The organism is Burkholderia sp. ABCPW 111, from assembly GCF_000773065.1.
Lineage (GTDB): Bacteria > Pseudomonadota > Gammaproteobacteria > Burkholderiales > Burkholderiaceae > Burkholderia > Burkholderia savannae.
The window spans coordinates 56982-112750 of sequence record NZ_JPWT01000003.1 but is presented as its reverse complement, the minus strand read 5'-3'; the positions used below and the strand labels follow the sequence as shown (position 1 = coordinate 112750).

54 protein-coding genes and 1 pseudogene (2 of these 55 cut by a window edge) are annotated in these 55769 nt (G+C 68.4%); 17 read left to right on the top strand and 38 right to left on the bottom strand.

Annotated features, from left to right (window positions below; genetic code table 11):
- The 12 genes in view from X946_RS03465 to X946_RS03410 are tightly spaced (at most 34 nt apart) and all read right to left on the bottom strand, a layout consistent with a single transcriptional unit that may run on beyond the window.
- Positions 1 to 615, bottom strand: partial view of a VOC family protein gene (locus tag X946_RS03465; RefSeq protein ID WP_038744106.1) — the 5' portion only. It extends 351 nt beyond the left edge of the window; 615 of the gene's 966 nt are visible here — the first part of the coding sequence; its start codon is at positions 613 to 615; its stop codon lies beyond the left edge, outside the window.
- Between the two features lie 16 nt (positions 616 to 631).
- Entirely contained in the window at positions 632 to 2122 is a 1491-nt protein-coding gene (locus tag X946_RS03460; protein ID WP_038744103.1) for an aldehyde dehydrogenase, read from the bottom strand.
- A 21-nt stretch (positions 2123 to 2143) separates the two neighbouring features.
- Positions 2144 to 2959 (bottom strand): aspartate dehydrogenase, encoded by an 816-nt coding sequence (locus X946_RS03455; RefSeq protein ID WP_038744102.1) that lies wholly within the window; start codon positions 2957 to 2959, stop codon positions 2144 to 2146.
- A complete protein-coding gene (locus X946_RS03450) occupies positions 2952 to 4625 on the bottom strand; it encodes a thiamine pyrophosphate-binding protein (RefSeq protein ID WP_038744099.1) in 1674 nt (557 codons plus the stop codon). Before X946_RS03450 ends, X946_RS03455 begins: the two co-directional genes overlap by 8 nt.
- Positions 4618 to 5415: an SDR family oxidoreductase gene (locus X946_RS03445; protein WP_038744098.1), complete on the bottom strand. Its 798-nt coding sequence runs from the start codon at positions 5413 to 5415 to the stop codon at positions 4618 to 4620. The genes X946_RS03450 and X946_RS03445 overlap by 8 nt, the downstream gene beginning before the upstream one ends.
- Positions 5412 to 6266: an IclR family transcriptional regulator gene (locus tag X946_RS03440; protein WP_038744096.1), complete on the bottom strand. Its 855-nt coding sequence runs from the start codon at positions 6264 to 6266 to the stop codon at positions 5412 to 5414. The genes X946_RS03445 and X946_RS03440 overlap by 4 nt, the downstream gene beginning before the upstream one ends.
- Positions 6263 to 7159 carry an alpha/beta fold hydrolase gene (locus X946_RS03435; protein ID WP_038744094.1) on the bottom strand — a complete coding sequence of 299 codons (897 nt, stop codon included), beginning with the start codon at positions 7157 to 7159 and terminating at the stop codon, positions 6263 to 6265. The genes X946_RS03440 and X946_RS03435 overlap by 4 nt, the downstream gene beginning before the upstream one ends.
- Positions 7160 to 7175: 16 nt before the next feature.
- Entirely contained in the window at positions 7176 to 7703 is a 528-nt protein-coding gene (locus tag X946_RS03430) for a cupin domain-containing protein (RefSeq protein WP_038744200.1), read from the bottom strand.
- A 31-nt stretch (positions 7704 to 7734) separates the two neighbouring features.
- Positions 7735 to 8505: an SDR family oxidoreductase gene (locus tag X946_RS03425; RefSeq protein ID WP_038744092.1), complete on the bottom strand. Its 771-nt coding sequence runs from the start codon at positions 8503 to 8505 to the stop codon at positions 7735 to 7737.
- Complete coding sequence (locus X946_RS03420) at positions 8502 to 9569, bottom strand: aromatic ring-hydroxylating dioxygenase subunit alpha (protein ID WP_038744090.1); 1068 nt, start codon at positions 9567 to 9569, stop codon at positions 8502 to 8504. The genes X946_RS03425 and X946_RS03420 overlap by 4 nt, the downstream gene beginning before the upstream one ends.
- Before the next feature lie 34 nt (positions 9570 to 9603).
- On the bottom strand, positions 9604 to 9915 hold the full coding sequence (locus X946_RS03415) for a recombinase-like helix-turn-helix domain-containing protein (protein WP_038744087.1): 312 nt from the start codon (positions 9913 to 9915) through the stop codon (positions 9604 to 9606).
- Between the two features lies 1 nt (position 9916).
- Positions 9917 to 10234, bottom strand: coding sequence for a non-heme iron oxygenase ferredoxin subunit (locus tag X946_RS03410; protein ID WP_038744084.1), 318 nt, complete (start codon positions 10232 to 10234; stop codon positions 9917 to 9919).
- Between the two features lie 434 nt (positions 10235 to 10668).
- On the opposite strand from X946_RS03410, the gene X946_RS03405 reads away from it, so the two are divergent.
- The gene (locus X946_RS03405) at positions 10669 to 11757 is read left to right on the top strand and encodes a porin (protein ID WP_038744082.1); all 1089 of its coding nucleotides are present in this window, start codon (positions 10669 to 10671) and stop codon (positions 11755 to 11757) included.
- Positions 11758 to 12066: 309 nt separating this feature from the next.
- On the opposite strand, the gene X946_RS03400 is transcribed toward X946_RS03405, so the two are convergent.
- Entirely contained in the window at positions 12067 to 13017 is a 951-nt protein-coding gene (locus tag X946_RS03400; protein ID WP_038744080.1) for an IclR family transcriptional regulator, read from the bottom strand.
- Positions 13018 to 13095: 78 nt separating this feature from the next.
- Complete coding sequence (locus X946_RS03395) at positions 13096 to 13722, bottom strand: alpha-ketoglutarate-dependent dioxygenase AlkB family protein (RefSeq protein WP_038744079.1); 627 nt, start codon at positions 13720 to 13722, stop codon at positions 13096 to 13098.
- Positions 13723 to 13854: 132 nt separating this feature from the next.
- Here X946_RS03395 and X946_RS03390 point away from each other — a divergent pair, with 132 nt between their 5' ends.
- The 3 genes from X946_RS03390 to X946_RS03375 all read left to right on the top strand — a co-directional run bounded on the left by X946_RS03390 (position 13855) and on the right by X946_RS03375 (position 16971).
- Complete coding sequence (locus X946_RS03390) at positions 13855 to 14439, top strand: malonic semialdehyde reductase (protein WP_038744198.1); 585 nt, start codon at positions 13855 to 13857, stop codon at positions 14437 to 14439.
- 60 nt (positions 14440 to 14499) lie between these two features.
- On the top strand, positions 14500 to 15663 hold the full coding sequence (locus X946_RS03385; protein ID WP_038744077.1) for a metallophosphoesterase: 1164 nt from the start codon (positions 14500 to 14502) through the stop codon (positions 15661 to 15663).
- Positions 15664 to 16254: 591 nt separating this feature from the next.
- The gene (locus tag X946_RS03375; protein WP_038744074.1) at positions 16255 to 16971 is read left to right on the top strand and encodes an MgtC/SapB family protein; all 717 of its coding nucleotides are present in this window, start codon (positions 16255 to 16257) and stop codon (positions 16969 to 16971) included.
- Between the two features lie 20 nt (positions 16972 to 16991).
- On the opposite strand, the gene bpsR is transcribed toward X946_RS03375, so the two are convergent.
- Positions 16992 to 17711 carry an autoinducer-binding transcriptional regulator BpsR gene (bpsR, locus tag X946_RS03370; RefSeq protein WP_038744072.1) on the bottom strand — a complete coding sequence of 240 codons (720 nt, stop codon included), beginning with the start codon at positions 17709 to 17711 and terminating at the stop codon, positions 16992 to 16994.
- Between the two features lie 73 nt (positions 17712 to 17784).
- Here bpsR and X946_RS03365 point away from each other — a divergent pair, with 73 nt between their 5' ends.
- The 3 genes from X946_RS03365 to X946_RS03355 all read left to right on the top strand — a co-directional run bounded on the left by X946_RS03365 (position 17785) and on the right by X946_RS03355 (position 19956).
- A complete protein-coding gene (locus X946_RS03365; protein ID WP_038744070.1) occupies positions 17785 to 18228 on the top strand; it encodes a DUF4902 domain-containing protein in 444 nt (147 codons plus the stop codon).
- 217 nt (positions 18229 to 18445) lie between these two features.
- On the top strand, positions 18446 to 19057 hold the full coding sequence (gene bspI1, locus X946_RS03360) for an N-acylhomoserine lactone synthase BspI1 (RefSeq protein WP_038744068.1): 612 nt from the start codon (positions 18446 to 18448) through the stop codon (positions 19055 to 19057).
- Between the two features lie 86 nt (positions 19058 to 19143).
- Positions 19144 to 19956, top strand: a complete 813-nt coding sequence (locus X946_RS03355; protein ID WP_038744193.1) for a hydroxymethylglutaryl-CoA reductase — start codon at positions 19144 to 19146, stop codon at positions 19954 to 19956.
- Here the strand turns inward: X946_RS03355 and ribA are convergent.
- A complete protein-coding gene (gene ribA, locus X946_RS03350) occupies positions 19919 to 20572 on the bottom strand; it encodes a GTP cyclohydrolase II (RefSeq protein WP_038744066.1) in 654 nt (217 codons plus the stop codon). The genes X946_RS03355 and ribA overlap by 38 nt on opposite strands.
- 176 nt (positions 20573 to 20748) lie before the next feature.
- Here ribA and X946_RS03345 point away from each other — a divergent pair, with 176 nt between their 5' ends.
- The gene (locus tag X946_RS03345) at positions 20749 to 21213 is read left to right on the top strand and encodes a CBS domain-containing protein (protein WP_038744064.1); all 465 of its coding nucleotides are present in this window, start codon (positions 20749 to 20751) and stop codon (positions 21211 to 21213) included.
- 201 nt (positions 21214 to 21414) lie between these two features.
- Here the strand turns inward: X946_RS03345 and X946_RS03340 are convergent, their stop codons facing one another.
- Positions 21415 to 21756, bottom strand: coding sequence for a DUF4148 domain-containing protein (locus X946_RS03340; protein WP_038744062.1), 342 nt, complete (start codon positions 21754 to 21756; stop codon positions 21415 to 21417).
- Positions 21757 to 22277: 521 nt separating this feature from the next.
- On the opposite strand from X946_RS03340, the gene X946_RS03335 reads away from it, so the two are divergent.
- Positions 22278 to 22676 (top strand): GreA/GreB family elongation factor, encoded by a 399-nt coding sequence (locus X946_RS03335; RefSeq protein WP_038744060.1) that lies wholly within the window; start codon positions 22278 to 22280, stop codon positions 22674 to 22676.
- 248 nt (positions 22677 to 22924) lie between these two features.
- On the opposite strand, the gene omp38 is transcribed toward X946_RS03335, so the two are convergent.
- On the bottom strand, positions 22925 to 24049 hold the full coding sequence (omp38, locus tag X946_RS03330; RefSeq protein WP_038744058.1) for a porin Omp38: 1125 nt from the start codon (positions 24047 to 24049) through the stop codon (positions 22925 to 22927).
- 586 nt (positions 24050 to 24635) lie between these two features.
- On the opposite strand from omp38, the gene X946_RS03325 reads away from it, so the two are divergent.
- The 3 genes from X946_RS03325 (at position 24636) to X946_RS03315 (ending at position 26786) form a co-directional block, all read left to right on the top strand.
- Complete coding sequence (locus tag X946_RS03325) at positions 24636 to 25052, top strand: YXWGXW repeat-containing protein (protein WP_038744056.1); 417 nt, start codon at positions 24636 to 24638, stop codon at positions 25050 to 25052.
- Between the two features lie 317 nt (positions 25053 to 25369).
- Complete coding sequence (locus tag X946_RS03320; RefSeq protein WP_038744054.1) at positions 25370 to 25675, top strand: ArsR/SmtB family transcription factor; 306 nt, start codon at positions 25370 to 25372, stop codon at positions 25673 to 25675.
- A 49-nt stretch (positions 25676 to 25724) separates the two neighbouring features.
- On the top strand, positions 25725 to 26786 hold the full coding sequence (locus X946_RS03315; RefSeq protein ID WP_038744052.1) for an alkene reductase: 1062 nt from the start codon (positions 25725 to 25727) through the stop codon (positions 26784 to 26786).
- Positions 26787 to 27076: 290 nt separating this feature from the next.
- On the opposite strand, the gene X946_RS03310 is transcribed toward X946_RS03315, so the two are convergent.
- Positions 27077 to 27556: a GNAT family N-acetyltransferase gene (locus X946_RS03310; RefSeq protein ID WP_038744190.1), complete on the bottom strand. Its 480-nt coding sequence runs from the start codon at positions 27554 to 27556 to the stop codon at positions 27077 to 27079.
- Positions 27557 to 27728: 172 nt separating this feature from the next.
- Here X946_RS03310 and X946_RS03305 point away from each other — a divergent pair, with 172 nt between their 5' ends.
- Positions 27729 to 28340, top strand: a complete 612-nt coding sequence (locus X946_RS03305) for a LysE family translocator (protein WP_038744186.1) — start codon at positions 27729 to 27731, stop codon at positions 28338 to 28340.
- 253 nt (positions 28341 to 28593) lie between these two features.
- Here the strand turns inward: X946_RS03305 and X946_RS36805 are convergent.
- From X946_RS36805 to X946_RS03245, 12 genes and pseudogenes are all read right to left on the bottom strand, one after another.
- Positions 28594 to 28749, bottom strand: a pseudogene (locus X946_RS36805) (GNAT family N-acetyltransferase); the annotation flags it as partial.
- 268 nt (positions 28750 to 29017) lie between these two features.
- Positions 29018 to 30220 (bottom strand): porin, encoded by a 1203-nt coding sequence (locus X946_RS03300; protein ID WP_038744050.1) that lies wholly within the window; start codon positions 30218 to 30220, stop codon positions 29018 to 29020.
- Between the two features lie 249 nt (positions 30221 to 30469).
- Positions 30470 to 31408, bottom strand: a complete 939-nt coding sequence (locus X946_RS03295) for a helix-turn-helix domain-containing protein (RefSeq protein WP_038744184.1) — start codon at positions 31406 to 31408, stop codon at positions 30470 to 30472.
- A gap of 91 nt (positions 31409 to 31499) precedes the next feature.
- Positions 31500 to 32120 (bottom strand): DUF3156 family protein, encoded by a 621-nt coding sequence (locus X946_RS03290; RefSeq protein WP_038744048.1) that lies wholly within the window; start codon positions 32118 to 32120, stop codon positions 31500 to 31502.
- Positions 32117 to 33607 (bottom strand): APC family permease, encoded by a 1491-nt coding sequence (locus X946_RS03285; protein ID WP_038744045.1) that lies wholly within the window; start codon positions 33605 to 33607, stop codon positions 32117 to 32119. The genes X946_RS03290 and X946_RS03285 overlap by 4 nt, the downstream gene beginning before the upstream one ends.
- A 140-nt stretch (positions 33608 to 33747) precedes the next feature.
- Positions 33748 to 35094 (bottom strand): aspartate aminotransferase family protein, encoded by a 1347-nt coding sequence (locus X946_RS03280; RefSeq protein ID WP_038744043.1) that lies wholly within the window; start codon positions 35092 to 35094, stop codon positions 33748 to 33750.
- Between the two features lie 37 nt (positions 35095 to 35131).
- Positions 35132 to 36634, bottom strand: a complete 1503-nt coding sequence (locus X946_RS03275; protein WP_038744041.1) for an aldehyde dehydrogenase family protein — start codon at positions 36632 to 36634, stop codon at positions 35132 to 35134.
- A 494-nt stretch (positions 36635 to 37128) separates the two neighbouring features.
- On the bottom strand, positions 37129 to 37854 hold the full coding sequence (locus X946_RS03270) for a helix-turn-helix transcriptional regulator (protein ID WP_081989318.1): 726 nt from the start codon (positions 37852 to 37854) through the stop codon (positions 37129 to 37131).
- 470 nt (positions 37855 to 38324) lie between these two features.
- Complete coding sequence (locus tag X946_RS03265; RefSeq protein WP_038744035.1) at positions 38325 to 39176, bottom strand: SDR family oxidoreductase; 852 nt, start codon at positions 39174 to 39176, stop codon at positions 38325 to 38327.
- Positions 39173 to 40018 carry a molybdenum cofactor biosynthesis F family protein gene (locus X946_RS03260; protein ID WP_038744033.1) on the bottom strand — a complete coding sequence of 282 codons (846 nt, stop codon included), beginning with the start codon at positions 40016 to 40018 and terminating at the stop codon, positions 39173 to 39175. Before X946_RS03260 ends, X946_RS03265 begins: the two co-directional genes overlap by 4 nt.
- A gap of 409 nt (positions 40019 to 40427) precedes the next feature.
- Positions 40428 to 41375: an aldo/keto reductase gene (locus X946_RS03255; RefSeq protein WP_038744030.1), complete on the bottom strand. Its 948-nt coding sequence runs from the start codon at positions 41373 to 41375 to the stop codon at positions 40428 to 40430.
- Positions 41376 to 41908: 533 nt separating this feature from the next.
- The gene (locus X946_RS03245; protein ID WP_152611615.1) at positions 41909 to 42592 is read right to left on the bottom strand and encodes a DsbA family protein; all 684 of its coding nucleotides are present in this window, start codon (positions 42590 to 42592) and stop codon (positions 41909 to 41911) included.
- Positions 42593 to 42687: 95 nt separating this feature from the next.
- Here X946_RS03245 and X946_RS03240 point away from each other — a divergent pair, with 95 nt between their 5' ends.
- On the top strand, positions 42688 to 43587 hold the full coding sequence (locus X946_RS03240; RefSeq protein WP_038744026.1) for a LysR family transcriptional regulator: 900 nt from the start codon (positions 42688 to 42690) through the stop codon (positions 43585 to 43587).
- A gap of 368 nt (positions 43588 to 43955) precedes the next feature.
- On the opposite strand, the gene fliD is transcribed toward X946_RS03240, so the two are convergent.
- The 4 genes from fliD to X946_RS34915 all read right to left on the bottom strand — a co-directional run bounded on the left by fliD (position 43956) and on the right by X946_RS34915 (position 49406).
- Positions 43956 to 45494: a flagellar filament capping protein FliD gene (gene fliD / locus X946_RS03235; RefSeq protein ID WP_038744024.1), complete on the bottom strand. Its 1539-nt coding sequence runs from the start codon at positions 45492 to 45494 to the stop codon at positions 43956 to 43958.
- A 331-nt stretch (positions 45495 to 45825) separates the two neighbouring features.
- Positions 45826 to 47010, bottom strand: a complete 1185-nt coding sequence (locus tag X946_RS03230; RefSeq protein ID WP_231753822.1) for a Zn-dependent hydrolase — start codon at positions 47008 to 47010, stop codon at positions 45826 to 45828.
- 118 nt (positions 47011 to 47128) lie between these two features.
- Positions 47129 to 48037, bottom strand: coding sequence for an L-2-amino-thiazoline-4-carboxylic acid hydrolase (locus X946_RS29465; RefSeq protein ID WP_081989324.1), 909 nt, complete (start codon positions 48035 to 48037; stop codon positions 47129 to 47131).
- Between the two features lie 22 nt (positions 48038 to 48059).
- Entirely contained in the window at positions 48060 to 49406 is a 1347-nt protein-coding gene (locus X946_RS34915; RefSeq protein ID WP_038744022.1) for a branched-chain amino acid ABC transporter substrate-binding protein, read from the bottom strand.
- A 198-nt stretch (positions 49407 to 49604) separates the two neighbouring features.
- Here X946_RS34915 and X946_RS03215 point away from each other — a divergent pair, with 198 nt between their 5' ends.
- The 3 genes from X946_RS03215 (at position 49605) to X946_RS36000 (ending at position 51058) form a co-directional block, all read left to right on the top strand.
- Positions 49605 to 50513: a LysR substrate-binding domain-containing protein gene (locus X946_RS03215; protein ID WP_038744020.1), complete on the top strand. Its 909-nt coding sequence runs from the start codon at positions 49605 to 49607 to the stop codon at positions 50511 to 50513.
- 37 nt (positions 50514 to 50550) lie between these two features.
- On the top strand, positions 50551 to 50844 hold the full coding sequence (locus X946_RS33075; RefSeq protein ID WP_161788630.1) for a hypothetical protein: 294 nt from the start codon (positions 50551 to 50553) through the stop codon (positions 50842 to 50844).
- A 79-nt stretch (positions 50845 to 50923) separates the two neighbouring features.
- Positions 50924 to 51058: an HHHH-motif protein gene (locus X946_RS36000; protein WP_226377308.1), complete on the top strand. Its 135-nt coding sequence runs from the start codon at positions 50924 to 50926 to the stop codon at positions 51056 to 51058.
- A gap of 97 nt (positions 51059 to 51155) precedes the next feature.
- Here X946_RS36000 and X946_RS03210 read toward each other — a convergent pair whose 3' ends face one another.
- The 3 genes from X946_RS03210 to X946_RS03200 all read right to left on the bottom strand — a co-directional run.
- Positions 51156 to 53423, bottom strand: a complete 2268-nt coding sequence (locus X946_RS03210) for an ATP-dependent DNA helicase (RefSeq protein ID WP_038744019.1) — start codon at positions 53421 to 53423, stop codon at positions 51156 to 51158.
- Positions 53420 to 55111, bottom strand: coding sequence for a VRR-NUC domain-containing protein (locus X946_RS03205; RefSeq protein WP_038744017.1), 1692 nt, complete (start codon positions 55109 to 55111; stop codon positions 53420 to 53422). The genes X946_RS03210 and X946_RS03205 overlap by 4 nt, the downstream gene beginning before the upstream one ends.
- A gap of 263 nt (positions 55112 to 55374) precedes the next feature.
- Positions 55375 to 55769, bottom strand: the 3' portion of a protein-coding gene (locus tag X946_RS03200; RefSeq protein WP_038744015.1) for a hypothetical protein. Its footprint extends 91 nt past the window's final position; only the last 395 of its 486 coding nucleotides appear in the window; its start codon lies beyond the right edge, outside the window; its stop codon occupies positions 55375 to 55377.

Here is a 55769-nt window from a genome sequence, read left to right as displayed (position 1 = left end):
AGGCAGCGCAAGCAGGAACAGGTCGTGGTGGCCGCCGTGCGGCGCGCAGCGCATGAACGCGCCGCGGCCCGGATAGCGGTCCGACGTCTCGAAGCCGAGCAGCTCGTGATAGAACGCCTCCTGCTCCGCGAGCCGGTTCGTGAAGAACACGACGTGCCCGACTTCGATCGGCTCCGCACGCTCGTAGATCGCGGCCGGCTGATCGACGCGCAGCGTCTCGCCCCACACGTTCGGCAGCGAGCCCTTCACGTCGATCGCGCGCTTGCGCGTCACCTCGATGCGGATCGCCATGCCGTTCGGATCGATGCAGCCGATCGCGTCGTCGGTCTCGTAGTGGCCCGGCTGGCCCGCGAGCCTGCCGCGCAATGCGTCGAGCTCCGCCCGCGTGCCGACGCCCCACGTCACCTCGCGCAGCGTCGGGCCGGCTTCGAACGCGGGCGGCAGCGACGGCTCCCGCGCGTCGACGGCGAGCACCGTGCAGCCGTTCATCGTTTCGAAGCGCGCGTGCGCGTCGTCGCACGCAATCTCCTTCAATCCCCAGTCCGCGAAGAAGCGGCGGCACGTCGCGAGATCGGTCACGCCGTAGGTAATCTGTTCGATGCCGAGAATGCTCATTCGATGATCCTTTGCGTCAGTTCGCCCACGGCAGCGGCGATTCGTTCAAGCCCCAGTAGAGGCTCTTTTGCTGCATGTACTCGCGAATCCCGAGGCTGCCCTTCTCGCGGCCCATTCCGCTTTCCTTCCAGCCGGAAAACGGCGTCGAGATCGAGAACTGCTTGTACGTGTTGATCCACACGGTGCCCGCGTCGAGCGCGCGCGCGATGCGCCATGCGCGCTTGTAGTCGCGCGTCCAGATGCCGGCCGCGAGGCCGAACACGCTGTCGTTCGCTTCGGCGACGAGCGACGCCTCGTCGTCGAACGGCAGTGCGACGAGCACCGGCCCGAAAATCTCTTCCTGGCAGATTCGCGCGTGGTTCGACAAGCCGTCGAGGATCGTCGGCAGATAGAAGAAGCCCGCGTCGCGGCCTTCGCCCGTCGGCCGCTCGCCGCCGCACAGCACGCGGCCGCCTTCGTCGCGGCCGAGCGCGACGTAACGCTCGATCGTGTCGCGATGCTGCGCGGTGACGAGCGGCCCCATCTGCGTGCGCTCGCTCGCCGGATCGCCGACGCGCAGCTTGCGCGCCGCGTCGACGAGCCGCGCGACGAACGCGTCGTAGATCGCGCGCTGCACGAACAGGCGCGAGCCCGCGATGCACGATTCGCCCGACGAGCTGAAGATCCCGAACAGCACGCCGTTCACCGCGTGATCGAGATCGGCGTCGTCGAACACGATCGTCGGCGACTTGCCGCCCAGCTCGAGCGACAGCGGCATCAGCTTCTCGGCCGCGAGCCGTGCGATCCCTCGGCCGACTTCGGTGCCGCCCGTAAACGACACCTTCTTCACGAGCGGATGGCGCACGAGCGCGTCGCCGATCACCGAGCCCTTGCCAGGCAGCACCGAGATCACGCCGGGCGGCACGCCCGCCTGCTCGCAGAGGCGCGCGAGCGCGAGCGACGCAAGCGGCGTCACCTCGGCCGGCTTCAGCACGACCGCGTTGCCCGCCGCGAGTGCCGGGCCGAGCTTCTGCGCGTCGGAGGCGATCGGCGAATTCCACGGCGTGATCGCCGCGACGACGCCGAGCGGCTCGTGCACGCTCATCGACAGATAGTCACCGCGCGACGGCGTGAGCGCCTCGTCGAGCGTCTCGGCGGATGCGGCGAAGTAGCGAAACGTGTTCGCCGCGCTCGCGACGAGCGCGCGCGTCTCGCTGATCGGCTTGCCGTTGTCGCGCCGCTGCAGTTGCGCGAGCGCCTCGTGATTCGCGTGGATCAGATCGGCGATCCGGTACAGCACGCCGGCGCGCTGATGCGGCTTCAGGCCCGACCAGTTCGCGCGACGCCATGCGGCGTCGGCGGCCTCGACCGCTTCGTGCGCGTCGGCCGCGCCGGCCATGTGGATCTCGGTGTTGAGCGAGCCGTCGGCCGGATAGAAATTCGGCGTCGTCGCGCCGCGGCCGCGGCGCCATTCGCCGCCGATCAGGATCTCGCTCGTCGGCACGAGGGAAGAGTCGAATGCAGTCATGATGATGGGTGTCCTAACCGTTCAGATCACGCAGTGCGACGCGCGGTTGCGCAGCGCGCGAATCGCGCTGAACGCCGTCAGCGCGGACGTCTTCGGGTTGTCCGGCAGCGGCTTGCCGCTCATCTCGATCGACATCTCGCCGAACGCGCCGCGCGCGACGATCCGGTGCACGTTGCGCGTGAGCGCCGGATCGGCGATCAGGCGCACCTTCGTCGCGTCTAGCCCGACGCCCGCGAGCGCGACCGTCGCCGCGACGTTCGCGTTTTTCGGATAGAGCCGCGCCGCGTCGCGTGCGCTGCCTTCGAAGATCGTCTGCTCGGACGTCATCGCGCGCAGGTCGCAGAGCGCCTCGGCCGGCGTGCCGAGCCAGCCGAGCGGCGGCTTGCGGCCGATGTACAGCACTTCGTCGAGGCCGCCCTGCTTCGCGGACGCGAGCGCGTCGACGCCGCCGATCGCGCCCGACAGCAGCGTGAGCGTCGCGCCGCCTTCATCGGCCGCCTCGGACAGCGCGTCGAGCAGCGCGAGATCGGACAGCGCGCCGATCGACGCGACCGCGCAATCGGTGCCCGCCTTCAAGAGCGGCACGACGTGGTCGACGAGCGCGCCGTGCCCCGCGCATTCGAGCGCGAACTGCGGACGGTACGCGAGGGCTTCGACCGACGACACGACGTCGACGCGCTCGCCGAGCGCGCCGCGCACCGCGTCGCATTGATGCTCGGGCACGATCACGTGCGCGACGCGCAGCCCGGCGTCGTGCTCCACCGCGCGATAGACGGCCGCGCCGATCGCGCCGAAGCCGATCATCGCGACGTCGACGGGAGCGTGTGCGTTACGCATATTGGCGCTCCGCGGGCGTGTCCTTCTTCACGGGCGGGCCCGCGAACGCGGTCGCGAACGAGCCGATCGACAGCATGTCGACTTCGACGAGCACCGGGCCTTCGTGCGCGAGCCCTTCGCGAACGATGCGCTCCGCGTCGTCGAGCGACGTGATCCGGTGATGCGCGAGGTTCAGGCTCGCGCAGAACTGCGCGAAATCCGGCTGATGCAGATCGACGTAGCAGCGGCGGCCGCCGTACTGCGCGTCCTGGATGTTGCGGATCACGCCGTAGCACTGGTCGTTCATCAACACGATCATCACGTTCGCGTTTTCCTGCACGGCGGTCGCGAGCTCGCCGACGTTCACCATCAAGCCGCCGTCGCCGACGAGGCACACGGTCTTCGCCGCCGCGCCCGAGAGCGCCGCGCCGATCGCCATCTGCATGCCCTGGCCGATGCCGCCGCCCAACGCGTGCACGCCCGCGCGCGGCTCGAAGATCTGCAACAGGCGGTTGCCCCACGTGCTGTTCGAGATCGTCACGTCGCGCACCCAGTTGTAGTCGCGGCCGACCGCCTGCTGCAGCGTGTCGACGAGACGCTTGTACGGGCCGAGCCCCTTGCCCACGTCGGCCGCCGCCGCCTCGCGCGCGGCCGCGAGATCGTCGACGAAGCGCGGATCGACGGCGAGCTTGCCTTCGAGCCGGTCGGCGAGCTCGGCGAGCACGCGCTTCGCGTCGCCGTGCACGAACAGATCGTTGCGATAGCCGCGGTTGTCGGCGAGCGCATCGGCATCCACGCGGAAGAGCGGACGCGGCAGCGCGAGCTTGTACTTCAGCGTCTCGTTGCCGCGCAGCCGCGAGCCGACGACGACGATCGCGTCGCAGGTCTTGTAGAAGCTCTCGACGGCCGCGTGCACGTTGAACGCGCCGAGCGTCGCCGGATGGTCTTCGGGCAGCACGCCGCGCCCCTGCACGCTCGTGACGACGCCGAAGCCGAGCGCGACGAGCCGCTCGACCTCCGCGCGCGCATGCCGCGCGCCGCCGCCGAGCCACAGAAGCGGCCGGCGCTTGTTCGCAAGCGCGTCGGCGAGCTTCGCGACGCGCGCGCTGTCGTGCTCGCGCACCGCGACGTGCGGCGGCGCGAGATCGTCCGGCCATTCGATCTCGGCCGCCTGAATGTCGATCGGAATCTCGACCGACACGGGGCCGCTCGGCGCGGTCATCGCGACGCGCACGGCTTCGCGGATCGTCGGCAGCACGGTCTCGACCGTGCGCACGCGATACGCGGCCTTCGAGATCGCGTTGAGCATCGACAATTGATCCGGCGCTTCGTGGATGTACGCGAGATCCTGATCGAGGTAAGGCGTCTCGATCTGCCCGGTGATATGCAAGAGCGCGGTGCCCGCCGTCAGCGCTTCGACCATCGCGCCCGCCGCGTTGCCGGCGGCAGTGCCCGTGCTCGTGAACGCGACGCCGAGGCCGCCCGACACGCGCGCGAGGCCGTCCGCCATGTTGACGGCGCCGGCTTCGCCGCGCGCGCCGACGTAGCGGATCTTGCCGCGCGTATGGATCGCGTCGAGGATCGGCATGTTGTGAATCGAGATCACGCCGAAGGCGGTCTTCACGCCGCATTGTTCGAGGAAGGCGGCGATCAGCTCGCCCACCGTGGTCGTGGTTTTGTTAGACATGGCGTGCAAAGCCTCCTGATACGTCGATATGGCTGCCCGTCGTGTACGACGACAGATTCGTTGCGAGATAAAAAAGCGCCCAGGCGGCCTCGTCGGGCCGGCCGAAACGCGCAAGCGGAATGTTCTTCTTCGCGGCGAGCGCGGCCGTCCACGCTTCCCACGATTCGCCCGGCCGCGCCTGCGCCTCGTGGCGCCGCCGCCACTGCCCCGATTCGACGATGCCGATCAGGATCGAGTTGACGCGGATGCGCTCGGGCGCGAGTTCGGTCGCGAGCGACTTCACGAGGCTCAGCACGCCCGCGCGCGCCGACGACGTCGCGACCATATGCGGCTCCGGCTGCAGCGCGAGCAGCGAATTCACGCAGGTGATCGTCGGCGCGGCCGATGCGCGCAGCAGCGGCAGGAACGCGCGCGTCGGGCGGATGATGCTGAAGTACTTCAGTTCGAGCTCGTCGCGCCATGCGTCGTCCGTCGTGTCCGCGAACGTCGACACGCGGCCCTGGCCCGCGTTGTTGACGAGCATGTCGGCGCCGCCGAAGCGCTCGGCGACGGCCTGCGCGAATGCGTTCACGTCGGCCTCGTCGAGCACGTCGCAGCGCGCGGCGAGCACGCGCTCGCGCGGGAATTGCTGCACGAGCCGCGCATGCGCGCTCGCGAGCCGCTCGTCGCTGCGGCCGCATATCGCGACCGACGCGCCCGCGCGCAGAAACAGCTCGGCGCTCGCGTAGCCGATGCCGGACGAGCCGCCCGTCACCACCGCCACCTGCCCGCTCAAATCGATCTGGATCATCGCAATCCCAAAGCCTTCAAATAGGTGTTTTCGTCGTCGGAACGGTAGTTGAGCCGCCGCGACAGCTCCGCCGCCGCGCGCAGCACCTTGTCGATCAGCCCGTCGGCGACGAGCGATGCGTCGATCTCGGGCCTCGGCACCGTCACCGTGACGACCGCGACGATCTTCCTCGCGTCGTTGCGCACGGGCGCGGTGACGACCGAGATGTCACGCTCGAACGCCGAATTGCCGATCCCGTAGCCGCGGCGCGCGTCGTCGCGAATCACGTCGAAGAGCGCGTCGAGGGTTTCCGGCGTCGCCTTCGTCACGCGCTCGAGCTCCCGTTCGGGGTACAGCGCGCGCAACTCGGCGAGCGACAGGTCGCCCATCAGCACGTGACCGTGCGTCGTCGCATGCGCGGGCAGGCGCGTGCCGACGTTCACCCGCACCGAGCCGAACGCATGCCCCGCGTTCTGCGCCTTCGCGACGAACACGACGTCGCGGCCGTCGCGGATCACGATGTGCGTCGTGAAGCCCGTCGCGTCGCGCAGCCCCTCGATCACCGGCAAGCCGAGATCAGTCAGCTCGAGCGAGCTCAGATACTCGAAGCCGAGGCGCAGCACCGCAACCCCGAGGCGATAGTTGCGATCCTTGTCCGCGCGCTCGAGAAAGCCGAGCGATTCGAGCGTCTGCAGCAAGCGGAACACCGTCGTGCGCGGGATGCCGAGCCGCTTCGACAGCTCGGGCGCACCGAGCACCGGCTCGCGCGGCGAGAATTCGGCGAGAATCCGCAGCCCGCGCTCGAGCCCAGGTACTACGTAGTTCGAATCATTCTTCGCGTCGTCGGCGTCTTTCAGCAGCGGCTCGCTCATGGCGCACCTCGCGATCCGTCGCATTGACGGCAAAATGCGTCGATCAACGCGCTGTACGCATCGGGCGCTTCGACATAGCCCGCGTGGCCCACGCGCGGAATCACCTGCAACCCGACGCCCGCCGCCTGTGCGATCCGCTCGCATGCGGCGGGCGGCGTGATCGCGTCGTTCGCGCCGGCCGCGACCGCGATGCGGCCGTGATAATGCGAAAGATCGGACGCGAGGTCCGCGTTCGCGAGCAGGTGCGTCGCCTGCGCATAGCCCGCGGGCACGATGCGCGCCATGTTCCAGCGCACCCACGCGCGCGCCGCGTCGCTCGCGTACGCGGACAGCATGTTCGCGCTGCGCTCGTCGGCGAGCCCTTGCGGGCCGAGCGCCGCGAGCAGCGCGAGCCGGCTGTCGCGCCGCTCGGCGCGCACGTCGGCGGGCGCGCTGCCGTAGCCGCCCGCGGGTGAAATCAGCAGCAATCCTGACAGACGCTCGCCCGCGCGCCGCGCGAACGCGCCCGCGACGATCGCGCCGAGCGAATGGCCGACAAGCACGCAGCGCCCGATCCGCAACGCATCGAGCCATGCGCCGAGCGCCGCCGCGTAATCGGCCGCGACGGGCGAATCGGCCGCGACGCGCGACGAAGCACCATAGCCGGGCGCATCCCACGCGAGCACGCGGCGCGTCGCGCCGAGCGCATCGAGTTGACGCACCCACGACGCCGCGCCCGATCCGATCCCGTGCAGCAACACGACGGAACAGCGCTCGCCGTGCGCGTCGCCCGCCTCGCGGTAGCCGATCGTGCCTGCGGCGCCCGCGTCCGCGCGGCGCTCGGCAAAGCAGCCGAGCAGCTCCGCGAACGGTTTCGCGCTGGCGTCACCAGCCGGCCTGGAAATTGCGCTCATCGTCGTCGTCCGTGCCTCAGCGCTTGATCTTCGCAAGCGGCGAATCCGGCGGATACGTCGGCGTGATCGGCTTCGGCGAGCCGAGCATCACGCACATCAGCGCGTCCTCCTCGCCGACGTTGATTTCGGTCCGATAGACGCCCGGCGGCACCGAGATCAGATCGCGCTCGCCGAGCACGGCTTCCCAGATCTCGCCGTCGCGCTCGCAGATCACCTTCATCTTGCCGCGCAGCACGAAGAAAATTTCCTCGACGTCGACGTGGATGTGGCTCGGGCCGACGTTGCCGGCCGGAATCACCATCGTCGAAAACGTGAAGCCGCCCGCCGGCACCGTATTCGTATCCTTCGCGACGCCCGTGCCGCCCGTGCCCACGTAACGCATCTGCGCGCGGCGGTACTTCGGATCGAAATCGGCCTGGAACTTCAGCGCGTCCCAGTCGTAGCGGCGCGTCGCGAAGCGCGCGACGCGCCCGTCCATCCACTCGGCGAAGCTCGCGCTCGCCGGCTGGTCCCACGATTTACGCTCGATATCGGCGTCCGCCATCGTCATCTCCTTCAAGAGTTCTAACAATCGGTCAATGCATCACGAAGCCGCCGTTCACGGGCAGCAGCTGGCCCGTCACGAAGCGCGCGGCGTCGGACAGAAGGAACAGCACCGGCCCCGTCACGTCGGCCGGCGCCTGCGCGCGCGGCAGCGCGCGGCCCTGCAGGTAATACTGGTGGCGCTCGGCGGGTACGTAGGCCGTCGCCTCGACTTCGGTCAGGCCCGGCGCGATCGCGTTGACCGTCACGCCGTGCTCGCCGAACTCCCGTGCGAGCGCATGCGTCATCGCGATCACCGCGCCCTTGCTCGCGACGTACGCAAGCAGTTTCGGCGCGCCCCACAACGCGGTATCGGACGCGAGATTCACGATCGCGCCGCGCCCCGAGCGCGCGAGATGCGGCAGCACCGCGTTGCACGCGAGCCAGACACCGCGCGCGTTGACATTCATCACCGCGTCCCACGTGTCGATCGAAAGCTCGGCCGCGAGCTTGCCGCCCGAGTTCGTGATCGCCGCGTTGTTGACGAGGCCGTCGACGCCGCCGAGCACGTGCGCGCCTTCGTCGACGAACGCGGCGACGCTCGCCGGGTCCGCCAGATCGAGCGCAATGAAGCGCGCGTCGTGGCCCGCGCCGCGCAAACGCTGCTCGAGCGCGCGCCCTTCCACGTCGAGCACGTCACCGAATGCGACCTTCGCGCCCGCCGCGACGAGCGCCTCGACGAACGCCGCGCCGAGCCCGCGCGCGCCGCCCGTGACGAGCACGCGGCGGCCGGCGAGCGCGACCGCTTGCACGGGCGCGCTCATGCGCGCTCCGCCGCTTCGGCCTGGGCCGCGCGATGCGCGTCGAGCGCCGCGAGATGCTCCTGCGCGCGCTGGCGCAGCATCCGCCGCGCGCGCGTGATGCCGACGTCGTGCTGATACAGGTATTCGTGATCGCGCGCGTTCGGCGCCATGCTCTCGAGCACGTAGCGGTCCTGTTCAAGCACCGCCCAGTGCAGCCCTTCGAGGCGATTGCGATACAGGAAGCGCCACACGTCGCGCTGCCAGCCATCGACCTTGCGGGTGCGCCAGAAATAGACCTGGCAGTGGTCGTCGTCGATCGGCGTCGCGAAGCCGACGATCCCGAAGCTGCCGCCCGGGCCGAACTTGCGCTGGTACGGAATCGCGAGACGCAGCCAGATGCAGCCCGTCTCGCCGAGCTCGACCCAGTCGAAGTTCACGTCGCGCTGGTTGACCTTCTCGAACATCAGGCCGGTCTCGGTCTTGCGCACGCGCATGTCGGCCTGCTTGTCGCCTTCGGCCATCGAATGCGACGTCGCGTGCAAGTACGCGCCGTGCATCGGGTCCATCACGTTGTCGATCGCGTACTGGTAATTGCAGGTCCAGTTCGACACGCACACGAACTGCGCATACTCGGGCCCGACGAGCTCGTCGGGCAGCACGAGCGGCGCGGGCTCGCGATGCGCGTCGTCGCCGAACCACAGGAAGATCGCGCCCGCGCGCTCCTCGACCGGATACGATTTCACGCATGCCTGCCCTTCGAGCGGACAGTTCGACACGGCCGGCACCTTCGTCACGGTGCCGCCGCCGTTCACTTCGACGCCGTGATACCAGCACGCGACGCGATCGCCGAGGTTCCAGCCGAGCGACAGCCTCGCGCCGCGGTGCGGGCAACGATCCTCGAGCGCCTGCACCTTGCCCTGCTGATCGCGCCACAGCACGATCTGTTCGGATAACCGAGTAATGCCGACGGGCGCGCTCGACACTTGCCAGCTCGGCGCGACGGGGTACCAGTAGTTACGGATGCCGCGGTCGAGATACTCGCGGATCGGATCGGCGCCGGCGTTCGTTTGGGCGGAAGACGTCATCTGTTTGCTCCGGAAGCGTTTGAGGGCGGCTGCGTCATTCGGCGAGCGCGGCGAGTTCCGCGCAGAAGCGCTCGGCGGTCCACTCGGCGCCGTCGGGCGCGCGAAAGCCGATGCGGTTCAGGCCCGCGACGACGTCCGCCAGCTCGGTCGCGCCGCCTTCGAACACGCGCTCGAGCGCGTCGCCCAGATCGTTCTCGTACTGCGTCGGCTCGGCCTTGCGCGTCTGCCACACGAGATTCGGCATTTGCCCGGGGGTCTCGATCTGCCCCTTGCCCGCGACGTTGTTCGGCTGCGGCGCGCGCCACGGCATGAGGAACGGGTTGAAGTTCACGGTCGTCTCGTTCATGTCATTCCACCTTGATCTGGATTTCTTCGCCGGCGAGCCGCACCGCGTATGTCTTCAGCGCGCGGCCGCCCGGCCCCTTCAGGCACTGGCCGGACTTGATGTCGAACACGGCCTCGTGCAGCGGGCACTCGACCGTGCCTTCGTCGACGAAGCCTTGCGTAAGAAGCGCATACGCGTGCGGGCAGACGTTCTCGAGCGCGTACACCTCGTCGCCGACGCGATAGATCCCGATCTCGACGCCGTCGGTGCGCTTGAACTCGATCGGCGAATCCTCGGACAACGCGCCGGCGTGTCCGGCGCAAACCCATTGTTCAGACATCTCACACCCTTCCTTCAAGTCGGCCTGTCCGTTTGTTCCACATGCGGAACATCAGTTTATGGATGGTGATTATAGGAGTGCGTCTCGAAGATCAAAATAAAAAGCTGCGGCTCCTAGGGAAAACACCGAGGTGTGGATTCCGTGCGATGCGCCGCAACCCAGGCCAGCCGGGCACGAGATGGGAATTTCGGGTTTTCCCTCGATTTTTCATGATGTTACGGGCGAGTCGTCGGACGAATCGCGCGCGCCGTTCCGATTCGAAAATTTATTTTGTTCCTGTCAATTTCCGCCCCTATACTCCATTCCACCAAAGGCACAAAGTTCCATATATGGAACACAAGAAGGCCAAATACTCAGCCGTGGGAACGCGCGTGGCCGACTCTTTCGCGCGCGGCCACCGCCCGCGTCATTCGAAGCGAAGGTCAGGAGATCAGATGGTCAAGCATGCGGTAGCAGCATTACTCGGGGCGGGCGTCGCCGCCGGCGCGTGGGCGCAGAGCAGCGTCACGCTGTATGGCAGCCTCGACGCCGGCGTCGCGTACGTGAACAACGCCGGCGGCGGCGCGAAGTGGTCGATGATTCAGGGCAACACGCAGCCCGACCGATGGGGCCTGAAAGGCGTCGAGGATCTGGGCGGCGGCCTGAAGGCGATTTTCCAGCTCGAAAACGGCTTCTATACGAACAGCGGCCAGATGGCGGCGGCGGGCACGATGTGGAACCGCCAGGCGTTCGTCGGCCTGAATTCGGACAAGCTCGGCACGCTGACGCTCGGCCATCAGACGCCGTTCAACTTCGACTGGCTCGACCCGCTGTCGACCGCGTTCCTCGCGCAGAGCTGGTACGCGTTCCATCCGGGCAACCTCGACCAGCTCGCGGACACGAGCACGGTGCCGTTCAACAACTCGGTCAAGTACCGGTCGCCCACCTACGCGGGCTTCACCGCGGGCGCGATGCTCGGCTTCGGCAACACGACGAACTTCTCGACCGGCCGGACAATGAGCTTCGGCGTCAACTACGCGAACGGCCCGTTCAAGGCGGCCGCAGTCTATTCGAACGAGCACGACCAGGCGTTCTCGATGGCGACCGTCGGCGGCATCGCCGGGCCGGGCGGCACGTTCCAGGGCATGCCCGTCGCGAATTACGTCGCAAAGAAGGCCGAGAACATGGGCGCGGGGCTGTCGTACCAGTTCGGGCCGCTGCTCGTGCACGGCCTCTACACGCGCGTGAAGCTGCAGGCGAACGGCCACTCGGACACGTTCCAGAGCTACGACACCGGCGCGAACTATCAGACGTCGCCGTTCAACGTGATTGCGGGCGGCGCGGCGACATCGACGCTCGCCGGCCGCCGCTGGACGCAGTTCGAGCTCGGCGATACGTATTCGCTGTCCAAGCGCACCCAGCTCTATGCGAACGTGCTCTACGAGCACGCGAGCGGCAATGCGAAGGCGGCGTTCTTCACGGCGGGCGTGTCGAGCACGGCGAACCAGGTGATCCTTCTGGCGGGGATTCATCACTCGTTCTGACGTTGCTCCGATCGCGGCGTGACGCCGCGCGGGCGCGCCGAGCACCCGTCGCGTGACGAGCGGGCGGCGCGCAACGCGGCTTCGCCGCGGCGGCCCAGCACGCCGCAGCGGCAGCGCGCGGATGCAAAAAAGCCCTCGCTTCGTGCGAGGGCTTTGTCTTTTGAAGCGTCGTCGAGAAGAACCTCAAAGACCGATCAGCCAGTTCGAACCGCCACCGCCGCAGCCCGATTCGCCTCGCGCCGCATCGTGCGCCGCCCGCGCTGCCCGCACATCCCACGCGCCCCGCGCCGCCCGAGACGAACGAAGCGATCAGAACAACGCGACCTTGTGCCGCGCGTGCGCGACGGTCGGATCGCTGTCGAGCGGCCGATAGTTCAGGCGCTGCGACAGATCGACGGCCGCGCCGCACACCACTTCGACGAGCCGCTCCTTTTCATCGGCCGAGCCGATCTCCGAGCGCGGCACCGTCGCCGTGATCGCGGCGACGATCGAGCCCGAGTGATCGCGCACGGGCGCCGTCACCGCCGAGATTCCGCTCTCGAACGCGCCCTCGCTTACCGCATAACCGAGGCGCGCGTAATGGCGCACGCGCTCGTAAAGCTCGTCGACGGTCGCGGGCGTATGCTCGGTGAACGCTTCGAGCCGCTTTTCCGGATAGAGCTGGCGCATCGCGTCGCGCGTCAGGTCGCCCATCAGCACATGGCCGTGCACGGTCGCGTGCGCGGGCAGCCGCGTGCCGACGTGCACCTTCACCGAGCCGAACATCGGCGCGTTGCTCTGCGCCTTCGCGACGAACACGACGTCGCGCCGGTCGCGGATCAGCAGATGCGCCGACAGGCCGGTCGCATCGCGCAGGCGCTCGAGCACCGGCGTGCCGAGGTCGGTCAGTTCGAGCGAGTTCAGATATTCGAAGCCGAGTCGCAGCACGCCGACGCCGAGCCGAAAATGACGGTCGCCGTTCGCGCGCTCGATGAAGCCGAGCGCCTCGAGCGTCTGCAGCAGACGGAACGTCGTCGTGCGCGGAATGCCGATTCGCTTCGACAGCTCCGGCGCGCTCAGCACCGGCTCGCGCGCGGAAAACTCGGCCAGGATGCGCAGCCCGCGTTCGAGCCCCGGAACGAGATAGGACGACGCGCCGCCCGCGGCTTCGTCGTCGGCCGCGTCAGGTGCTGCGGCCGCAGCGGCCGTGGCGTGGCGCGGATTGCCCGTTGCGGCGTCGGCGGCACGCTTCGCCGCGGCTGTCGTGGTGGTTTTGGCCATGTCGGCTGCAGTGGACGGAAAGAAACCGAATCATAACGCGAAGGCTGCCCGGTTTTGACGCACGGGCAGCGCCCGCCGTCATCCGCCCGCCAGCGGCCGGACGCGCCGCGCGGCGGCGGGCGGCGCGCTCACCCAGCGAAACGTCAGGTTGATCCGCTCGCCCTGCACGGCGGGCTCCTTCGGCACGCGGTGCCGCCATTCCTGCTGGGTACGCCCGCGCATCACGAGCAGGCTGCCGTTCGTCAGACGATATGCATGCGCAACGCCCGTCCCGTTGTGCCGCAAATCGAAAATGCGCGTCGCGCCGAGGCTCAGCGACGCGATCACCGGCTCGGCGCCGAGCTCCGGTTCGTCGTCCGCGTGCCAGCCCATGCTGTCGAAACCGTTGCGATAGCGGTTCAAAAGCACGCTGTTGAAGCGCGCGCGGCTCGCCGCCTCGACCATCCGCTTCAGCTCGAGCACGGCGGGCGTCCAGGGCGCCGGTTCGTTGCGGATACCGGAGTACACGTAGATCGCCTGCGGTTCGCCCTGCCACGCGGTCAGGCGCGGCAGCGGCAGCAGGCCGCGCGGCGTGCGCATCGTGTCCTGCCGCCACGCGACCTCGTCGACGAGGCGCGCATGGAAACGGTCTGCGTCGGCGGGCGCGAGCCAGTCCGGATGCCAGTCCACATCGGGTTTCGGCAGGTCGTCGAACAAATCGAACATCGTCGGTCAAAATCTCCGCATCCGGCTATCATCGCGGAATGGCGCGCATCGCATCGTGCGGCGCCGCGCCGCCCTGTTCAAATTCTAGCCGCGCAAACGCAAAGCCGTTTGCGCGCTCATCCGGATCTCGACATGACTCTTTCCGATTCCGCCCTCGATCAAATTTTCCGCACCGCGCGCACGCACAACGCGTGGCAGCCGAGGCCCGTCGACGACGCGCTGCTCCACCAGCTGATCGACCTCGTCAAATACGGCCCGACGTCGGCGAACTCGAGCCCCGCGCGCTTCGTGTTCGTGAAGTCGCCGCAAGCGAAGGCGAAGCTCGAGCCCGCGCTGTCCGAGGGCAATCGCGCGAAGACGATGGCCGCGCCCGTCACGGTGATCGTCGGGATGGATCTCGCGTTCTACGATCATCTGCCGAAACTCTTTCCGCACGCGGACGCGCGCAGCTGGTTCGCGGGCAACGACGCGCTGATCGAAGCCACGGCGTTCCGCAATTCGTCGTTGCAAGGCGCGTACCTGATCGTCGCCGCGCGCGCGCTCGGCCTCGACGCGGGCCCGATGTCCGGCTTCGATCAGGCGGCCGTCGACGCCGCGTTCTTCGCCGGCACGTCGATCAAATCGAACTTCCTCGTGAACCTCGGCTACGGCGACCCCGCCGGCCTGTTCCCGCGCAGCCCCCGCTTCTCGTTCGACGAAATCGCGCGCATCGCATAATCGTGCAACGGGCGGCGCGTGCGCGCGCCGCCTTCTCCCCAGTTCCTCCCGTTCCCGCCCATGCGACGCGTTTCATCGTTTCTGCTGCGCCTCACGATCATCGGCGTGTTGCTGCACGTGTACGTCGGCTTTCGCCTCCTTCCCGACCTCGCGTCGCCCGCCGCCCGCTACGCGGGCGCGCTGTGGCTCGTCGCGTCGTGCTTCCTGATTCCGCTCGGGATGCTCTCGCGCGTGTTCGAGCGGCAGCCGCTCGGCGATCGCATCGCATGGGTCGGGCTCGTCGCGATGGGCTTCTTCTCGTCGCTGCTCGTGCTCACGCTTGCGCGAGACGTGCTGCTCGCGTCGCTCGTCACCATCGACGCGCTCGCGCCCGGCGCGGTGTCGCTCGCGCACTGGCGCACGCAGACGGCGGCCGGCGTGCCGCTCGCGGCGCTCGCGGTCAGCGTCGTCGGCTTCGTCAATGCGCGACGCCGCGCGCGCGTCGTCGACGTCGACGTGCCGATCGACGACCTGCCCGCCGCGCTCGACGGCTTCACGATCGTGCAGATCAGCGACATCCACGTCGGCCCGACGATCAAGCGCGGCTACGTCGAGGCGATCGTCGACGCGGTCAACCGGCTCGAGCCGGACCTCGTCGCGGTGACGGGCGACGTCGTCGACGGCACGGTCGCGCAGCTCGCGGGCCACGCGGCGCCGCTCGGCGGGCTGCGCGCGCGGCACGGCGCGTACGTCGTGACGGGCAATCACGAGTACTACTCGGGCGCCGACGAATGGATCGCCGAGTTCCGTCGCATCGGCCTCGACGTGCTCCTCAACGAGCACCGCACGCTCGACCACGGCGACGGCAGGCTCGTGATCGCGGGCGTCACCGACTACTCGGCGGGCCACTTCGATCCCGCGCATCGCAGCGATCCGGACGCGGCGCTCGCGGGCGCGCCCGTCGACGTGCGCATCCGCGTGCTGCTCGCGCACCAGCCGCGCAGCGCGACCGCGGCGGCCGATGCGGGCTTCACGCTGCAATTGTCGGGCCACACGCACGGCGGCCAGTTCTTCCCGTGGAATTTCTTCGTGCGCCTCCAGCAGCCGTTTACCGCGGGGCTCGCGCGGCTCGGCGGGCTGTGGGTCTATACGAGCCGCGGCACCGGCTACTGGGGGCCGCCGAAGCGGCTCGGCGCGCCGTCGGAAATCACGCGATTGCGTCTCGTGCGCGACGACGGGAACTAAGCGTGCGCGCCGTCGATGCCGAATGCCGAATGCCGAATGCCGAATGCCGAATGCCGAATGCCGAATGCCGAATGCCGAATGCTGAACGCCGAAGGCAGAACGCGATTCGACGGACCATAGAAGAGACGAATGTCGAGGCAAACGCCCACGCTCGCCGTCGCCTGCCGGATCGATTCATGCGGAATCCCGACGATATCCACTCCGCAACGTCTGCACCCCGCCCGCGTTCGCGCATCGCCGCGGCCGTCACGGAATGTCGCCGGACGTCGCCCACCCGAGCGCCCGCGCAGCCGCTCTTGCGGGTTGACTCGCGCGACGGGTCCCGCCTAGAATGCCGGCCATCCATCCTTTCAGGAACCGTCGTGGACAGTAGCAGCGCAACGTCCGCACGCCGCTTCGCCTGAACGCCCGCCTGCCGGCCCAGTCGCCGCCGCGCGCGTTCATCGGAACGCGTGCGATTTCCCGATTCACACAAACGCATCGATTCGCGCGCTAAAGTGGCGTGCGGCGCACGATGCATGCGCGCCCGCTCGGGACGCTCGCGCCGCCGCGCTCCGTCGCGCGCCGCGCACTCGGCATGGCAGAACACCAATGACTTTCGAATTCGCACTTCGCCTCTTCACCGCATTCGCCTGCGGGGTCGCCATCGGCCTCGAGCGGCAAATCCGCCAGCGCACGGCCGGCCTGCGCACGATCACGCTCGTCGCGAGCGGCGCGTGCCTCTTCGTCACGCTCGGCGTGCTGACGGGCAACGGGATTCCCGGCGTCACGCAGATCGCCGCTTACGTCGTGTCCGGCGTCGGCTTTCTCGGCGGCGGCGTCATCATGCGCGACAAAGGCTCAATCCAGGGCATCAACACCGCGGCGACCCTCTGGTGCTCGGCCGCGGTCGGCGTGCTGTCCGGCGCCGGCCACTACATGCCCGCGCTCGCGGGCACGGGCGTCGTACTGCTGACGAACACGCTGCTGCGCGGCGTGAGCCAGGCGATCAACGCGACGCCCGTCTCGAACGCCGATCTCGTGCGCGAATATCAGATCATCGTGATCTGCCTCGCGTCGGACGAAGTGCACATCCGGACGCTGCTGTCGAATTCGATGTATGCGAAGCCGCTGTCGTTCCAGAGCCTGACGAGCGAGGACGTGCCGCGCGAGCCCGACGCGCCCGAGCGCATCAAGGTGACGGCGACGCTCAAGCTGCACCCGAAGGATCAGCAGAAGCTCGAGCAGATCGCGAGCCGCATGAGCATGGAAAAGAGCATCTCGAGCGTGAGCTGGACGGCGAAGGAGGCCGAGCCGATGATGGAGTGACGCGGGCGCGCCCGCGCCGCTCACGGCGCCTCGATGAGCCCCATCGCGATCGCCTTCACGACGGCCTGCACCTTGTTCGTCGCGCCGAGCTTGTCGAGGATGTTGTTCACGTGGAAGTTCACGGTGCGCTCGGAGATGTTGAGGATCTGGCCGATCTCGCACGCCGTCTTGCCCTCGCCCGTCCAGCACAGCACTTCGCGCTCGCGATGCGTGAGCGACACGCCCGATTCGGGCGCGAGCTTCGGCACGAGGAAGCGGCTCATCAGCGAGTGCGACATGTTCGCGAGCCAGTTCGCCTGCAGCGTCAACTGATTGATCTCGGCGGGCGTCAGGCGATCCGTGTGCCGCGCGATCGTCAGGAGCCCGAACACCCCGCGCGGCGCCCAGCTCGACTGCGCGACGCCGACGGCCAGCCCGTGATCGCGCGCGTCGCGCCATAGCGTCGTCTCGTCGACGCTGCTCGCCTCGGGCCAGACGATCATGTTCGAGCAGAGCGCGCCGTCGCGCACGGTCGGATCGACCTCCAGGTAGTTCATCTCCTGATAGCGCTCCATCCAGCCGTTCGGATAGGTGTCGAAGATCGCCACCGCCGGCTTCGAGATCGGCAGCGGCACGCGTATGCCATAGCAGCAATATTCGAAGCCGAGCCGCTTCGAGTACGCGGCGATCTGTTGAAAGAGCTGCTGCTCGTTTTCCGCGGCGCTAAATTGAAGATAGGCATCTTGCCAGCGCAGTTCCATTCGTTCTCCAGCAGCTTCACGCTGTCATACTTGCTAGGTTTCAGCACGCGCGCGGACTGATACATTCCGCGGCATGAATTCACCATTGCTCCACCGCTTTTGCGGCCCATCCACCGACGGCTACGTGCGCCTTCCCGTGCACGCGCTCGCGGAGCTGCAGCTCGTGCACGTGTCGTCCGGAATCGATTCCGGATTGCTCGTCGAGCTGCGCGCGAGCGAGATCGACGCCCGTCTCGCCGGCTACACCGAATGGGAGCGGCCGTCGAGCACGTGCGCCGCGCACGTCACCGTCGGCTGGGACTGGTACGTCGACGGCTCCACGGGCGCATTCGTCATAGCATGGGGCGACGTGCGCAGCAACGTGATGGGCGTGGACGGCAACGGTCTCGACATCGGGATGGACCCGACGTCGGCCGCGCTGTCACGCCGGCTCGCCCAGTTGAACTGGCCGTCCGCAGTCGCCGCCGCGATGTTTCGTCGCGGCGATTTTTCGCACGCGGGCCCCACTCTGCAATGATGCGCATTGGTGCAATTAGTGCATATTGTCCAATTTTCCTCGAACGTTGCGGATTGACAAGCAAATTATCCAATCTTTGCAACCCGGCACTGACGAAATCCGCCAAAGCTCCCCCACCCGCCTCGCCATCCCGACCCTGTAAGGGTTAACAGTTACTTGTCCTCGGAGCGCGCGATGTAATGCGCCCATTCCAAAGTACACGCACGAGGACGACACCATGCGAACTTTCGTTCATGGCGACGGGCGCCTGCCGAGCGACTTGGCGGCTGATCTGGGCCTTTATCGGCACCGCGTTTTCGTCGAGCAGCTCGGCTGGAAGCTACCGTCGGCAAGCGAAGGGTTCGAGCGGGACCAGTACGACCGTGACGACACCGTCTACGTGTTCGCCCGCGACGACGACGGCGAAATTTGCGGTTGCGCGCGGCTGCTGCCGACCACCCGCCCGTATCTTCTGCAGGAACTGTTCCCGACCCTCGTCGCGAACGACATGCCGCTGCCGCAGGCCGCGGCCGTCTGGGAGCTGTCGCGCTTCGCCGCGAACGCGGAAGATCCGGCCGGAAGCGGCAATCCGGCGTGGGCAGTGCGGCCGATGCTCGCCGCCGTCGTCGAGTGCGCGGTGCGGCGCGGCGCGAAGCAGTTGATCGGCGTGACCTTCCTCAGCATGGAGCGGCTGTTCCGCCGGATCGGCGTGCACGCGCACCGGGCCGGGCCCGCGCAACAGATCGACGGGCGCATGGTGGTCGCGTGCTGGATCGATCTCGATGCACAGACGCTCGCCGCACTCGGCCTCGATCCGCTGCTGTGCGCGCCGCGCGCCGAAGCGGCCTGAGCGCGCGATTGTCGGCCCTCGGAACCGTGCCGTTCGCCATTCAAGGAGATATATACACCGTGGACCATTCATCGGTATTTCGCGCGATGCTGCCCACGTTCGATGCTGGCGAAACCCGCATCGCCGTCGCCTTCCCGTCGTTCGCCGGGCGCCTGCCGCTCGTGCGGCTCGGCAGGCAGGGGCTCGTCTTTCGCGCGCGCGGCGCGATGCCGCCCGTCTGCGGACTGCCCCGCTCCGCGACGCTGTATCTCGACGACGAGCCGCTCTGCACGCTGCGCCTCGTGATCCGCGAAGTCGACTCGTGCGACGACGGCGCGCACGACCTGACGATGCAGCCGTCGGCCGCGAACGGCGACGCGCTCCTCTGGCATGCGCTGCGCACGCGTTGCCGGCATGCGCGGGCGCCGCTCGCGCAACGCGCACCGGGCGGCCGAGCGCCGTCGGCGGCCAACGCGCCAGCGGCGTCGCGCCGGCGCGACGCGTCGACGCGCGACGAACCGTGCGGCTCGCAAGCGGCCGGGGCCGGCATGCGCGTGACGCGCAGCGCGGCGTTCCGGCTCGCGGACCGCGGCGACGCCCTCTTTTTCGCCGATTGGCTCGAATACCACTTCGACGAATTACGCGCGCTCGCGCAAGGCCTGTCGCCGCGGCTGCACCTGAACGAGCTCGAGCGGCACCTGACGGGCGACGAGGTCGACGTGCGCTTCGTCTACGACATCGACGGCCACGCGGACCGTAGAATGCTCACCGATTGCGCGCGGCAGGCATGCGAGTGGATCGCGGCCGAGATGCGCCGCCGCTTCGATCTACCGATTGCCGAGCAGCGCTTCGGCGCGCGCAAGCCGCGCCGCGCAATGCGCTCTACTCGTTTTCGTCGAAATAATAGTGGCCGAACTTGAGCTGCTTCGTCCGGATATAGCGCTCGTTCTCCTCGCGCACCGGCACCGCGAGCGCGACACGCTCGCAGACCGGGATGCCGTGCCGCACGAGCGTGTCGAACTTCTTCGGGTTGTTGCTCATCAGTCGGACCGACGTGACCTTCAGTATCCGCAGGATCGCAGCGGCGGAATCATACTCGCGCGCATCGTCCGGCAGGCCGAGGTCGAGGTTCGCCTCGACGGTGTCGCGCCCCTGCTCCTGCAGCGCATACGCGCGGATCTTGTTGCTCAGGCCGATCCCGCGGCCTTCGTGTCCGCGTAGATACAGCAGCACGCCGCGCCCCTCGGCCGCGATGTAGCGCAAGGCGAGATCGAGTTGCTCGCCGCAATCGCATCGATACGAGCCGAACACGTCGCCCGTCAGGCATTCGGAATGAAGCCGCGTCAGCACCGACGGCTGCTCGGCGACATCGCCCATCACCAGCGCGAGGTGCTCGGCATCGCCGCCCGCGACGCGAAACGCATACGACGTGAAGGTGCCGTAGCGGGTGGGAAGCGTCGCCGTGGCGACGAGCGTCACGCACTCGGGCACGGCGCCGTCGTCGGGCTGCGGCGATTCAGGATGCGAAGACTTCATGGAATGCATCAAACGAAAGAATTAAGGAATGTTCTGGATGGCGAGTGGACGGAGTTTACCGCTAATCTGCGAACTGAACGCACCCGCCCGCGGACGCCGATCTATACTGGATTCTTCACCCGACGCGGCGGCCGCGCGCCGCCTTCCGTGAATCGCCCAGCCAAGGGAGACAGCGTATGAGCCTCACCGTCGCACAGATTCTCAGGTCCAAGCCTGATTCGGGACGCACGATTCACACGATCGAGAAGTCCGATTCCGTCTACAACGCGATCAAGCTGATGGCCGAAAAGAGCATCGGCGCGCTGCTCGTGATGGACGGCGCGGACATTGCCGGCATCGTGACGGAACGCGACTACGCGCGCAAGGTGGTGCTCCTCGACCGTTCGTCGAAGGCGACGCGCGTCGAGGAAATCATGACGTCGAAGGTGCGCTACGTCGAACCGACGCAGACGAGCGACGAGTGCATGGCGCTGATGACGGAACACCGGATGCGCCACTTGCCCGTGCTCGACGACGGCAGGCTCATCGGGCTCGTGTCGATCGGCGACCTTGTGAAAAACGTGATCGCCGATCAGCAGTTTACGATCGATCAGCTGGAGCATTACATCCACGGAATTCCGGCTGCCGTGCACCCGCAGTAGACACGCGCCACGACGCCTATCAAAAAATGCCCAAACGCATCGCGTCTGGGCAAAGCCGCCGAAGTGCGGCGACGGAGGTTCGGCTCTGCACTCGCGAGCCTCGCGCATCGCACGGGCTCGCGGTTTATGGAATCGACCTCTTCAGGGTTGCCGGCGGCGCTCGGCGCTGCCGGGTGCATTCAGTACGACGTGCCGATCCAGTCAGTTGCCGAAGTAGACCGAATGGCCAAACGAAGGCGAAGTCGGCGACATGCTCGCGCGGCTGCCGGATTCCGATGCGCCGGCCGGCTGCACGCCATAGCCGCTCGTGTCGGCGTGCGTGAGCGTTTGCTGCGCGGGGCGCATGCGTTGCGAAGCAGCCTGGACATTCGCCGGATACTGGGTCTCGCCGGATTCGGGCTTGTAGCCGTTCTGCTCAAGCTGGACGAGCTCGGACTTCACTTGCTCGCGGGTCAGCGGCTGTTGCTGGTCGGCTTGCGCGAAAGAAGCGAGCGGCGCGACGAGCATCGACGCGGCAACGGCTGCATAGACGAACGATTTCATGATGGACCTCCGGAATGTTGTATTGGCGTCGCTCCAGGCACCGTTGTCCGAAGCGATTGATTCCAGTCTAGTCACCGGCATTACAAGGGGAAACCCCTAGTTTAAACATACAGCGTTGCATCAATAGCAATAATTTCAGGCTGTATTGCAGCCGAAAGCCAGTCAAAAGCATCACGACGGCAACAATGGGAAGCGACGCCACAGGCTCGCTCGCCTGCTGTCCGGTTCGTCGTTTTGTTGTATATTTGTAAAGTTTGTCCCGTCTTTCGTCTTTCGTTTCATTGCCTCGATCATGCGCACGCAGACCTTCCACGCCAATTTTGCGCACCGCCCGCGCGGTGCGCGCGCGGCCGTGGTCGCCGTCGCGACGCCTCCCCTCCTTCGAAGCACGCTTGCAGCGCCGCTCGCCGCGGCCCGGCGCTTGACCTGACAGCAGCCTCCATCCCGGAGCCGCGTCAGCCAGGCTCCGGGCGATCCCGCAGGTTGGCCACGCCACCCAAGCCGATCATTTGGAGACTGTCATGAAGAACAGGATTTATCAGCTCACCGAACTCGACGTCGCGCGCCTCGAAAAGCACGCGGAACGCAACCCTCGCTACCAGGAAATGCTCGACACGCTGCTAGAGCGTGCGGATATCGTCGAGCCCGACAAGATTCGGGCAAACGTCGTCACCATGAACTCGCAGATCAAGCTGATCGACGAAACGGCCGGCCAGGACATGACCTGGACCATCGTCTATCCGGATGCGGTCAACTTCGAACAGGGCCGGCTGAACGTGTTTTCTCCGGTCGGCATGGCGCTGCTCGGCGCACGCTGCGGCGAAAAAGTGAAAGTCACGCTGCCGGGCGGCGCGGACGCGACGCTGAAAATCGCCGAGATCGTGTACCAGCCGGAAGCGAGCGGCGATTACACCTACTGAACGGCGGCGAATCGCCGGACGCGGCACGGTAGCCGGGCAAGCACGGCCGGCTAGCCAGCCGGCCGCACAGCACGAATGCCGAAGAACGGGCGCGCCGCCCGTCGACGTCGACCCACCAAGAGAAAAGCGAGGATGCATGTGCAACCCTCGCTTTTTTCTTTCACCTCGGCGCGCATCGCATCGGCGTCGCGCATAAAAAAAGGCGCCCGAAGGCGCCTTTTCGAGACTGGACAAGCCAGCCGTCAAGCTTAGAAGCGGTGACGCAGACCAACCGTTGCCGCGGTTTGGTTGATCGACGTGCTGAACGGCGTGCTGAGGTCGCCGTTGTAGATCGACGCGTTCGCGTTCTTCGACGAACGTTGGTACACAGCTTGTGCATACACGTCGGTGCGCTTCGACAGAGCGTAGTCGGCCTGGACGCCAACTTGGTTCCAGTGCTGGCTTTCGCCGTTTGCCTTCGCGTTCGTGTACGTGTAAGCAACGCCCAGACCCAGTGCCGGCGTCAGGTTGTACTTCACGTTGGCTTCGTAGTTGTCGGCACGGATGGTCGGCGTGCCGTTTGCCAGGTTGTCGAGGCGCGATTGCGTCCACAGCACGCCGCCTTGCAGCGGGCCGTACGCGTAGCTTGCGCCAGCGCCGTACACGCGCGAACGGCCTTGGATGTTCGCCGCGTTCGTGCCGCCGATGTTGAAGCCGGTCAACGGATCCGTTGCGCCCGTGGTGTTCGCGCCAGCGTTGTTAGCTTGCGAGTACGCAGCACCGACCTTCAGGCCTTGGAACTGGTACGAAGCGCCCGCGCTGTATGCACGGTTGTTCGCGAATTGCGAGTTGTTCGAGAACGAGTACGTGCCGCCGAATTGCAGGCCGGCGTAGTTCGCGCTCGTGAACTTGACCGTGTTGTTCACCGCGACGTCGCCGTTCGTGTTCAGGCGGTCGTTGTTGAGCGGGTGAGCGAAGTACGTGCCGCCCCAGGTGCCCGTTGCCGACAGCGGCGACAGGTAGTCTTGGGTTGCGTCGTACTGACGGCCCAGCGTGACGGTGCCGTAGTTGCTCGACAGGCCGACGAACGCTTGACGGTTGAACATGCCGCCACCGTTGTTGAAGCGGCCGTTACCGATGTTGAAGCCGCTTTCCAACGTGAAGATTGCCTTCAGGCCGCCACCCAGGTCTTCCGAGCCGCGCAGACCGAAACGGCTTTGATCGACGCCCGAGCCGACCGACCACAGCGACTTGCCCGAGCCCGACGGCGTCGCGACGTTGCTTTGGTACGTGATGCCTGCGTCGAGCACGCCGTACAGCGTGACGCTGCTTTGCGCGTGTGCGACGGTGGCGAACGATGCAGCAACTGCTGCAACAATCAGAGTCTTGTTCATGCGTGGAGCTCCCTTTTAAAAAAGGTAGGCCTTGCGACCTCGTTTCGATAAACGGTCTGCAACCGCCCGGAAGCGCCATATCGGCTTGCGAAACTTCCTGCATGGCCGCGCCCGGATGGTTGCCCGTTCTGGGAACCGTGAGTTTAGGGGTGTACCCTAGGGGCGCCATTCGCGAATAAAGAAATAAGCTTTTCCAGAACTAGAAATAATAGAAATGCCGACCTCTTATAAGTATTTGTTTTGTCGCAAGTTTTTGACCTCTTGACACCTCCTTTTTGGCGGTCTCGCCAAGATCATTCCTCTGTGTCAGCGTCTTGACGGTTGCGTATAAACAACAAACGCCTTCCAGTAAAACCGGCGGATTCGGTATTTTTTACTCATTTAAGCGCATTCGGCGTCACTCGAACGAAAGACTATCGACAGCATACTTTCGATAGATTCGGTCGCCCCACCAGTCCGCACCGCGGTTGGGCGCCGTAACAGCCGTTACAGGGTTCGTAACGATAGCCTGCTTGCAACGCGTTAGGGTCGAACCTGCGGCGGCGCTTCGGCTTGCGCCGCTTCCGGTTCACTCCATGGAGCAACCATGAATCGACGTCAATTTCTCCACACGCTTTCGCTCGGCGGCATCGCACTTGCCGGCGGCCTCGGATTCGGCACCGCCGCAACCGCCCAGCAGCCGCCCGGGCCGCCGCAATCGCCACAGTCGCCGCCCGGCTATCGGCCGCCCGACTACCGCCCGCCGATGCAGCCTCAGCCCGCCAGGCCGCCGTACCATGGTCGCCCGGACCGTCCGCCGCCGCCGCTTCGGCACGAGCGCCGCCCCGCGCCGCCGCGCCCGCGCGGTTATGTATGGACGAGCGGCTATTGGGGCTGGCGCGGCGGCCGGTATGTATGGATTCCGGGCCGCTGGATCGCGGCGCGCCCCGGCCACCGCTGGGTGCCCGGCCATTGGCAGCAACGCTCGGGCGCCTGGATCTACATCGAAGGGCGATGGAATTGAGCGCGTCTCGAGGAGCGCGGCTATTCGGCGCGTTCGATGAACGGCAAGCGAACTCGCGGCCGGCGCAGCGGTTCGTCGGAGCGGTTCGTCGACCGATACGGCGATGCGGATCGCCGTGCGATGGTGCGGGCGCGATTGCGGGAAACGCAACGCAGGCAATCGTCCGCCCGCCTCCCGCCGAGGCGGGCACCACGGACGCTATCGCGCCGATTGCGGACATCAATCGCCCCTAGTCAATAGAGTGTTGCTGTTTATATCGTCATTGACCGATCTAAGCTTCGGGGACCGACGATCCGCACGATTGCACCGCCCTGCCGATGAATCTCGACGCCGACGCCATTCACAAAGCGCTCGCGAGCCCCGTGCGCCGCGCGATCCTCGCGTGGCTCAAGGAGCCGGACAAGCACTTCCCGGCCTCGCACGCAGGACCGTTTCCGCACGGGGTCTGCGCAGGCCAGATCGATGCGCTGTGCGGACTGTCGCAATCGACCGTGTCCGCGCATCTCGCCGCGCTCGAGCGCGCCGGGCTCGTCACGTCGACCCGCGTCGGCCAATGGGCGTTCTTCAAGCGCAACGACGCGGTGATTCAAGCGTTTCTCGATTCGCTGCATCGCGGCCTTTGACACCCGCCCGTTCGCCGCAAGGGCTTAGCCACACTCGATGAGGTCCCTCATGCCTTCTCTGTTCGATCCGCTGACCATCGGCGACCTGACGCTGCCGAACCGCATCATCATGGCGCCGCTGACTCGCGCCCGCGCCGGCGATTCGCGCGTTCCCAACGCGCTGATGGCGCGGTACTACGCCGAGCGCGCGTCCGCGGGGCTCATCATCAGCGAGGCGACATCGGTCACGCCGCAGGGCGTCGGCTACGCGAACACGCCCGGCATCTGGTCACCCGAGCAGGTCGAGGGCTGGCGGCAAGTGACGGACGCCGTTCATGCGGCCGGCGGCCGTATCTTCCTGCAGCTCTGGCACGTCGGCCGCGTATCCGACCCGGTCTTTCTCGACGGCGCGCTGCCCGTCGCGCCGAGCGCGATCGCGCCCGGCGGCCACGTGAGCCTCGTGCGCCCGCAGCGGCCCTATGTGACGCCTCGCGCGATCGAGCTCGACGAGATCCCGGGCGTCGTCGCCGCATTCCGCCGCGGCGCGGAGAACGCGCGCGCGGCCGGCTTCGACGGCGTCGAGGTGCACGGCGCGAACGGCTATCTGCTCGATCAGTTCCTGCAGGACGGCTCGAACCGCCGCACCGACGCGTACGGCGGCTCGATCGAGAATCGCGCGCGCCTCTTGCTCGAGGTGGTCGACGCGGCGATCGACGTCTGGGGCGCGGCGCGCGTCGGCGTGCACCTCGCGCCGCGCGGCGATTCGCACACGATGGGTGATTCGAACCCGGCCGCGACGTTCGGCTACGTCGCGCGCGAACTCGGCCGACGCAACATCGCATTCCTGTTCGCGCGCGAATCGCTCGGCGGCGACGCCATCGGCCCGCAATTGAAGGAAGCGTTCGGCGGCCCGTTCATCTCGAACGAGAAATTCACGCTCGAAAGCGCGCAAGCGGCGCTCGAAGCCGGGCAGGCGGACGCGGTCGCGTGGGGCCAGCTCTTCATCGCGAATCCGGACCTGCCGCGTCGATTCGAGCTGAATGCGCCGCTCAATCAGCCGAATTCCGCGACGTTCTATTCGGAAGGCGAAACGGGGTATACGGATTACCCGACGCTCGAAAGCGCGGCGTGAGGACGTTTGTGGACCGGGGCGGGCCGATCGCGGGTGGTTGAGCGTCGGCTCTTCCGGTTTTCGGAATTCGGCGTGGCGGCCGGTGTTCGGTGTTCGGTGTTCGGTGGTCGGTGGTCGGTGTTCGGTGTTCGGTGTTCGGTGTTCGGTGGTCGGTGGTCGGTGGTCGGTGGTCGGTGGTCGGTGGTCGGTGGTCGGTGGTCGGCGGTCGGTGGTCGGTGGTCGGTGGTCGGTGGTCGGTGGTCGAGCATGGTCGGTGTACCGTTCGTCGAATTCCAGCGCCGACGCCGGCGCTACTCGCCGACGGGGCGGCTCATGAACACGCGCTGCGATTCGTCGAGCCCGTGCGCGACGTGCGCCGCGCGTATCGCCGCCAGCACGGGATCGAGCATGTCGTCGTCGAGATCGACGAAGCCGAGGCGGCGGTAATACGGCGCGTTCCACGGCACGTGCCGGAACGTCGACAGCACGATCTGCCGCACGCCCGCGCCGGGCGCGCGCGCCGCGACGGCCTCGATCAGCGCGGAGCCGATTCGCCGCCCCGCATGCTCGGGCGCAACGTCCAGTTCCTCGAGATAGAGACGCGACGCGTCGAGCATTCTGTACATCGCAAAGCCGACGATGCGTCCGCAGGCGTCATCGACGGCGACGAGCGCGCGATCGCCGTCGATCCGCGCGCGCAGATCGGCCAGGTCGGTCGGCGGGCTTGACGCGATGTGCGGCATGCCGACATCGCCGAAACGGCGCGCGGCGGCGGCTTCGATGTCGGCCATCAGCGGCGCTTCATCGATGCGCGCGGCACGGATGCGGATCGGGGTTCGTTGCGCGGTGGAGTCGGATTCGGTCACAGTCGAATGGCCAATCGGTCGGTTGGATGCGAGTCGCCGCCACTATAATGAATTCTTCGCGTCGTTTGCCATCGTGCATCGCACCGGGAGATTCGACATGCCGCTTTCCAGCCTGGCCGTCTTCGCCGCCGCACTCCTGATCGCCGCCGGCTCGCCGGGCCCGAGCATCGCCGCATTGGTCGCCCGCGTACTGACGAACGGCATGCGTGATGTCCTGCCGTTTCTCGCGGCGATGTGGCTTGGCGAAGTGATCTGGCTCACGTGCGCGGTCGCGGGGCTCGCCGTGGTCGCGCGCACGTTCGCGGTCGGCTTTCTCGTGCTGAAGTTCGTCGGCATCGCCTACCTGCTGTTTCTCGCGTGGAAGATGTGGTTCGCGCCCTCCGACGTACAATCCGGCACGCTTCCGAGCGGACAATCGCCGTTGCGCATGTTCCTGGCCGGTCTCGCGGTTACGCTAGGGAACCCGAAAATCATGATCTTCTACGTCGCATTACTGCCGACGATGGTCGATCTGTCGCACGTCGGCGCCGTCGCATGGTTCGAGTTGACGCTGACGCTGCTGGTCGTATTGATCGCGATCGACTGCACATGGGCGTTGCTCGCCGCGCGCGCCCGAGCGCTGCTGACGAGCCGTCGCGCAGTGAAGGCCGCCAATCGAGCGAGCGCGGCCGCGATGGCGGGCGCCGCCGCCGCGATCGCGACGCGCTAGCCGCGCGGCAAAACGATGCGCCTGTGCGCCATTTCGCGCAGGCAGCGCCGCCAGACCGCGCGCCGCGCGTCAGCAACGCTTGGAGAAATGCACGAGGTGTCCGCCTTTGAACGCCTCTTCGCGATCGATCCCACAACCTGGCCGACCGCACATCTCGACGTTCCGGACAAACAACGTATTCGTGTAGCGGCGGATCACCACGCGGCCGCGCGACGCCGCCCCCCCGTTGCGCGAAGTCCGGCAATCGGCGAGCGAGGCCCTGCCCTTGATACGCCGGCAGAACCGCGACGTTCTCGATCGCCACGTGATCGTCGTTGAGCATCAGTTCGATCAGCGCGACCGGAATTTCGCCGGCCTCCATCAAATGGACGAGAGGATTCGCCACCGCCTCGGCATGATCCGCCGTCATCCGCTTAGGCTCACGGCCGACGAGCGGCACCCGTTTCGCATCCGCCGCTCGCGTCAACGCGCGAATCGCGGACACGTCCCGAGGGGCCGCCCGCCTCGGCGCGGAAATCGCTGCGTTCATTGCAGCCTCTGCCGAAAACACGCAATCGCTCAATCGCGCGTTGCGACAACGTGGCGAGCACAGCCGCATTCGCTCCTTCCCGCGCGGTTCGCGCAGAAATGAAGCGCCTCCTCGGCGCTCGCGCGCACGTTCCCGCATTCGCCGTGCGTCAGAAATCCACCTTCACCCCCGCCATCACCGCGAGTTGTCGATTCGAGTTGCTGTTCGCGAGCACGGGAATCTGCGCGTAATTCGCGGGGGCGCCGTTCGCGTCGCTGCCGAGCCCGCGCCCCGATGCGATCTGGCCGATCGCGACCGCGTAGAGCACAGTCCGTTTCGACAAGCTGTAGTTCGCGCCGACATTCAGTTGATGAAAGCGCGTCGTCCCGCGCGGGTCGGCCTTCGCATTGTTGAAAATGTACGCGACGCCGCCGCGCAGCATCGGCGTGAACGCATACGCCGCGTTCAGCTCGGCGATGTCGAACGCGATCGACGCGCGCGACGGATGCGCGGCAGCCGCAAAATACGCGCTATCGCCCAAACGAGTATGCGTGTACGTGAGCGCGATGGTCGCTTCGCCGAACGCGATCGATCCGCCGACGCCGAACGCCTGCATCGACACCGCATCCTGAAGCAAGCAGTACATCGCGCCCGCGTTGCCGCACGCGAAATCGCCGATGTATCCGCTCGCGCCGCCGAGCGCCGCGTCGAGCGGCTGCCGCAAGTTCAAATAGCCGATGCCGAACGATACCGGCGCGCGGTTGTATGCGGCCGCGACCGCATAGCCGCGATGCGCCGAAAAATCCCCCGCCCGGCCGCCGAAGCTGAACGTGCCGCCGAACGTCAGTCCGTGAAAATCGGCGCTCGTGAACTTGATCGCGTTGTTGAAGTTGAACGCCGCGTTCAGATTGTCGACGTCGCCGAGATGCGAGCCGTACGGGGTCGCCCAGCTGTTGCTCGAAACATATGCGCCGAGCGTATCGGTGTACGAATCGTATTGGCGTCCGACGCCGAGCGTGCCGTACGCTTCGTGACGCAGGCCGACCCACGCCTGGCGGCTGAACGCCGCGCCGCCCTGCAATGCCTGGCCGTTCGCCGACAGGAACTGCTGCTCGAGCGCGAACACTGCCTTCAAGCCGCCGCCGAGCGCCTCCGCGCCTTGCAAACCCCATCGCGACGGCACCAGGTTTCCGCCGCCCATTAGCCATGCGTGGCCGCCGCTCACGCCGCCGTCCGCGTGCGTGACCTGCTGATTGGTCGAATAGATGACGCCGGTGTCCACCGTGCCGTACAGCGTGACGCTGCTTTGCGCGCAAGCGGGCGCGACGGCTGCGCCGGCGACGCCGGCCGCGATCCAGGCTTTGATCCGCATGTCCCCCACTCCCGTCGTTGATTTGGATTGCCAATCGACTGATCGACGCGGCTCGATCGGCGGCAGTGGTGGAACTCTATCCAGCGAAAATCTTGGCCCTGTATCCCAAATCGGCAAATGCGTCGCCGCGATGACGGGCGAGGTCGGGATTGCGAACGGACAGACGTGCGCACGGGCGCTTCGCGCACGCAGCGGACGCGGCGCGGGCGGCGGACGCGGCGCGCACGAAACGCGCCATGCCGACGACGTTCAGGACGAGCGCCGCGTCTGCGACGGCAGCTCGCCGAACAGGCCGCGATACTCGCGTGCGAAATAGCCGAGATGCGTGAAGCCCCAACGCGCGGCGGCCTCGCCGACGCATAGCGCATCGGCGGACGTCGTGCGCAGCAGGCGGCGCACCGCGTTCAGGCGGATCGTTCGCAAGTAAGTGACGGGCGTCACGTCGGCGACGCGCTGGAAGCTCGTCTGCAGCGTGCGCCGGCTGCAGCGCAGCGCGCGGCACAGCTCGAGCACCGTCACGGGCTCTTCGGGCCGCGCCCCCAGATAACGCTCGCAGCGCCGGACGATGTCGCTGTACGTCGCATGCGTGATGTCTCGCCGCTCTTCGCCCACCGCGCTCGCGAGCGCATCGAGGAACACGCCGAGCATCGCATCGCGAAACATCTTGCGCGTCGCGTCGTATTCGAGCCACGCCGGGTTGCGCTGCGCCTCGTCGATGTACGTCGACAGGCGCGCGCCGAGCGCCGCGCCCTGCTCGTCCGCGAGCCGGATCACGTGTCGCGGCGCGCGGCTGTCGCGCGTTCCGAATTCTGCCTCGCACAGCTCGTCGATCATGTCCGGTGCGGCGCTGATGCCGACGAGCCGCATCCCCTCCGGCGTGTAGAACTCGAAATCCTCGCTGGGGCGCAGCGCGAGAAGCGCGTAGCCGTCGACGTGCTGCCGCTGGAACGTCCCCGACAGCGGCGCGAGCACGGGCACCGCGAGCGACATGCGCCCCTCCGGCGACATGCCCGTCTGCGCGACGCGGCGGTTCGTCGTTTCGCGGAAGAAATGGAAATCGTCGTACAAAACCTGCGTGACCGTGCCCTTGAAACGGCCGGGCGTCATCTGCCGGTAGACCTGACGCCAGCCGGCGATGGCGAGCCCGTGGTCGTGGACGTCTTCGAGCGAACGCGACTGGAACAACATCGATGCCTCCAGAGAATTCCGATGCGGCGTGACGGCGGCGGCGACAGCCACCCGCGCGGCGGTGCGCACGCGCTCGGCCGACCGCCCGTCGTCAATCGCCCGACGCACGCGCAAGCGCGGCTTCGAAACCGGCGAACGCCGCACGCAGCGCTTCGCACTGCATATCGGCGAGACGCACGTAGCGCCGGAACGACGGCATCCTGCCGACCACTTCGCTGCCGCCGAACGGCACGATGCTCAACACCCAGCGCGGGCCGCGCGCGGCGATTTCACAGTATGTCAGATCGAGCGCCGCGAGCGGCACGCCGAGCGCGGGCGTGGCGAGCAGCGTCGCGACATGCGCGGCGAATTGCGCGTCGGCGTCGCGCGCGATCGCTGCCTCGACCGGCCCGCGGCGCACCCAGCCGCGGGCGGCGATCGACGCCGATCCGTTCGCCACGGGGCCGGCGAGCGTCCGCTCCAACCGCACGCTGACCGTATGCAGCAGAAATTGCCGGTCGACGCGCTCGGCCGCGTGCAGTTCGATGCCGTCGTCGAGCAAGATCCGCGCGGCGGCGGGCTCACCGTCGACGGCGAGCATTGCGCGCAGATCCGCGGCGACGCGCGCGAGCGTCGCGCCGCACCGATAACCGGGCACGGGCGCCGGCGCGAACCAGCGCCGCCACCCGGCCGCGGATGCGGCGCGGCCGGCCGCCGTCGCGCGCCCGCTCATCGCACGTGCTCGTTGTGCAGCACTTCCTCGACGGGCACCGGCCTGAACGGATGCTTGCGCTGCACGACGACCGTCCAGAACAGCGCATAGAGCGCGGTGCATCCGAGCATCGTGCCGAACGGCACGTAGACGTCGCGGCTGTTCATCCCCGGCGGCGCGATGTACCAGATCGCGAGCACGATGCCGACGCTCGACACGATCTGCGGCAGCGGAAACCACGGCGACCGGTACGGCCGCGGCAGGTCCGGGCGGCGAATTCGCAGCATCACGACCGACAGCGTGACGAGCAGGTACGCGGTGCCCCACGCGCAGGTCGCGGCGAGCACGAGGTGCATGATGCTGTCGAGGTCGCCGTGGATGATCCACGCGTGCGCGATCGGCACGACGGCCGCCGCGACGATGCCGACGACGGGCGTTCTGAAGCGCGGATGCAGGTAGGCGAAGCATTTCGGCAGCGCGCCGTCGACGGCCATTCCGTACAGGATGCGCGGCAGCCCGGCCATCAGCGTGTTGATCGTGGCCGCGCCCGCGAACAGGAACGCGACGCCGAACCACACGCGCCCGAACGGGCCGAGCACCTGCAACGCGAATGCGGGAATCGCGCCCGGCGTGTCGAGCAGATGCGTGAGGCCGTCGGCCGTCACCGCGACGTTCGGCACCTGGCGCTTGATCGCCGCGCCGTAGAGAAACATGCAGACCGCGACGCCCGCGAGCCCGAGCGCCATCGCGCGCGGAATCGTCTTGCCGGGCGTCTTCATTTCCGGCGCGAGCGGCGTGACGAACTCGCAGCCGACGAACATGAACATCGCCATCCCGACGAGCGACAGCACGGCCGGCGCCGACGCGCCGATTTCCGAGCGCCCGAACCAGCCGTCGAGCTGCACGGCGGGCGCCGCCGCGAGCCCGAGCACGCCGAAGATCATCAGCGACAGCCACATGCCGATCGTCAGCACGACCTCGAGCTTGCTGAACACCTTGATGCCGATGATGTTCGTGACCGCGAACGTCGCGACGAGGCCGACGCCGACGAGCCACGCGCTGTTGTGCCGCTCGAACGCGGCGTTCAGCGATTCGAAGTTGACGAGCGCCATGATGCCGCTCAGGATCGTCTCGGCCGTGCCCGCGAACACGTGGACGAGAAAGTACGCGGAAATCGTGCCCGTGATCGCCCAGAAACGGCCGAGCCCGCACGACAGGTAATCGTAGACGGAGCCGGCCGTCGGCAACATCGCGGCCGCCTCGGAGAACGTCGTCGCCTGCGCCTGCATCATCACGAACGCGATGATCATCGCGACCGCGAACGCCCAGCCGCCCATCCCGAAGCCGGACGTCGCGGTCAGGATCACCGGGCTCGCCATGATGAGGCCGACGGCGCTCGCGAGCGCCGTCGGAAAACCCACCGCGCCCGCCGCCAGCGCGGGCCGGCCGCTCGCGCCGCCCGTCGCCGATCCCGCCCCCGCATTCGAATAGTCTGACAAATCCGACATCCTCGTCTCCTTTGCGATGCGTCAATGTCGAGAAAATACGGAGGCCAAAATTCCTGCATGTAGCGCAAATTGGCAAAACGGCCGGGGCTGCGCGCACGCCGCCCCGGCCGTCGGCCATCCGCCGCCTGCGATCGTCGCGATCAGCCGCCCGCGAACGGCGTCGCCTCGAAGCCGGCCTCGAGGCCCGCGACGATCCGCTCGATCTGCTCGCGCTCGATCACGAGCGGCGGCGACAGGATGATCTTCGTGCCGACCGGCCGCACGAGCACGCCGTGCTCGCGCGCGACCTCGGCAACCGCGTTCGCGTAGCCGGACATCGGATCGATCGGCGTGCGCGTCGCCTTGTCGGCGACGAGATCGAGCGCGACCATCAGCCCCTTGCCGCGCACTTCGCCGACCGAACCGAAGCGCTCGACGAACGGCTGCAGCGATTCGAGCAGGTGCGCGCCCTGCTTCGCCGCGTTCGCGGGCAGATCCTCGCGCAGCACGATGTCGAGGCTCGCGAGCGCCGCCGCGCACGCGACCGGATGCCCCGAGTACGTGTAGCCGTGCATGATCGCGCCGCTGAAATCCGCGTTCGACGCGAACGCCTCCTCGATCCGCGCGTTCACCGCGGTCGCGCCGAGCGGCACGTAGCCGGACGAGATGCCTTTCGCGAGACACATGATGTCGGGCTTCACGCCCCAGCCGCGGCTGCCGAACAGGCTGCCGCTGCGCCCGAAGCCCGTCACGACTTCGTCGGCGATCAGAAGCACGCCGTAGCGATCGCAGACTTCACGCACGAGCGGCCAGTAGTTCGCGGGCGGCACGATCACGCCGCCCGCGCCCTGGATCGGCTCGGCGATGAACGCGGCGACGGTGTCCGGACTCTGGAACAGGATCTCGCGCTCGAGCAGCTCCGCGCAGATGCGGCCGAGTTCTTCGGGGTCCTGCGTGAACGGATTGCGGTAGATCCAAGGCGTCTCGACGTGAAAGCAGCCGGGCAGGTTCGGCTCGTAGTTGCGCCGGAACACCGTGTTGCCGTTCACCGACGCGCTGCCGAAATGCGTGCCGTGGTAGCCCTGCTTCAGCGAGATGAACTTCGTGCGATCCGCTTGCCCGCGCACTTTCCAGTACTGGCGCGCGATCTTGAGCGCCGTCTCGACCGAATCCGAGCCTCCCGAGCTGTACAGCACGCGGCGCATCCCTTCGGGCTCCATCATGTCGATCAGCCGCTTCGACAGCTCCTCGGCGCGCGGATGCGTGATGCCGTCGAACAGCTGGAAGTATTCGAGCTCGTCGAGCTGGCGCACGATCGCCTGCTTGACCTCGGCGCGGTTATGGCCGACGTTGACGTTCCATAGGCCCGCGACGCCGTCGACGAGCTGATGCCCGCGCTCGTCGTACACATAGCAGCCCTCGCCGCGCACGATGCGGATCGGCTCGCGGCGCTTCATGTCGTTCGGGTGCAGCATCGGGTGCCAGAAACGGGAATCGTTGTAGCTCATTGCATTGCTCCGGGGAAGAATCGAGCCGCCCGCGCGTTCAGTGCGCGATGCAGACGGATTTGGTTTCGGTGAAGCCTTCGATCGCATGATGGCCGAACTCTCGGCCGATGCCCGACTGCTTGTAGCCGCCGAACGGCATCGACGGATCGAGCGGGATGTGGCAATTGACCCAGACCGTGCCCGCCTCGATCCGCGGCACGAGATCCATCACCGCCTTCAGGTCGTTGCTCCAGAGGCTCGCGGCGAGCCCGTACGGCGACGCGTTCGCGAGCCGCACCGCGTCGGCCGGATCGTCGAACGGCAGCACGACGACGACCGGGCCGAACACTTCGTCGCGCACGATCGCGCTGTCGTGCGCCGCGTCGGCGATCACGGCCGGGCGCACGAAGTAGCCGGGCAGATCGTCGGCGGGCGAGCCGCCCGCGAGGAACGTGAGGCCGTCGCGGCGCGCCGCCTCGATGTGCCCGACGACCTTGTCGCGATGGTGCGCGGACACGAGCGGGTTGATCTGCGCGGCGGGATCGAGGCCCGGACCGAGCCGCATCGACGCCGCAATGCCGGCGAGCCCGTCCGCGAGCCGGCGAAACTTGCTGCGGTGCACGTAGATGCGCGACGCGGCCGCGCACACCTGCCCCTGGTTGAAGAACGCGCCGGCCGCCACGCCGCCGAGCGCTTGCTCGACGTCGACGTCCTCGAGCATCACGATCGGATTCTTGCCGCCCAGCTCGAGCGAGAAGCGCGTCATGTTCTGCACGGCGGCCGCGCCGACGAGCTTGCCCGTCGCGGTCGAGCCGGTGAACGAGATCTTGCGGATCGACGGATGGCTCGCGAGCGCGGCGCCGCATTCGCGCCCGCCCGTCACCACGTTGAACACGCCCGCCGGCACGCCCGCTTCGAGCGCGAGCTCGGCAAGCCTCAGCGCCGTGAGCGGAGTCTCGGGCGACGGCTTCAGGACGACCGTGCAGCCTGCCGCAAGCGCCGGCACGAGCTTCCAGACGGCGATCATCAGCGGGAAATTCCACGGCACGATCGCGGCGACGACGCCAACCGGCTCCTTGCGCGTGTACGCGGTGTAGCGCGCGCCGGGCGGAAACGGGATCGATACGTCGAGCGTCTCGCCGGTGATCTTCGTCGCCCAGCCGGCCATGTAGCGAACGTACTCGATCGTCGCGCCGACCTCGACGCCGCGCGATACCAGAATCGACTTGCCCTGGTTCAGCGTTTCGAGCTGCGCGAGTTCCTCGGCATGCGCGTCGAGCACGTCGGCGAGCTTCAGCAGGATGCGCTCGCGATCGGCGGGCCGCAGCCCACTCCACGCGCGCGCGTCGAATGCGCGCTTCGCGCTCGCGACGGCGGCGTCGACATCGTGCGCGTCGGCGTCCGGCACGCGCGAAAGACGCTCGCCCGTCGCCGGGTCGAACACGTCGAGCCGGCGCGGCGAATGCGCGGCACGCATCGCGCCGTCGACGAAGATCCCGAATTCGCGCTCGGTGAACGCGCGCACCGCATCGGTCACGGTGACGATGTCCGTCTTTGTCATAAGCGTCTCGCAATGGTGGTTTGACCGTTCGACGCCCGCGCGAAAAGACGGCCGCGCGGGCGATTGCGCACCACTGTAGCGACCGCGTTTCGCGGCGGGTTAGCGCAAATTGGCAGGTTGGCGGGGGACGGCGCGACGCCGGGGAGGAGGCTGTGTTTGGGCTTTGGGCTTTGGGCTTCGGGCTTCGGGCTTCGGGCTTCGGGCTTCGGGCTTCGGGCTTTGGGCTTTGGGCTTTGGGCTTTGGGCTTTGGACGCTCGGCTCAGGTCTTTACTCATCCAACCTTTGCCGTTTCGGCTTTCGGCTTTCGGCTTTCGGCTTTCGGCTTTCGACAGCCGGCAGTCGGCAGTCGGCAGTCGGCCGGGAATTCAAGACACGTCGCTTCCGCGAATCAAGCGGCCACGCTCCGCATTCTTCGCCTCGACCGCCTTCGCGGCCACGCGAACAGCGCCGCGCGGCGGCCGCATCTTCCGCCTCCGCGCCACCCGAGCGCCAGTCAAAGGAACAGTGCGCCGACGAGCTCGGTCCGGTTCGATACGCCAAGCTTGCGAAACATCCGCAGCAAGTGCGTCTTGACGGTCGGCTGGCCGAGCGATAGATCGCGCGCGATCTGCTTGTTCGAGCGCCCGTCACGCACGAGGCGTGCGATCTGCTCCTCGCGATGCGTGAGCCGCGCGTCGCATGCGATCCGCCGAATCCCGCGCACCGCACGCAACGGCGGCAGCAGCGCCACCTCGATGACCGGCTGGATCACGCGCAGCGCCGCAATCTCGGCTGCCGAATAGCGACCGCCCCCCTCCAGACGCAGCAGCGAGAACGCGGCAATCACCGCGCCGCCGTCGCGCAGCAGCACCTCGACGACATCGGCGACGCCGTGCCGCCGCAGGAAGCCCGTCCAGTAAGACGACGCGTCGCGCCGTTCGTCCGGCAACTGCGACGCGAGTGTGACCACCGCGCCCGGCTGCGCCGCGCAACGCGACGGATGCAGCGGATCGAGCGGCCGGTAGCGGCTCACGTATGCGCGGTGCATCCCGGCCGTCATCCCGAACAGTTCGAAATCGACGGGCTCGCCGCTCGCGTCGATCCGGTAGAACACCGTCGCCGTCGGCCGCGCGAGCGCCTGCAGCGAAGCCACGCAGGTTCGCAACGCATGCGCGTACGACGCGCAGTGCGCGTCGGCATCGGGTTCGGCTGGGTCGTGCGTCGCTGGGTCGTGCGTCATGGCGGCGGGCATCTCGATCGCGAGCGGGCGACTCCGGCAGCATGGGCGCGCCGCCGTCGCAACCGTGAGCACGGATCGGCAAATCGTACGGGCGTCAAGTCAGCCGAGCGACAAATATCGCGCCGCGCGTGCGATCCCTACACTCGATCTGCAGTCACGGCCATCGATCACCGATTCGAGGAGGACCGAGCATGAAAACCGCTTCACCGCGCGCCGTCGTCGAGACGGGCGCCGAAACCTGCATCGACGCCGCTTGCGCCGCACGTTTCGCGACTCAGGGCGGCCGAGTCGCGCGAATCGGCCGTCCGCAGGTGCCGCCCGGCTCGCACGCCGTGCAAACCGCCGCGGACACGAGCCGGCGCTCGCGCGCGAGACATCCCGGCGACTTCCGACACCAGGCCGCTCGCCGACGCTGCCCGCTCGTCGCGCCGGCGCACGCCGGCGCTCGTCCCCCGCCGTGCCATTCGACGCTATGCGAGCGTCGCGCCGGTCTCCGGCAGCGTCGCGCCGCCGTCGACGACGATCGTCTGTCCGGTGATGTAGCCGGCCGCGTCCGACGCGAGGAACAGCATCGCGGCCGCAATGTCCTCCGGCTCGCCAAGACGGCCGAGCGGCACGCCGCGCGCGATCCGCTCGCTGTGCGCCGCATCGCCGAGATTGCCGGCGGCCGGCGTGCGGATCATGCCCGGCTCGACGCCGTTGACGGTCACGTTCCGGCTCGCGAGCTCGAGCGCCGCCGCGCGGATGAAGCCGTTCACGCCGGCCTTCGACGACGCGTAATGCGCGAGCCCCGGATATGCGACGCGCGGGCCCGTCACCGACGACGTCGCGAGCATGCGCCCCCGCCCGACGCGCTCGAAGGCAGGCAGCGCCGCCTGCGCGAGCCAGAACAGAGCGGACAGATTGACGGCGAGCGTGCGCTCGAGCACGTCGTGTGAGATCGCGTCGAACGGCGTCAGCGGAAAATACGCGGCGTTGTGCACGACGACGTCGAGCCGCCCGCTGTCCGCCTCGACCTGCGCGACGAGCGCGAACAGCTCGTCGCGCCGCGCGGCGTCGACACGGTACGCGCGCACCGCCTGCTCGCCCCGAGCCGCGCGGCCGCCCTCGCGCCCGCGCGCGGCGAGCCGCGCGGCAAGCGCGGCAGCCGCGTCGTGCTGCAAATCGGCGATCGCGACGGTCGCGCCGGCGGCGGCGAACGCTTCGGCGATCGCCGCGCCGATTCCCTGCGCGCCGCCCGTCACGAGTACGGTGCGGCCGCCGAAATCGGCAACGAGCCGTCCGCGCGGAAGCGTCGCGTGCTTCGAGTCGGCGCCGTTCATCGCGCGAGCGGGTGCACGGTTTCGTTCAGCACCTGTGCGCGAGCGCCGATCGGGAAATTCGACAGTGCGCCGAAGTCGCCCTCACGGTAGCCGAAGATCTTGCCGTCCGTCTTGCACCGGTCCAGATCGATCAGCACGACGCCGAGCGTCGGCACGATCTTCTCGCGCCAGACGAACAGGTACAGCGCGTCGGCGAGCTTGAAGTAATGGCAGCGGTCGACGTCCGCGAGCCCGCGCTCGACGCCTTCCAGGCAATGCCACGCGTAGAAGTCGTCGTTCAGGTAGATGTGCTCGTAGCACTCCGTCGGGCTGTAACGGTACATCGTCCGCTTGCCGATCAGCTCACGCGTCGGCGCGTGCAGCGGGCCGGGCGCCGCGGCACCCACGATCGCGCCGTGGCGGAACGCCGCCTCGACGCCCGTCAGCGGCAGCCCGCGCGCGACACGCGAGAATGCATCGATGCGCACGTCGCCCTCGGTCGGCAGCACGCCTTCGACCGACGTCCAGACGGCCCGCGGCAAATCGAGCACGATGCTGACCGACGTCGCGCGGCGGGTCGGGTCGACATAGTCGACGAAGTAGATGCCGTCGCGCAGCTGCGTCGCGCGGTACGCGGCCTCGCCGCCTGCCCCGGCGGCATCGCTTGCGTCGCGTGCCGCCCGCTGCTCGCGCCAGTGCAGCGTCGATCGGTCGGCGAACGTGTATTCGCGCGTCGCGCCGTCCGTCGCCGTGAGCGTGAGCGTGCGCCCCGCGAGATCGTCGACGGGTTCGAGTATGTGGCTGTCGGGCGCGAAGCCTTCGGCCAGCGCGCCGACTTGAATGAAGACCGGATCTGCTCCCATGCTTTCCTCCGATTGAGCGACGCGCCGGCGGGCGCGATCGCGAAACAGGAGGCTATGGTGCCCGCGCGCCTGACGGCGCGGTATCGACCGAATGGATGAACGGCGGCAGCGGCGGCGGTTGCCAAGCGGATGCGTTTCGCAAGCGCGCCGCACGCACGACGCGATCCAACCATGCGGCAAACGGCAATCGACGCCCGTTCCACGACGTCGCGCAGCATCGACAGCCCCGGCGCCGTCGGAACGGCGCCGGCAGGCTCACGCACAGCGGGCCGCCCGCCTCCCGACGGCGATGCGCGCGCGCTGATTCGCGTTTCAGCGCCGCGCCCGCACGCATCCGCCCCCCGGGCCGTCGCAACCGCGCGTCACGATCCGACCCGGCGCGCTCCGCCGCGCCGACGGGATCGCCCGCTTACGGCGCGCTCGCGTCGTCGAGCCGCTTGACGTCGTCCGCGTCGAGCCGCAGCCGGATCGCCGCGCCGAGCGCACCCAATTGCTCGACCGACGTCGCGCTCGCGATCGGCGCGGTGACGCTCGGCCGCGCGATCTGCCACGCGAGCGCAACCGACGTCGGCGTCGAGTCGTGCTTCGCCGCGACCTCATCGAGCGCCTCGAGAATCCGCAAGCCGCGCGGGTTCAGGTATTGCTCGACGCGCCCGCCGCGCGCGCTTTTCTTCAGGTCCGCCTCGGTGCGGTACTTGCCCGACAGGAAGCCGCTCGCGAGCGCGTAGTAAGTGACGACGCCGAGCTTCAGCTCGGTCGCGACCGGTTCGAGATCGCGCTCGTATTCTGCGCGGTCGTACAGGTTGTATTCGGGCTGGATCACCTGATACGCGGGCAGGCCGGTGCGGCGGCTCAACTCGGCCGCTTCGCGCAGCCGCGCGCCGCTGTAGTTCGACGCGCCGATGATCCGCACCTTGCCCTGCTCGATCAGCGTCTGGTATGCGCCGAGCGTTTCTTCGAGCGGCGCGGTGTCGGCAAGATCGCGGTGCGAGAAATAGAGATCGATGTAGTCGGTTTGCAAGCGCCGCAGCGAATCGTCGGCGGCCTTCAGGATGTTCTCGCGCGACAGGCCCGCCCGCGCTTCGAGCAACCCGACCTTCGTCGCGATGACGACCTGGTCGCGCTTGCCCGAGCGCTTGAGCCACTTGCCGATGATCGTCTCCGATTCGCCGCCTCGGTTGCCGGGCGCCCAGGCCGAGTAGACGTCGGCCGTGTCGATGAAGTTGATGCCGGCGTCGGCGAGCGCGTCGAGCAGCGAGAACGACGTGTTCTCGTCGGCGGTCCAGCCGAACACGTTGCCGCCGAACACGAGCGGCGAAACTTGAATCGTCGAGGTGCCGAGTGAGCGTAGTGCCATGTTTTCTCTCCATTCGATGATGAGCGTCCGGCCGGCATGCACGGTGCGGTGCGACAGGCCTGGATTCGACGGTCGATGCTAACGTGCGGCCGGCGCGGTTCAAACCGATTAAACCTGATTTCCAAAGACCGTGCGCAGACAAGGGATTGGCGACATGCGCAGCAGCCCGCCGCAATCGCGGTCCGGCACACATTGCTTGCCGATGAGCGCCGTGCGCGGCGGAAAGCGCCGCGCCCAGCCGACGAAGGCCGGCCGCTGCGATCGGCCGCCCCAACCGGCTTCGCCGGCCCGCGGCGGAACCGGCATAAAGCGCTCGAATAAAGCGCTCGACGAGCGCATCGATCGTCACGCGCACCTTCGGCGCAAGCGCGCGCGAATGCGGCCACAGCACGTTGATCGCCATGTCGTCGACCGCGCGGCCGGTCAGCACGGTCTCGAGCCGGCCTGCGCGCAGTTCGCCGGCCGTGAGCCATGTCGACACCGTGCGCACCGTGCGAGCGGCGGAACGCCCCGCCCGCCGCCCGCCGCTGGCGTTACGCGTCCTGCAACACGCGCTCGACCGCCGCGACCGCCGCGTGCGCGCCGCCGTACAGGCTCGCGCCGTGCAGCACGTAGCCGCGCTCGCCGACCGTCAGCAGCAGTTGCGGCACGCCCGACGCGCCGAGCTGCCGCATCGTCCGCTGCGTGTCGGCGATGCGCTCGGCCGTCGCGTCCGCAAGCGCCGCGTCGCTGTCGATGCGGCGTGCGAGCGCGCCGGCGTCGACCGTCGCGCCCGCCTTCGCCGCGACGTCCGCCGCGACGCGCGCCAGTACGTCCGCACGCGCGGTATCGAGGCCGTCGACGTAACGCGCGAGCTGAATCGCCTCGAGAAGCGGCCGCTCGAGCCGCGCGTCGACGCCGCGCAGCGCGGTCAGCGCGCGGTTCGCCGGCCCCGAATCGAAGCGCACGCCGCCGCGCAGCAGCACCTGCTCGCGATACGCGTGCGTGAAACGCTGCCCCGTCATCTGCTCGATGCGCTGATCGTTACGCCACGCGTACTCGCCCCATTCGGGCGTCAGATCGCGCGCGCCCTCGTCGGCGAAGAGCCCCGACGGCATCAGCTCGAGCACGCCCGGATAGGCGTCGTCGAGCCCGGCGAGCGCCGGCGCGCTCGCATAGCACCAGCCGCAGAGCGGATCGAAAAAATATTGGAGTCGGAAGCTGTTCATCGTGTGCAAGCTCGTTCGTGAAGAAAGTGGAGCGAGTCTATTCGATATCCGATCGATCAAATACAATGCAGCGATCGACAATTTGTTGCATCAATTGAGCGAATATGGATCGAATCACCGCGATGCGAGTGTTCGTCGAGACCGCCGAGCGCGGCAGCGTGTCGGCGGCCGCGCAGCATCTGGACATGTCGCGCGCGATGGCGTCGCGCTACGTCGCGTTCATGGAGCAATGGACGGGCGCGCGCCTGCTGCACCGGACCACCCGCCGCCTGACGCTCACGGCGGCCGGCGCGCAGATGCTGCCGCTCTGCCGCGACATGCTCGGACTCGCCGATCACGTCGCGACGGTCGTCGCCGAGCCCGGCGACGCGCCGCGCGGCGCATTGCGGATCACCGCGAGCGCGATCTTCGCGCAGACGCACGTGACCGACGCCGTCCTCGACTATCTGGCCCGCTACCCGGCCGTATCGGTCGATCTGCTCGTCACGGACCGCACCGCCGATCTCGTCGACGAACGCATCGATCTCGCGATCCGCATCACGAACGAAGTCGATCCGAACCTGATCGCTCGCCGGCTCGGCACGTGCCGCTCGGCGCTGTGCGCGTCGCCCGGCTATCTGGCCGCGCACGGCGCGCCGAAGCGGCCGCACGACCTCGCGCGGCACAACTGCCTCACGTATGCGTATTTCGGGCAGAGCCTGTGGCACCTGGCGCGCGACGGCGAAGCCGCGACCGTGCCGGTGCAAGGCAATCTGAGCGCGAACGACGCGCTCGTGCTGCTGCGCGCGGCGATCGCGGGCGGCGGCATCGCGCTGCTGCCGACGTTCGCGGCGGCGGAGCCGATCCGCGCGGGCGCGCTCGCGCGCGTGTTGCCCGACTACGCGGCGCCCGATCTCGGCATTTACGCGGTCTATGCGTCGCGCAAGCAGATGCCGCTCGCGATGCGCACGATGATCGACTTTCTCGCCGAGCGATTCGGCGACACGCCCGCCTGGGACGCGTAGGCGCGCCGAGCCGCGTTCGGCGACGAAACAAAGAACCCAGCGTGATTGGAATTGCAGCGCACGCAAGCGCCCGGACGGACGCCAAGTATGCGAACCGGGGCAAAGCGAACCGGGGTAAAGCGGGACGAATCGGGGCAAAGCGGGGGCAAACTGAACCGAACCGTAGCAAAGCCAAGCGAGACGGCGGCGAAACAACAGCTCGACGACAGCGAAGCGGCAACGGGTCGGCGGCGAATCGCCAAGAATAACGGCGACGGCACGCGCATTGCCGCCGCGCGCGCCGTCGCCGTCGCCGTCGTGAGAAGCGGGAGGCGCGTCCGCCCGCGCGGGCCGCCGCGGGCGGCGGATGCGCCGCGCCCCCGTTCGCGTTATTTGTTGTTCGCGAGCGCGCCCGAGCTGTTTGCGCCGCCGAACAACTGCGTCAGATAGTTGTTGTTCTGCTGCATCCGCGCCATCAGCGCGTCGAGCGCGGTGAACTGCGCCTTGAACTGCGCTGTGAGCTGCGCGGAAAAGGTCTCGAGCCGCGCCTGCCGCTGCGCGATGCTCTTCATGTCGAGGTCGATCGCGTTCGAGCGGATGTCGAACGAGCCGTCCTTGCGCAAGTGCGTGTCGAGCGCCTTCGTGATCTGCGCGCCGATGCCGTTCGTCTTGTTGAACAGCGCCTCGACCGCTTGCGGATCTTTCTCCAGCGCCGCGTTCAGCTTGTTCTTGTCGACGATCAGCGAGCCTTCCGGCTGCTTGTCGCCGGGCCGCGCGAACGTGATGCCGAGCGCCGCGAGCGACGCGCGCTTGTTGTCGCCGTGCGGCACGCCGCCGCCGACGATGTGCGCGAGCGAATTGCGAATGCCGTTCAGCATCGAATCGCCGATCAGCGGGCCGCCCTGCTGCCCGGGTTTCGCGGTCTTGTCGAACGACGTGAGCTGCGACATCGTGCCGACCATCGAGTTGTACAGGTCGACGAAGTTCGTCACCGTGCGCGCCTGCCCCTCGATGTCGCGGGTGATCGACAGCGTCTGCGGCGCGCCGATCGCTTCCTCGGTCACGTTGATCGTCACGCCGGCCATCACGCCCTTGACCGCGTTGTCCGCGCTGCGCGCGGTGATCACGCCGCCCACCGTGACGATCGCGTCCTGCGCGAAGTCGCTCTGCTTCCACGCGCCGCTCGGCGACGCGATCTCCGACTTGCCGCCCTTGTCGTCGGCCGTCGACTTGACCTCGAGGCCCGACAGGCCGGCGTCGTCCTTCACGTTCGAGACGCTCACGTCTATCACGTTCGCGCTGCCCGGCGCCGTCGAGCGCAGCACGAGATGCGCGCCGTCGGTGCCCGTCACGACCGTCGCGGTCACGCCGGGATTGTTCTTCGCCGAATTGATCGCGGCCGCGATGCCGGCCGGGGTGTTGTTCGTGGCGTCGATGCCGACCGACGTCGAGCGGTCGCCGATCTTGAGCGTGAGCGTGCCGGAGCCGAGCTGCTGCTTCGGATCGAAGCCGCCCGACACGAGCGTCTGCGAGCGCGCGACCTGCTTGACCTCGACCTGATACGTGCCGGCGACGGCGCCCTTGTCCGTCGTCGCGGTGAGCCCCTTGCCGCTCGCCTTCGACGCGAATTTCTGCGCGAGCGTGCCGTCGGACAGCGGCTCGACGCCCGTCTGCAGGTTGCTGAGCGCGAGCTTCAGCGCGCCGAGCGCGGAGATCTGCGTGTTGTTCCACGTCACCTGGTTCTTGATCTCCGCCGCCTGGCCCGCCGTCTTCGCGTTGACGAGCACCGAAACGAGCCCGTTCACGTCCAGCGCGGACTTGCCCGTGGTGCCGTTGATCAGCGACTGCGCGGCGTCCTGCAACTGCGACCACGGATCGCTTTGCGTCGCCGCGAGAAGAGAGCCGGCCCCCGATTGGGTGATCGCCATCGAATTTCCCCCGTTTATGTGATTGGTTTATTTCATGATCATTCGTAATATGAAAGCATATCGCAATTATTGGAACCTGTTTGTGAAGATTGTTGTAAGCGTTGATCCGACCGGAACGAAGGCCGGGGGCTGCGGCGCGCGAATTCGCTGATTCGCTGATTCGCTGCCGCGCGCGTGCGGCGCGTGCGGTGTGGACGGTGAACGGTGAACGGTGTGGACGGTGTGTGCAGTGCGCGCGGCGGCCGAAGGCGCACGGCGACAGCGGCGGCGGGCGCGGCGCATCCGGGGCGCACGCCCCGGCCGGGCCGCGCGCCGAAACGCGGCCCGGCCGCTAGACGTCCCGCGCGCTCGCGAGCATCGCGTGCAGCAGCACGTTCGCGCCCGCCTCCGCCCATTCCGGTGTGATCGCCTCCGCCTCGTTGTGGCTCAGGCCGTCGACGCACGGCACAAAAATCATTCCGGTCGGCGCGACGCGCGCGAGATGGCATGCGTCGTGCCCCGCACCCGACACGATGTCCGCGTGCGGCAGGCCGAGCGCGGCCGCCGCGTCGCGCACCGCCGCCACGCACGCGGGCGCGAACGGCACCGGCGCGTAATCGGCGATCTGCTCGATCCGCGCGGCGAGGCCCGACGATTCGGCGATACGCTCGAGTTCCTCGCGCAGCGCGGCGTCCATGTCGGCGAGCGTCGCGGCGTCCGGGTGCCGGCATTCGATCGTGAAGAAGCACGCCCCCGGCACCGTGTTGCGCGAATTCGGGCGCGCTTCGATCATCCCGACCGTCGCGCGGCCGTGCGGCGCGTGACGGCGGCCGAGCGAATCGACGAAACCGATCATCCGCGCGGCGCCGACGAGCGCGTCGCGGCGCAGCGCCATCGGCGTCGTGCCCGCGTGCGCGTCGACGCCCGTGAGCGTCGCCTCGTACCAGCGTTGCCCCTGCCCCGCCGTCACCACGCCGATCGTATGGCCGCCGCGCTCGAGAATCGCGCCCTGCTCGATGTGCAGTTCGTACGCCGCGTGCACCGGCGCGCCGCCGACGGGCGCGTCGCCCGCGTAGCCGATCCGCGCGAGCGCGTCGCCGAGCGTCACGCCAGCCGCGTCCGCGCGCGACAGCCCGAAATCGAGCGGATAGACGCCGGCGAACACGCCGGAGGCGATCATCGGCGGCGCGAAGCGCGAGCCTTCCTCGTTGGTCCACACGACGACGTCGATCGGCCGCCGGGTCTCGACGCCCGCGTCGTTCAGCGCGCGCACGACCTCGAGGCCGCCCAGCACGCCGTAAATGCCGTCGTAGCGGCCGCCCGTCGGCTGCGTGTCGGCGTGCGAGCCCGTCAGCACGGGCGCAGCAAGCGGATCGCGGCCCGCGCGGCGCGCGAAGAGGTTGCCGATCCGGTCGACCCGAACCGTGCAGCCCGCGTCGCGCGCCCATTCGACGAACAGGTCGCGCGCGCGACGATCTTCGTCCGTCAGCGCGAGCCGGCACACGCCGCCTTTCGGCGTCGCGCCGATTTCCGCCATCCGTTCGAGCGACGCCCACAGGCGCGCGCCGTCGACGCGCAGCGCCGCATCGCATCCCTTGTCGCATGCCTTTTCGCATGGCTTTTCGCGCGCCTTGTCGCGTGCTTCACCACGTGCCTCACCGCGTCGCATCGCTCGCCTCGGGCTTCGCTTGCGCGCCGGTGAGCGGCGATGCGGCGGCGTCCCGATCGGACGCGGACAGCGACGAAGGCCCCGGTGGCGCGTCGCCGGGCGGCCGGGATTCCGTCCGGGATTCCGCCAAAGGGGCTGGCGAAGGGTCCGGCCGCACCGCCGACTCGTGCACAGGCGTCCGCGCTTCGCGCCCGTCGCCGGAAACGTCGCCCGGCGCCGCCGTTGCGTTTCGCGCCACGCCACTCGCTTCACGCGCCGCCTCGATTTCGCCTGTCTCTCGCGCCTCTCCCGCCTCTCGCGCCCCTCCCGCCTCTCGCGCCTCGCCCGCCTCTCCCGCCTCGCCGGCCTTTCCCGTCTCGCCGGCCTTTCCCGTCTCGCCGCGCGCCGGCTCCGTCATCCGATACCGAAAATCGCAATGCGTGCCGCCCTGCATCAGCGTGCGCGTGCGCGTCAGCTCGATGCGCGGGTCGTAGCCCTCGATGAACACGCTGTCGCGCGCGCAGCTCAGCAGATGTCCGATCTCGCCCAGCCCCATCTCGCGATACATCTGCGCATAGGCGCAGCGGCGCACGTCGTAGTCGTAATGCGCGTCGTCCGCGCGGCGCACGTCGACATCGAGCGCGTCGTCCTTCTCCCACAGCACCTGCAGCGCGACGAACGACGCGATGCTCGTGCCGCCCGGCTCCTTCGCGGCGAACGAGCGCCCCGCGTCGAGCGCCGCGCCTCGCACCGCCTCCGCGATCACCGCCTGCGCGCGCTCGATGCCGAATTCGCGCTTCATGATCTCGTAGATCGGCTTGATGATCTGCGCTTCGATGCGCCGCCGCGCGAGGATGCCGAGCGGCTCGTCGTCCGCCGCGCCGCCTGCGACCGGATGAATGGGGATGATCGTCATCAGCATGTCTCCTGGTTCGATGTTATTTCGATGCTGTCGATGCTGTCGATGCGGTCGATACGGTCGATGCTGTCGATGAGGCAGATACGGCAGATGCAGTCGATGTCGCCGATACAACCGACGCATTCGGCAGGCTCGCCGTCTTCGACGCCATGCCGGCCGAGCCGGCCGCGGCGCCGGCGCCGCCGAGCACGTCGACCGCGGTCCATTTGCCGCCGCCCGCGCGGTAGATCGTGAACGCCGGGTCCCGCAGATTGCCTTCGGCGTCGAATGCGATCGCGCCCGTCACGCCTTGCCGCCGCAGCACGTGCAGCACCGCCGGCAGACGCGCCGCGTCCGTCGAGTTCGCGCGCTCCGCAGCGGCGATCAGCGTCGCGGCCGCGTCGTACGCGAACGGCGCGTGCAGCTCGATCGGCGCGTGATAGCGCGCGCGATAGCGGGCGTCGAACGCCGCGCCGCCCGGCATCCGCGCAAGCGGCAGTCCCGGCTCGAGCGCGGTCACGCCGTCGCCGTCCGGCCCCGCGAGCGACAGGAACGTCTGCGTGACGAAACCACCCGCGCCGACGAGCGTCGCGCTCAGCTTCAACTGGCGCATCCGCCGCGCGAGCGGCGCAGCCTGCGCGTCCAGGCCGCCGAAGAACACGACGTCCGCGCGCTTGGCCTTGACGGCCGTCAGCACCGCGCTGAAATCGGTCGTCTTGTCGTTCACGTACTGGCGATCGACAATCGCGCCGCCGCTCGCCTCGACGCCCTTCGCGAACTGATCCGCGAGCCCCGCGCCGAACGCGGTGCGATCGTCGATCACCGCGATCCGCTTCGCGCGCAACGTCTTCACGACGTACGCGCCCGCGTATGCGCCGCTCGCGTCGTCGTGGCCCACGATCCGGAACGCGGTCGGATAGCCTTGCCGCGTGTACTGGCGGCCGGTCGACGCGGGCGCGATCTGCGCGATGCCGGCGTCTCGATAGATTCGCGACGCCGGCACGCTGCAGCCCGTGTTCCAGTGCCCGACGACGCCGATCACGCGCCGCTCGACGAGCTGCTGCGCGACCGTCACGGCGGTGCGCGGGTCGGACTGGTCGTCGACCGCGACGAGCTTGTAGACGACCGGCCTGCCGCCCACCGTCGGATGGCGGCTGTTCGCGTCGTCGAGCGCGAGCTGCGCGCCGTTCTGCAGATCCTTGCCGATTCGCGCGGAGGGGCCCGTCAGCGGCGCGGCGAGCCCGATCAGCACGGTTTGCGGCACGGATTGGGCGGGCTGCGCGGGTGGGTTGGCCTGGACAGGCGCCGCCGCTTGCGCGGCGGACGCGGAGAGCATGGCGGCGGCCGACAGCGCGGCGCCGAGCGACAACATGACAGGGAATTTCATCGAAGAGCGGGACCTGAGGATCGAAGGGGAATAAAAACGCGCGCCAAACATGAAAAATATTAAATATTCGTCTTCAATGGCCGCAAATATTCAATTGTTCGATACTTATGCCGATACCGCGCGTACTTGGTAACGCATTGTATTCAAGTCAACTTTTTTCATTTCCGCAACGAAATATGATTCGATAAAATTCGATTCATGAAAAATATCGAACGATTGATCAACGATCCGCCGCTGCGCGCCGTGCGCGCGTTCGAAGCGTTCGCGCGCGTCGGCTCGGTCACGGCCGCCGCGGCCGAACTCGACATCACGCCGTCCGCGGTCAGCCATCAGCTTCAGTTGCTGGAGTCCTTCGTGCAGACGCCGCTCACGGTCCGCGAAGGCCGCACGCTCGCGCTCACCGACGAGGGACGCGACTACTATCGGTCGATCAGCGCGGCGTTCTCGGTGCTGCGCAGCGCGACCGGGTTCGTTCGCGACCGTTCGTCGCTGCGGCAGATCACGATCAGCCTGATTCCGCTGTTCGGGATCGGCTGGTTCATCCCGCGCCTGCACGCGTTCCTCGCGGACAATCAGGACCTCGACGTCACCGTGCTGTACGCGCACCACCGCAACTACCTGAGCGACGCGTCGGATCTGTCGATCCGCTTCGGCGTCGGCGACTGGCGCGGCTACCGCTGCGAGCGGCTGCTGTCGGGCGCGGTCGCGCCCGTGTGCAGCCCCGCGTTCGCGCGCCGCCACGGGCCGTTCCGGCGGCCGGCCGATCTCGCCTTCGCGCCGCTCGTGCACGACGAGGATCGCAATGCGTGGGTCAACTGGTTTCAGGGCGCGGGCGTGAAACACGTCACGCACGCGGTCGGCCCGCTTTTCGAGGACGGCCAACTGACGCTCGCCGCGACGCGCGCGGGGCTCGGCGCGGCGCTCCTGCGCACGCCGCTGATCGAGCGGGAACTGCTGAACGGCGAACTCGTCAAGCTGTTCGACCACACGCTCGACGACGGACGCGACTACTACCTGTGCACCCGCGCGGACGCGGACCTGCCTGACGGCGCGCAGCGGCTCGCCGACTGGCTGCGGCGGTCGATGGGCGCGCGCGGGGCGACGTGAGCGGGAAAGACGACGCGAGCCGCGACGCGCGAATGACTTGAATGACTCACGTGGCTCAAACGGCGCGATCGGCGCGATCGGCGCGATCGGCGCGATCGGCGCGATCGGCGACCGCGTCACGGCCAACACCGGCGTCGCCGAAAACGACGGATGCAACCGGGCCAGCGGGCCGGCTCGCCGGCCGGCCCGGCCGCCGAGCGAGCGGGCCGAGCCTTCCAATTCGCAAGACAGCCGAGCCGCGCGGCGGTTTTCTTTCCGTCGATTACCGCTTGCTCGATCCGTCATCGGCCGTAGCAACTCATTACATGTGAAACGGCGCGCGTTCGTATGATGGCCGTCAGCGGTCGCGCGACGGCGTGCGGCGCGACCGCTCCGCCACACGCTCATTCGCTCGGGAAAAGGACCGAAACATGAAGAACCTGCTGATGTCGGCGCTCGTCGCCGCCGTTGCCCTCGCCGCGCTCGTGCCGTCGGCCGAAGCGCATCCGCATCGCGCGTGCCGCTTCGATCACCACCACCATCGCGTGTGCCACTGGGTGCGTTGATCGCCGCCGTCGGGCCGGCCGACGCACGACGTCGCCGGCCGGCCCCAAACGGACACAGTGATGCCGCGCCGCGCGCGCGGCTCCGCCATCCGGCCGGTCAGCTCAACCGCCACCACCGCGGCAGCAGCCGGCGCACCTCGCCGCGCTGGAACCGGTCGTCGATCAGATGCACGACGCCCTCGTCGCGCTCGGTGCGGATCACCCGCCCCGCCGCCTGCACGACTTTGCGCAGCCCCGGAAACAGATAGATGTAGTCGTAGCCGCAGCCGAAGCGCGCGTCCATCGCGCGACGCATCTCCTCGTTGACGTCGTTGACCTGCGGCAGGCCGAGTGTCGCGACGAACGCGCCGATCAGCCGGTCGCCCGCGAGATCGATTCCCTCCGAAAACGCGCCGCCCAGCACCGCGAAGCCGATGCCCCGCCCGTTCGGCTCGAAGCGCGCGAGGAACGCGTCGCGTGCGGCCTCGTCCATGCCGGGCGCCTGCTCCCAGACGGGCAGCGCCGGATGGCGCTCGCGCAGCCGCGCGACGACCTGCTGCAGATACTCGAAGCTGCTCAGGAACCCGAGATAATTGCCCGGGCGCGCCGCGTACTGCGCGGCGATCAGCTCGACGATCGGCTCGAGCGAGCGCTCGCGGTCGCGCCAGCGCGTCGACACGTGCGACGCGACCTTCACCGTCAACTGCTCGGCGCGAAACGGCCCCTCGACGTCGAGCAAGCCCGTGTCGCCCGGCAGCCCGAGCGTGTCGCGATAAAAATCGAACGGGCTCAGCGTGCCCGAGAACATCACGGTCGCGCACGCGGCGTCGTGGCGCGGCGCGAGGAAATCGGCCGGGATCACGTTGCGCACGCACAGGATCGATGCCTTTGCGCCGCGACGCGGCGCGCTCGCGCGCACGCGCGTCGCGTCGAAGATCGAATGCGTGTCGAACTGCTCGGCGAGCGCGACGAAGTGAATCGCGTCGAAGCAAAAGCGCAGCACCGCGTCGTCGAACACGAGCGGAGATTGCGCGGCGAGCTCGGAAAACCGGCCGACCAGATTCTGCGCGGCCGACAGCACGCGCGGCGGCACGCCTGCGTGCACCGCATACGCGGCCGCCTGTTCGCGATTGAGCGCGTTCCATTCGCGGTTCAGGCGCTCGAGCGCCTTCGCGATCGGCGCGGGCGCGAGCTTGCGGACTGCGGCGATCTCGCGCTGGTCGAGCGCCGCGCTGTACATGCCGCGCGCGCGGTCGAGCAGGTTGTGCGCCTCGTCGACGAGCACGCCGACGCGCCACTGGTTCTGCTGCGCGAGCGCGTGCAGCAGCGCGCTGCCGTCGTAGTAGTAGTTGTAGTCGCCGACGACGACGTCGCTCCACCGCGCGAGCTCCTGCGCGAGATAGTACGGGCAGACGTCGTGCGCGAGCGCGGCCGTGCGCACGGCCGCCCGATCGAGCCGGCCGTGTTCGAGCGCGGCGGCGCGCGCGGCCGCGAGCCGATCGTAGAAGCCGCGCGCGAGCGGACACGATTCGCCGTGGCACGCGGCGTCCGGATGCTCGCACGCCTTGTCGCGCGCGACGAGCTCGAGCACGCGCAGCGGCAGCGCGCCGCCCGCCGTCGCGCGCAGCGTGTCGGCCGCATCCAGCGCGAGCGCGCGGCCGGGCGTCTTCGCGGTCAGGAAGAAGAGCCGGTCCAGGTGCGCCTCCCCGCATGCCTTGAGCAGCGGAAACAGCGTGCCGAGCGTCTTGCCGATGCCGGTCGGCGCCTGCGCGAGCAGCGCGCGGCCGTCGCGCGCGGCGCGATACGCGGCGACCGCGAGCTCGCGCTGCCCGCTGCGAAACCGCGCGTGCGGAAACGCGAGCGCGCGCAGCGCCGCATTGCGCGCCGTGAGATGCGCGTCCTCGCGCGCCGCCCACTCGACGAAGCGCTCGCACTGCTCGACGAAGCACGCCTTCAGCGTCGCGGCCGTGTGCGCTTCGGTCAGCACCGTCTCGCGCAGCGTGCCGACGTCGAAGTAGACGAGCGCGACCGTCAGCTGCGCGAGCCCGCGCGATTCGCACAGCAGATGCCCGTACACGCGCGCCTGCGCCCAATGCAGCGCGCGCTGGTTCGCGGGCATCCTGTCGAGATCGCCGCGGTGCGTCTTGATCTCCTCGACGCGGTTCAGCGCCGGATCGTAGCCGTCCGCGCGGCCGCGCACCGTGAGGCCGCGATGCTCGCCCGCGAGCGCGATCTCCTTCTCGTAGCCGGCGCCGCGCCGCGATGCGACCGTCACGTGCCCGGCGATTCCTTCGAGCGCGCTCGGCGCGGGCGTGAAGCGAAGATCGAGATCACCTTCGCGCGCGGTGAACTCGCACATCGCGCGCACCGCGACGACGTACCTCACGTGAGCGCCTCCTCGCCTTTCCGCGCCGGCGCGGCGTCCGCCCAGCGCACGTCGAGCACGCGCACCGGCATCCGGTGCCGCACGCAGTAGTCGAGCCAGCGAATCTGGTTGTCCTGCAGCCGGTCGCCCGGCCCTTTCACTTCGATCAGCTCGTAGCGCCGCTCGCCGGGCCAGAAGCGCACGAGATCGGGCAGCCCCGAGCGATTGCCGCGCACGTCGTCGAGCAGCCGCTCGAACCACAGCCGCAGGTGCTCGGCGGGCAGGCATGCGAGCGCGTGCTCGAGCAGCGCGTCGTCGAGCGCGCCCCAGAACACGAACGGCGACTGCACGCCCATCTTCTGCGCGTAGTGCCGGCGGATCGTGTCGCGGTATTGCGCGCCGTCGAGTTGCGCGAGGCATGCGTCGAACTGCGCGGCGCGGCGCGCGCGGAAGTCGGGCGCATGCAGATCGGCCGGCCCGCGCTGAAACGGATGGAAGAACGCGCCCGGCACCGCGGCGAACACGGGCTCCCAGCACAGGAGCCCGAACAGCGAGTTGATCAGCGCGTTCTCGACGTAGAAGACGGGTGCGTCCGCGCGGCTCAGATGATCGCGCGCGACATATTCGACCGGATACGGCGCGCCCGGAGGCGCGAGTTCGATGCAGTCGCGCGGAATCGCCGGCGCGATCGTCGCGCGCGCGGCCGGCAGGCCGACGCGCCGCCGCAGCCGCGGCAGCATCCGCGCGATCTGCTGCGCCTGCGCGTCGTTTTCGGGCGTGCGCATTGCGTCGTCGGCGAGCGCGAGCGCCGCGTCGAAACGCCCGCAGCGTTCGAGCACGCGCACGCGACGCTGCCGGCTGCCGGGCCATGCGCTCGAAGCATAGGCGGCGAGCGCGCCGTCCCAATCCGCGCGGCGCTCGCACGCCTGGCCGATCGCGAACGTCAGCTTCGCGCGCCGCATCGCGAGCCATGCGTTCCCGCAGTCGATCCCGGCCGCAACCGCGACGAGGGGTGCGAGCGGCGCGTCGCCGGGCCACAGATCGAGCTGCTCGCGGCACGCGTGCAGTTGCAGATACGCGTCGACATCGTCGCGCCGCTGAAACGCGCGCGACGACGGCTCGAACGCGACCGTCTCGTACTGAAGCAGCCCGAGATCGGCAAGCACGAACTCCGACCAGTCCTGATGCAGGTTGCCGAAGAACATGAGCCGCAGCCGGTCGCAGAGCGCGCCGACCGTCACGCGCAGCACGCGATCGTCGATCGACGGCAGCCATTGCGCCCACGGGCGCGCGCCTTCGTGGCTCGCGCGCAGCGCGTCGAGCCAGTCGGCCTTGCGGATCGCGCCGCCCGCCGATGCGCCGGGGAATGCGCCGCGCAGCTCGGGCTTCGTCGCGAGCGCGAACAGTTCGTCGAGCGCGAGCGGCGGCTCCGGATCGATCCAGCCGAGCTCCGCGAGCGGCGCCGCGGCCGCGCGCGGACAGCCGATCTCGTCATAAACGAGCTTGCTCGCGCGAAAGACCGGCCCCTTGCGCATCAGCATGCGCACGAGCAGCGCGCGCGACGCCCGCGGCAGCGCGCCGAACGCGGCGACGAACGCGCGCTCGTCGGCGTCGAGCACGTCGTCGTAGCGCTCGACGAGCCACGCGAGCGCGCGCTCGAAGTTCGACAGGTAATAGAACGCGGGAGGAGACGACGAATCGGGCGGCACGGGCTTCGGCGATGACGGACGGCCGGTGGCGCTCGCCCGATTACGGGGACGGAAAGGCCATGACCGAACAAGGGATTCGCAGATGATAGCGCACGGCCGGCCCGCCGCGCGTGCGCGCAGTGCGTCGCGCTCACGCACACGCGATGCGCTCGCCCTCCTGGCGCGACGAAGCCCGCCAGCGACGCAGCGCAGCTCGGCGCAACGAGCAACGACACGCGGCTACGCGACGCGCGCCGCGGGCGCGCCCGATGCCGCGCCTGCGTTCAGAACCCCCTGCTGCACCCGATCGAGTTGTCCGTGCCGCTCGCGCACACGACGCCCGGCACGGGTTTTTCGATCGCGATGTCCGGACGGCTCGGCATCCCGGACGGCACAGCCTGGCTCGGCCATCGGCCGCGCCCGTCGTATCGCGAATCGCGCAATCGCTGCGCGGCCCGGTCTTCCTCCGCGAGCCGCTGGCGGCGCTCGGCCGCACCGAGCTCGTCGGCGAAGCCGGCTGCGCCCGCACCGTTTTCCCGCGTCGCTTCGAACGAACGCGACGCGCCCTTCGCCTCGCCGAACACCGAAGTCACGGGCGATCCGTAGCTACGTGCATCGGCCGTCGAGCGGCCAATCTCCTTCGCGGTGAACGTGTGCGACGACACGGCGGCCGCATCGA

Coding starts and splice junctions, on each gene's coding strand:
- X946_RS03275 (WP_038744041.1), bottom strand. CDS start 36,634: ATGACAAAGACGGACATCGTCACCGTGACCGATGCGGTGCGCGCGTTC.
- X946_RS03290 (WP_038744048.1), bottom strand. CDS start 32,120: ATGAGCGGGCGCGCGACGGCGGCCGGCCGCGCCGCATCCGCGGCCGGG.
- X946_RS03325 (WP_038744056.1), top strand. CDS start 24,636: ATGAATCGACGTCAATTTCTCCACACGCTTTCGCTCGGCGGCATCGCA.
- X946_RS03390 (WP_038744198.1), top strand. CDS start 13,855: ATGACTCTTTCCGATTCCGCCCTCGATCAAATTTTCCGCACCGCGCGC.
- X946_RS03365 (WP_038744070.1), top strand. CDS start 17,785: ATGAATTCACCATTGCTCCACCGCTTTTGCGGCCCATCCACCGACGGC.
- X946_RS34915 (WP_038744022.1), bottom strand. CDS start 49,406: ATGAAATTCCCTGTCATGTTGTCGCTCGGCGCCGCGCTGTCGGCCGCC.
- bpsR (WP_038744072.1), bottom strand. CDS start 17,711: ATGGAACTGCGCTGGCAAGATGCCTATCTTCAATTTAGCGCCGCGGAA.
- X946_RS03305 (WP_038744186.1), top strand. CDS start 27,729: ATGCCGCTTTCCAGCCTGGCCGTCTTCGCCGCCGCACTCCTGATCGCC.
- X946_RS03460 (WP_038744103.1), bottom strand. CDS start 2,122: ATGACTGCATTCGACTCTTCCCTCGTGCCGACGAGCGAGATCCTGATC.
- X946_RS03240 (WP_038744026.1), top strand. CDS start 42,688: ATGGATCGAATCACCGCGATGCGAGTGTTCGTCGAGACCGCCGAGCGC.
- X946_RS03425 (WP_038744092.1), bottom strand. CDS start 8,505: ATGAGCGCGCCCGTGCAAGCGGTCGCGCTCGCCGGCCGCCGCGTGCTC.
- fliD (WP_038744024.1), bottom strand. CDS start 45,494: ATGGCGATCACCCAATCGGGGGCCGGCTCTCTTCTCGCGGCGACGCAA.
- X946_RS03255 (WP_038744030.1), bottom strand. CDS start 41,375: ATGGCACTACGCTCACTCGGCACCTCGACGATTCAAGTTTCGCCGCTC.
- X946_RS03440 (WP_038744096.1), bottom strand. CDS start 6,266: ATGAGCGAGCCGCTGCTGAAAGACGCCGACGACGCGAAGAATGATTCG.
- X946_RS03385 (WP_038744077.1), top strand. CDS start 14,500: ATGCGACGCGTTTCATCGTTTCTGCTGCGCCTCACGATCATCGGCGTG.
- X946_RS03335 (WP_038744060.1), top strand. CDS start 22,278: ATGAAGAACAGGATTTATCAGCTCACCGAACTCGACGTCGCGCGCCTC.
- X946_RS03310 (WP_038744190.1), bottom strand. CDS start 27,556: ATGGCCGACATCGAAGCCGCCGCCGCGCGCCGTTTCGGCGATGTCGGC.
- X946_RS03450 (WP_038744099.1), bottom strand. CDS start 4,625: ATGTCTAACAAAACCACGACCACGGTGGGCGAGCTGATCGCCGCCTTC.
- X946_RS36000 (WP_226377308.1), top strand. CDS start 50,924: ATGAAGAACCTGCTGATGTCGGCGCTCGTCGCCGCCGTTGCCCTCGCC.
- X946_RS03445 (WP_038744098.1), bottom strand. CDS start 5,415: ATGATCCAGATCGATTTGAGCGGGCAGGTGGCGGTGGTGACGGGCGGC.
- X946_RS03415 (WP_038744087.1), bottom strand. CDS start 9,915: ATGAACGAGACGACCGTGAACTTCAACCCGTTCCTCATGCCGTGGCGC.
- X946_RS03300 (WP_038744050.1), bottom strand. CDS start 30,220: ATGCGGATCAAAGCCTGGATCGCGGCCGGCGTCGCCGGCGCAGCCGTC.
- X946_RS03405 (WP_038744082.1), top strand. CDS start 10,669: ATGGTCAAGCATGCGGTAGCAGCATTACTCGGGGCGGGCGTCGCCGCC.
- X946_RS03215 (WP_038744020.1), top strand. CDS start 49,605: ATGAAAAATATCGAACGATTGATCAACGATCCGCCGCTGCGCGCCGTG.
- ribA (WP_038744066.1), bottom strand. CDS start 20,572: ATGAAGTCTTCGCATCCTGAATCGCCGCAGCCCGACGACGGCGCCGTG.
- bspI1 (WP_038744068.1), top strand. CDS start 18,446: ATGCGAACTTTCGTTCATGGCGACGGGCGCCTGCCGAGCGACTTGGCG.
- X946_RS03295 (WP_038744184.1), bottom strand. CDS start 31,408: ATGTTGTTCCAGTCGCGTTCGCTCGAAGACGTCCACGACCACGGGCTC.
- X946_RS03280 (WP_038744043.1), bottom strand. CDS start 35,094: ATGAGCTACAACGATTCCCGTTTCTGGCACCCGATGCTGCACCCGAAC.
- X946_RS03395 (WP_038744079.1), bottom strand. CDS start 13,722: ATGTTCGATTTGTTCGACGACCTGCCGAAACCCGATGTGGACTGGCAT.
- X946_RS03435 (WP_038744094.1), bottom strand. CDS start 7,159: ATGAGCGCAATTTCCAGGCCGGCTGGTGACGCCAGCGCGAAACCGTTC.
- X946_RS03345 (WP_038744064.1), top strand. CDS start 20,749: ATGAGCCTCACCGTCGCACAGATTCTCAGGTCCAAGCCTGATTCGGGA.
- X946_RS03400 (WP_038744080.1), bottom strand. CDS start 13,017: ATGGCCAAAACCACCACGACAGCCGCGGCGAAGCGTGCCGCCGACGCC.
- X946_RS03455 (WP_038744102.1), bottom strand. CDS start 2,959: ATGCGTAACGCACACGCTCCCGTCGACGTCGCGATGATCGGCTTCGGC.
- X946_RS03260 (WP_038744033.1), bottom strand. CDS start 40,018: ATGGGAGCAGATCCGGTCTTCATTCAAGTCGGCGCGCTGGCCGAAGGC.
- X946_RS29465 (WP_081989324.1), bottom strand. CDS start 48,037: ATGACGATCATCCCCATTCATCCGGTCGCAGGCGGCGCGGCGGACGAC.
- X946_RS03355 (WP_038744193.1), top strand. CDS start 19,144: ATGCTGCCCACGTTCGATGCTGGCGAAACCCGCATCGCCGTCGCCTTC.
- X946_RS03315 (WP_038744052.1), top strand. CDS start 25,725: ATGCCTTCTCTGTTCGATCCGCTGACCATCGGCGACCTGACGCTGCCG.
- X946_RS03340 (WP_038744062.1), bottom strand. CDS start 21,756: ATGAAATCGTTCGTCTATGCAGCCGTTGCCGCGTCGATGCTCGTCGCG.
- X946_RS03420 (WP_038744090.1), bottom strand. CDS start 9,569: ATGACGTCTTCCGCCCAAACGAACGCCGGCGCCGATCCGATCCGCGAG.
- omp38 (WP_038744058.1), bottom strand. CDS start 24,049: ATGAACAAGACTCTGATTGTTGCAGCAGTTGCTGCATCGTTCGCCACC.
- X946_RS03265 (WP_038744035.1), bottom strand. CDS start 39,176: ATGAACGGCGCCGACTCGAAGCACGCGACGCTTCCGCGCGGACGGCTC.
- X946_RS03430 (WP_038744200.1), bottom strand. CDS start 7,703: ATGGCGGACGCCGATATCGAGCGTAAATCGTGGGACCAGCCGGCGAGC.
- X946_RS03375 (WP_038744074.1), top strand. CDS start 16,255: ATGACTTTCGAATTCGCACTTCGCCTCTTCACCGCATTCGCCTGCGGG.
- X946_RS03410 (WP_038744084.1), bottom strand. CDS start 10,234: ATGTCTGAACAATGGGTTTGCGCCGGACACGCCGGCGCGTTGTCCGAG.
- X946_RS03270 (WP_081989318.1), bottom strand. CDS start 37,854: ATGACGCACGACCCAGCGACGCACGACCCAGCCGAACCCGATGCCGAC.
- X946_RS03230 (WP_231753822.1), bottom strand. CDS start 47,010: ATGGCGGAAATCGGCGCGACGCCGAAAGGCGGCGTGTGCCGGCTCGCG.
- X946_RS03285 (WP_038744045.1), bottom strand. CDS start 33,607: ATGTCGGATTTGTCAGACTATTCGAATGCGGGGGCGGGATCGGCGACG.
- X946_RS03320 (WP_038744054.1), top strand. CDS start 25,370: ATGAATCTCGACGCCGACGCCATTCACAAAGCGCTCGCGAGCCCCGTG.